General features: G+C 72.8%; 51 protein-coding genes (1 of these 51 only partly in view). 24 read left to right on the top strand and 27 right to left on the bottom strand.

Going from position 1 to position 57,153, the window contains the following annotated elements:
- From glxA to QSK03_RS09850, 4 genes are all read right to left on the bottom strand, one after another.
- Positions 1 to 384: the beginning of a radical copper oxidase GlxA gene (gene glxA / locus QSK03_RS09865; protein ID WP_285651053.1), read on the bottom strand. Its footprint begins 1,575 nt before the window's first position; 384 of the gene's 1,959 nt are visible here — the first part of the coding sequence; the start codon lies at positions 382 to 384; the stop codon falls past the left edge of the window.
- Complete coding sequence (locus tag QSK03_RS09860; RefSeq protein ID WP_285651051.1) at positions 381 to 3,545, bottom strand: glycosyltransferase family 2 protein; 3,165 nt, start codon at positions 3,543 to 3,545, stop codon at positions 381 to 383. The genes glxA and QSK03_RS09860 overlap by 4 nt, the downstream gene beginning before the upstream one ends.
- Positions 3,546 to 3,880: 335 nt before the next feature.
- Positions 3,881 to 4,417, bottom strand: a complete 537-nt coding sequence (locus QSK03_RS09855) for a metallophosphoesterase family protein (protein ID WP_285651718.1) — start codon at positions 4,415 to 4,417, stop codon at positions 3,881 to 3,883.
- A gap of 15 nt (positions 4,418 to 4,432) precedes the next feature.
- Positions 4,433 to 4,837 carry an SRPBCC family protein gene (locus tag QSK03_RS09850; RefSeq protein ID WP_285651049.1) on the bottom strand — a complete coding sequence of 135 codons (405 nt, stop codon included), beginning with the start codon at positions 4,835 to 4,837 and terminating at the stop codon, positions 4,433 to 4,435.
- Positions 4,838 to 4,977: 140 nt separating this feature from the next.
- On the opposite strand from QSK03_RS09850, the gene QSK03_RS09845 reads away from it, so the two are divergent.
- Positions 4,978 to 6,306, top strand: coding sequence for a cytochrome P450 (locus tag QSK03_RS09845; protein WP_285651047.1), 1,329 nt, complete (start codon positions 4,978 to 4,980; stop codon positions 6,304 to 6,306).
- Positions 6,307 to 6,359: 53 nt separating this feature from the next.
- Here QSK03_RS09845 and QSK03_RS09840 read toward each other — a convergent pair whose 3' ends face one another.
- Positions 6,360 to 7,568, bottom strand: a complete 1,209-nt coding sequence (locus tag QSK03_RS09840; RefSeq protein ID WP_285651045.1) for an acyl-CoA dehydrogenase family protein — start codon at positions 7,566 to 7,568, stop codon at positions 6,360 to 6,362.
- An 83-nt stretch (positions 7,569 to 7,651) separates the two neighbouring features.
- Between QSK03_RS09840 and QSK03_RS09835 the strand changes: the two genes are divergently transcribed.
- From QSK03_RS09835 to QSK03_RS09825, 3 genes are all read left to right on the top strand, one after another.
- Positions 7,652 to 8,071, top strand: coding sequence for a limonene-1,2-epoxide hydrolase family protein (locus QSK03_RS09835; protein ID WP_285651042.1), 420 nt, complete (start codon positions 7,652 to 7,654; stop codon positions 8,069 to 8,071).
- 128 nt (positions 8,072 to 8,199) lie between these two features.
- On the top strand, positions 8,200 to 8,379 hold the full coding sequence (locus QSK03_RS09830) for a YegP family protein (RefSeq protein WP_285651040.1): 180 nt from the start codon (positions 8,200 to 8,202) through the stop codon (positions 8,377 to 8,379).
- A gap of 295 nt (positions 8,380 to 8,674) precedes the next feature.
- Positions 8,675 to 8,932, top strand: a complete 258-nt coding sequence (locus QSK03_RS09825) for a hypothetical protein (protein WP_285651037.1) — start codon at positions 8,675 to 8,677, stop codon at positions 8,930 to 8,932.
- Between the two features lie 374 nt (positions 8,933 to 9,306).
- Here QSK03_RS09825 and QSK03_RS09820 read toward each other — a convergent pair whose 3' ends face one another.
- Positions 9,307 to 10,167: an alpha/beta hydrolase gene (locus QSK03_RS09820; protein ID WP_285651035.1), complete on the bottom strand. Its 861-nt coding sequence runs from the start codon at positions 10,165 to 10,167 to the stop codon at positions 9,307 to 9,309.
- 163 nt (positions 10,168 to 10,330) lie between these two features.
- On the opposite strand from QSK03_RS09820, the gene QSK03_RS09815 reads away from it, so the two are divergent.
- Entirely contained in the window at positions 10,331 to 11,299 is a 969-nt protein-coding gene (locus QSK03_RS09815) for an AraC-like ligand-binding domain-containing protein (protein WP_285651033.1), read from the top strand.
- A 197-nt stretch (positions 11,300 to 11,496) separates the two neighbouring features.
- Here the strand turns inward: QSK03_RS09815 and QSK03_RS09810 are convergent, their stop codons facing one another.
- The 3 genes from QSK03_RS09810 to QSK03_RS09800 form a co-directional block, all read right to left on the bottom strand.
- Positions 11,497 to 11,985 (bottom strand): hypothetical protein, encoded by a 489-nt coding sequence (locus tag QSK03_RS09810; protein WP_285651032.1) that lies wholly within the window; start codon positions 11,983 to 11,985, stop codon positions 11,497 to 11,499.
- A 1,678-nt stretch (positions 11,986 to 13,663) separates the two neighbouring features.
- Positions 13,664 to 14,140 (bottom strand): NUDIX domain-containing protein, encoded by a 477-nt coding sequence (locus tag QSK03_RS09805; RefSeq protein WP_285651029.1) that lies wholly within the window; start codon positions 14,138 to 14,140, stop codon positions 13,664 to 13,666.
- Positions 14,141 to 14,184: 44 nt separating this feature from the next.
- Positions 14,185 to 15,405 (bottom strand): helix-turn-helix domain-containing protein, encoded by a 1,221-nt coding sequence (locus tag QSK03_RS09800; RefSeq protein WP_285651027.1) that lies wholly within the window; start codon positions 15,403 to 15,405, stop codon positions 14,185 to 14,187.
- A gap of 137 nt (positions 15,406 to 15,542) precedes the next feature.
- On the opposite strand from QSK03_RS09800, the gene QSK03_RS09795 reads away from it, so the two are divergent.
- The 7 genes from QSK03_RS09795 to QSK03_RS09765 all read left to right on the top strand — a co-directional run bounded on the left by QSK03_RS09795 (position 15,543) and on the right by QSK03_RS09765 (position 21,542).
- Positions 15,543 to 15,992 (top strand): plasmid replication, integration and excision activator, encoded by a 450-nt coding sequence (locus tag QSK03_RS09795; RefSeq protein ID WP_285651025.1) that lies wholly within the window; start codon positions 15,543 to 15,545, stop codon positions 15,990 to 15,992.
- Positions 15,992 to 16,246, top strand: a complete 255-nt coding sequence (locus QSK03_RS09790; protein ID WP_285651022.1) for a hypothetical protein — start codon at positions 15,992 to 15,994, stop codon at positions 16,244 to 16,246. The genes QSK03_RS09795 and QSK03_RS09790 overlap by 1 nt, the downstream gene beginning before the upstream one ends.
- Positions 16,243 to 16,659 carry a WhiB family transcriptional regulator gene (locus tag QSK03_RS09785; protein WP_285651020.1) on the top strand — a complete coding sequence of 139 codons (417 nt, stop codon included), beginning with the start codon at positions 16,243 to 16,245 and terminating at the stop codon, positions 16,657 to 16,659. The genes QSK03_RS09790 and QSK03_RS09785 overlap by 4 nt, the downstream gene beginning before the upstream one ends.
- A gap of 247 nt (positions 16,660 to 16,906) precedes the next feature.
- The gene (locus QSK03_RS09780) at positions 16,907 to 18,448 is read left to right on the top strand and encodes an FtsK/SpoIIIE domain-containing protein (protein WP_285651016.1); all 1,542 of its coding nucleotides are present in this window, start codon (positions 16,907 to 16,909) and stop codon (positions 18,446 to 18,448) included.
- Positions 18,448 to 20,121, top strand: coding sequence for a replication initiator (locus tag QSK03_RS09775; protein ID WP_285651013.1), 1,674 nt, complete (start codon positions 18,448 to 18,450; stop codon positions 20,119 to 20,121). Before QSK03_RS09780 ends, QSK03_RS09775 begins: the two co-directional genes overlap by 1 nt.
- Complete coding sequence (locus QSK03_RS09770) at positions 20,118 to 20,306, top strand: helix-turn-helix domain-containing protein (RefSeq protein ID WP_285651010.1); 189 nt, start codon at positions 20,118 to 20,120, stop codon at positions 20,304 to 20,306. Before QSK03_RS09775 ends, QSK03_RS09770 begins: the two co-directional genes overlap by 4 nt.
- A gap of 6 nt (positions 20,307 to 20,312) precedes the next feature.
- Entirely contained in the window at positions 20,313 to 21,542 is a 1,230-nt protein-coding gene (locus tag QSK03_RS09765) for a tyrosine-type recombinase/integrase (RefSeq protein ID WP_285651008.1), read from the top strand.
- Positions 21,543 to 21,655: 113 nt separating this feature from the next.
- Here QSK03_RS09765 and QSK03_RS09760 read toward each other — a convergent pair whose 3' ends face one another.
- Positions 21,656 to 22,885 carry an acyl-CoA dehydrogenase family protein gene (locus QSK03_RS09760; RefSeq protein WP_285651005.1) on the bottom strand — a complete coding sequence of 410 codons (1,230 nt, stop codon included), beginning with the start codon at positions 22,883 to 22,885 and terminating at the stop codon, positions 21,656 to 21,658.
- Positions 22,882 to 23,418: an SCP2 sterol-binding domain-containing protein gene (locus QSK03_RS09755; protein WP_285651002.1), complete on the bottom strand. Its 537-nt coding sequence runs from the start codon at positions 23,416 to 23,418 to the stop codon at positions 22,882 to 22,884. The genes QSK03_RS09760 and QSK03_RS09755 overlap by 4 nt, the downstream gene beginning before the upstream one ends.
- A 96-nt stretch (positions 23,419 to 23,514) precedes the next feature.
- Between QSK03_RS09755 and QSK03_RS09750 the strand changes: the two genes are divergently transcribed.
- From QSK03_RS09750 to QSK03_RS09730, 5 genes are all read left to right on the top strand, one after another.
- On the top strand, positions 23,515 to 24,186 hold the full coding sequence (locus QSK03_RS09750) for a TetR/AcrR family transcriptional regulator (RefSeq protein WP_285651000.1): 672 nt from the start codon (positions 23,515 to 23,517) through the stop codon (positions 24,184 to 24,186).
- Between the two features lie 268 nt (positions 24,187 to 24,454).
- A complete protein-coding gene (locus QSK03_RS09745; protein WP_285650998.1) occupies positions 24,455 to 25,645 on the top strand; it encodes an ATP-binding protein in 1,191 nt (396 codons plus the stop codon).
- A gap of 233 nt (positions 25,646 to 25,878) precedes the next feature.
- A complete protein-coding gene (locus QSK03_RS09740; protein WP_285650996.1) occupies positions 25,879 to 26,214 on the top strand; it encodes a GroES family chaperonin in 336 nt (111 codons plus the stop codon).
- Positions 26,211 to 28,277: a VanW family protein gene (locus QSK03_RS09735; protein WP_285650993.1), complete on the top strand. Its 2,067-nt coding sequence runs from the start codon at positions 26,211 to 26,213 to the stop codon at positions 28,275 to 28,277. Before QSK03_RS09740 ends, QSK03_RS09735 begins: the two co-directional genes overlap by 4 nt.
- On the top strand, positions 28,274 to 29,179 hold the full coding sequence (locus QSK03_RS09730) for a DUF1206 domain-containing protein (protein WP_285650991.1): 906 nt from the start codon (positions 28,274 to 28,276) through the stop codon (positions 29,177 to 29,179). Before QSK03_RS09735 ends, QSK03_RS09730 begins: the two co-directional genes overlap by 4 nt.
- Here the strand turns inward: QSK03_RS09730 and QSK03_RS09725 are convergent.
- Both QSK03_RS09725 and QSK03_RS09720 read right to left on the bottom strand, forming a co-directional pair.
- The gene (locus QSK03_RS09725) at positions 29,176 to 30,051 is read right to left on the bottom strand and encodes a DUF72 domain-containing protein (RefSeq protein WP_285650989.1); all 876 of its coding nucleotides are present in this window, start codon (positions 30,049 to 30,051) and stop codon (positions 29,176 to 29,178) included. The genes QSK03_RS09730 and QSK03_RS09725 overlap by 4 nt on opposite strands.
- Positions 30,052 to 30,099: 48 nt before the next feature.
- Positions 30,100 to 31,977: an acyl-CoA dehydrogenase gene (locus QSK03_RS09720; protein ID WP_285650986.1), complete on the bottom strand. Its 1,878-nt coding sequence runs from the start codon at positions 31,975 to 31,977 to the stop codon at positions 30,100 to 30,102.
- Positions 31,978 to 32,129: 152 nt separating this feature from the next.
- Here QSK03_RS09720 and QSK03_RS09715 point away from each other — a divergent pair, with 152 nt between their 5' ends.
- A complete protein-coding gene (locus QSK03_RS09715; RefSeq protein WP_285650983.1) occupies positions 32,130 to 34,562 on the top strand; it encodes an FUSC family protein in 2,433 nt (810 codons plus the stop codon).
- On the opposite strand, the gene QSK03_RS09710 is transcribed toward QSK03_RS09715, so the two are convergent.
- From QSK03_RS09710 to QSK03_RS09700, 3 genes are all read right to left on the bottom strand, one after another.
- The gene (locus tag QSK03_RS09710) at positions 34,505 to 35,806 is read right to left on the bottom strand and encodes a D-arabinono-1,4-lactone oxidase (protein WP_285650982.1); all 1,302 of its coding nucleotides are present in this window, start codon (positions 35,804 to 35,806) and stop codon (positions 34,505 to 34,507) included. The two genes, QSK03_RS09715 and QSK03_RS09710, sit on opposite strands and share 58 nt — an antisense overlap.
- Positions 35,807 to 35,923: 117 nt before the next feature.
- The gene (locus QSK03_RS09705; RefSeq protein WP_285650980.1) at positions 35,924 to 36,493 is read right to left on the bottom strand and encodes a DoxX family protein; all 570 of its coding nucleotides are present in this window, start codon (positions 36,491 to 36,493) and stop codon (positions 35,924 to 35,926) included.
- Between the two features lie 184 nt (positions 36,494 to 36,677).
- Positions 36,678 to 37,286: a hypothetical protein gene (locus tag QSK03_RS09700; protein WP_285650978.1), complete on the bottom strand. Its 609-nt coding sequence runs from the start codon at positions 37,284 to 37,286 to the stop codon at positions 36,678 to 36,680.
- A 306-nt stretch (positions 37,287 to 37,592) separates the two neighbouring features.
- Here QSK03_RS09700 and QSK03_RS09695 point away from each other — a divergent pair, with 306 nt between their 5' ends.
- On the top strand, positions 37,593 to 39,197 hold the full coding sequence (locus QSK03_RS09695) for an SDR family oxidoreductase (protein ID WP_285650975.1): 1,605 nt from the start codon (positions 37,593 to 37,595) through the stop codon (positions 39,195 to 39,197).
- 84 nt (positions 39,198 to 39,281) lie between these two features.
- Here QSK03_RS09695 and QSK03_RS09690 read toward each other — a convergent pair whose 3' ends face one another.
- Positions 39,282 to 40,157, bottom strand: coding sequence for an aldo/keto reductase (locus QSK03_RS09690; RefSeq protein ID WP_285650973.1), 876 nt, complete (start codon positions 40,155 to 40,157; stop codon positions 39,282 to 39,284).
- 124 nt (positions 40,158 to 40,281) lie between these two features.
- Entirely contained in the window at positions 40,282 to 41,214 is a 933-nt protein-coding gene (locus QSK03_RS09685) for an NAD-dependent epimerase/dehydratase family protein (protein ID WP_285650971.1), read from the bottom strand.
- A 41-nt stretch (positions 41,215 to 41,255) separates the two neighbouring features.
- On the opposite strand from QSK03_RS09685, the gene cutA reads away from it, so the two are divergent.
- The 3 genes from cutA to QSK03_RS09670 all read left to right on the top strand — a co-directional run bounded on the left by cutA (position 41,256) and on the right by QSK03_RS09670 (position 43,494).
- Positions 41,256 to 41,603, top strand: coding sequence for a divalent-cation tolerance protein CutA (gene cutA, locus QSK03_RS09680; RefSeq protein ID WP_285650968.1), 348 nt, complete (start codon positions 41,256 to 41,258; stop codon positions 41,601 to 41,603).
- A gap of 11 nt (positions 41,604 to 41,614) precedes the next feature.
- Entirely contained in the window at positions 41,615 to 42,838 is a 1,224-nt protein-coding gene (locus tag QSK03_RS09675) for an MFS transporter (RefSeq protein ID WP_285650966.1), read from the top strand.
- 83 nt (positions 42,839 to 42,921) lie between these two features.
- The gene (locus QSK03_RS09670; protein ID WP_285650963.1) at positions 42,922 to 43,494 is read left to right on the top strand and encodes a hypothetical protein; all 573 of its coding nucleotides are present in this window, start codon (positions 42,922 to 42,924) and stop codon (positions 43,492 to 43,494) included.
- A 4-nt stretch (positions 43,495 to 43,498) separates the two neighbouring features.
- On the opposite strand, the gene dnaB is transcribed toward QSK03_RS09670, so the two are convergent.
- From dnaB to QSK03_RS09625, 9 genes are all read right to left on the bottom strand, one after another.
- Positions 43,499 to 46,096 carry a replicative DNA helicase gene (gene dnaB, locus QSK03_RS09665; RefSeq protein ID WP_502872151.1) on the bottom strand — a complete coding sequence of 866 codons (2,598 nt, stop codon included), beginning with the start codon at positions 46,094 to 46,096 and terminating at the stop codon, positions 43,499 to 43,501.
- A 653-nt stretch (positions 46,097 to 46,749) separates the two neighbouring features.
- Positions 46,750 to 47,199, bottom strand: a complete 450-nt coding sequence (rplI, locus tag QSK03_RS09660) for a 50S ribosomal protein L9 (protein ID WP_285650961.1) — start codon at positions 47,197 to 47,199, stop codon at positions 46,750 to 46,752.
- An 11-nt stretch (positions 47,200 to 47,210) separates the two neighbouring features.
- Positions 47,211 to 47,447, bottom strand: coding sequence for a 30S ribosomal protein S18 (gene rpsR, locus QSK03_RS09655; RefSeq protein ID WP_116707953.1), 237 nt, complete (start codon positions 47,445 to 47,447; stop codon positions 47,211 to 47,213).
- 51 nt (positions 47,448 to 47,498) lie between these two features.
- Entirely contained in the window at positions 47,499 to 48,053 is a 555-nt protein-coding gene (locus QSK03_RS09650) for a single-stranded DNA-binding protein (protein ID WP_285650958.1), read from the bottom strand.
- Positions 48,053 to 48,379 (bottom strand): 30S ribosomal protein S6, encoded by a 327-nt coding sequence (rpsF, locus tag QSK03_RS09645; RefSeq protein WP_285650956.1) that lies wholly within the window; start codon positions 48,377 to 48,379, stop codon positions 48,053 to 48,055. Before rpsF ends, QSK03_RS09650 begins: the two co-directional genes overlap by 1 nt.
- 173 nt (positions 48,380 to 48,552) lie before the next feature.
- Positions 48,553 to 49,530 (bottom strand): hypothetical protein, encoded by a 978-nt coding sequence (locus tag QSK03_RS09640; RefSeq protein ID WP_285650954.1) that lies wholly within the window; start codon positions 49,528 to 49,530, stop codon positions 48,553 to 48,555.
- A 179-nt stretch (positions 49,531 to 49,709) separates the two neighbouring features.
- Positions 49,710 to 51,347, bottom strand: coding sequence for a glycosyltransferase family 87 protein (locus QSK03_RS09635; RefSeq protein WP_285650952.1), 1,638 nt, complete (start codon positions 51,345 to 51,347; stop codon positions 49,710 to 49,712).
- A gap of 36 nt (positions 51,348 to 51,383) precedes the next feature.
- Positions 51,384 to 54,035 (bottom strand): transglycosylase domain-containing protein, encoded by a 2,652-nt coding sequence (locus tag QSK03_RS09630; protein WP_285650949.1) that lies wholly within the window; start codon positions 54,033 to 54,035, stop codon positions 51,384 to 51,386.
- Positions 54,036 to 54,552: 517 nt separating this feature from the next.
- Positions 54,553 to 54,960, bottom strand: coding sequence for a DUF5318 family protein (locus tag QSK03_RS09625; RefSeq protein WP_285650946.1), 408 nt, complete (start codon positions 54,958 to 54,960; stop codon positions 54,553 to 54,555).
- Between the two features lie 181 nt (positions 54,961 to 55,141).
- Between QSK03_RS09625 and QSK03_RS09620 the strand changes: the two genes are divergently transcribed.
- Both QSK03_RS09620 and QSK03_RS09615 read left to right on the top strand, forming a co-directional pair.
- The gene (locus QSK03_RS09620) at positions 55,142 to 55,783 is read left to right on the top strand and encodes a PadR family transcriptional regulator (protein WP_285651712.1); all 642 of its coding nucleotides are present in this window, start codon (positions 55,142 to 55,144) and stop codon (positions 55,781 to 55,783) included.
- A 58-nt stretch (positions 55,784 to 55,841) separates the two neighbouring features.
- Complete coding sequence (locus tag QSK03_RS09615; protein WP_285650944.1) at positions 55,842 to 56,924, top strand: inositol-3-phosphate synthase; 1,083 nt, start codon at positions 55,842 to 55,844, stop codon at positions 56,922 to 56,924.
- Positions 56,925 to 57,153 lie beyond the last annotated feature (229 nt).

The following is a 57,153-nucleotide window of genomic DNA, read 5'->3' as shown; positions in this document are numbered from 1 at the left end:
GGCGAGAAAGGTGTGCCCGGCGCAGAACATGTCGTCCGGTGTCGGGATGACGCGGCTGCGCCCGGTGGCCGGGTCGTAGACGAGGCTCTTGAACGTCCCCGCGTTGAACATGTCCTCCTTGTTGCCCGATCCGGCGATGAGGAGGATGCGCCCGGTCGGCAGCACCGCGGCGTGGATCGCGTTGACCTTCTGGTCGTCGGGGAGGTCGACGACGTCCCACTTGCCGTACTGCTGCTTGTACTCCTGGCTGTTGATCAGCCGTTGGTGGCGGAGCTCGGAGATCCAGGCCCAGGCCGGCGGCACGTTCACGCCGAGCATGACCGCCGGGACGACGATGAGGAGCAGGAAGCGTTTGACCCGTCTGGTCAGCCCCTGCTCGATCAACTCGCCTCCGTTCGTCGCCCTTCGGTCTCCGCCGGCACCTCGGCACCGGGGTGGCGGGACGGGCCGGCCACCGCGGCCAGCGCCACCACGCGGACCGCGACCGTCGGGGCGTTGAGCGAGACGGCATCGGACGCGCGCGTCCCACCGTCTCGTCCGTCGTGCCGCTTTGCCGATTCGTTACTGATGCTAGACCCTGCCGAGACCGGGTTCACCCCTGGTGTCCCGTTCGTCCCGTTCGCCGCGGCGTGCTCGGCGGCCGCCGGCATCGGCGTCGGTGACTGCTCACGCCGTGGCGTGGGCCGCGGTGACGGTGCGGGCGACGGACGGCCCTCGGCGCCCGTGTCCGGACGCGCGGACGGCGACGGGGTCGGTCGTCCGCCCTCGGGCACGATCCCGGGGCGGGCGTCCGGACGGTCGTCCGACCGGTCGGGACGGGGCTCGGGACGGGGTGCACCCGGCCGGGCCGGACCCTGCTGCTCGGCGGCCGCGGGCGCGACCGGTCGCTGGCCCGGCTGACCCGGCTGACCCGGCTGACCCGGCTGGCCCGGCTGACCCGGCTGCTCGGCCGCCGCCGGGCGCTCGGCGGGGTGGCCCGGGGGCGGGAACGGAGCGGGGCCGGGACGGGGGGTCGGTGTCGGGCGGGGCCGGGCGCCCGGCGTCGGCGCGGGACGTCCGGGGCCGGCGGGCGGCGCGGCCGGACGGTCGGCGGGACCGGGGGCCGGCCGGCGTCCGGTGTGCCGGCCGGGCTGCGGGCCCTGCGGCGCCGGCGGACCGCCCGGCGCCGCCGGACCCTGCGGCTGGGGCCCCTGCGGAGCCTGCGGCTGGGGACCCTGCGGGCCCTGCGGCTGCGGTCCCTGCGGCGCCTTCGGCTGCGGCGACGGCTGCGGCGACGGCTGCGGGGACGGAGGCTGCTGGGCGGCGTGCTGGGGCACCGGCCGCAGCCCGGGCCGCCGACCCGGCTGACCCGGCTGACCCGGCTGACCCGGCTGGCCCGGCTGGCCCGGCTGCGGCTGACCCGGCTGACCCGGCTGCGGCTGGCCCTGGGGCACCGGCGAGGGGCGGTTGCGCGGCACGGGCGACGGCGCCGGGTCGACGCCCTTCTCCGGCGACGGGCGGCGCGCCGGCGAGGGACGGCCGTCAGCGGGACGCGGGGACGGGGACGGGGACGGGGACGGCGAGGACTCGTCGGCACCGCGGCGGGAGAGCGAGGACGTCCGCACCCAGCCCGCGGGCAGGTCGCCGTTGAGCGCGACCGCGGGACGCGCACCGGCCGGCGTGAACGCCGGGTCGCCGGCGGCGATCGCCTCCGGGATCGGGGAGCGCCGGGTGGTGCTGCCCGCGGCCAGCAGCGCGTCGAGCGCGGCCCGCTCGAGCGACTCGGTGGTGACACCGGAGCGACCGTCGGCGAGCACCGGCACCGATTCGATCGCCGGCTGCCGGCCGACGATGCGCTCGACGAGGCAGAGGATCGGCGGCGCCAGGCACGCGGCCAGCGCCACGGCCGGCCACAGCAGGACCGCGGGCGTCGCGTAGCCCTGCAGGATCGCGAGCACGATCGCGCCGACCAAGAGCGCCGCCCACTGCAGGTGGCGCCGGAAGGTCAGGATGTGGTCGGCGCTCGACGACAGGCCCTTGGGCGTGACGACGAAGCGCGCGGGCAGGCGCAGCAGCGTGGCGATCAGCGAGGCCGCGAAGATCGGCGCCGCGAAGATCGACATCAGCATGCCCTTGACGCCCGAGGAGCCCTCGGCCTCGTAGGGGCTGACGTTGTACCGCCGGTTGCGCAGGTAGACCCACAGCTGGAACGCGGTGGCGTCCACGTAGAGCGCGAGCCACAGCTGCACCGGCACGACGACGCCCTGGACCCCCAGGGCCAGGAAGAGGCAGGCGTTGACCGCGCCCAGCACCCAGCCGATCGCCATCGACGGGTAGAAGGTCGTGATGAGGATGTAGTGCAGCGCGCGGCCCGGCGACAGGCGCGGCAGCCGGAAGACCATCTCCTTGAGGAGGACCTCGAAGGTGCCGCGCGACCAGCGCATCTGCTGGGAGAAGAAGTCGCCCCAGGACGACGGGCCCTCGCCGACGGCCAGCACGTCGGGCGTGTAGACCGACTTCCACCGGCGCCCGGAGTCGGGGTTGCGGCGGGTGTGGAACTTCAGCCCGGTGGCCATGTCCTCGGTGATCGAGTCGGACAGGCCGCCGATGCGCTTGAGCGAGCTGATGCGGATGGCGTTGTTGGTGCCCACCAGCATCGCGGCGTTGTAGCGGTTGGCCGCGCGCTGGATCAGCGAGTGGAACGGGAACTGCTGGGACTCCGCGGCGCGCGTCACGAACGTCTCGTCGTTCGCGTAGCACTGCGGGCCGACGACGTAGGCGACGTCGGGGTCGCGGAAGTAGCCCAGGATGCGTTCGGCGTAGTTGGGCAGCGGCACGTGGTCGGGGTCGACCGACAGGAACACCTCGTAGGAGTCGCCGTGCTCGGCGACCCAGGCGTTGTAGTTGCCGTGCTTGGTCTTCGCCTTGTAGGCGCCCTTGCGCTGGTTGTACTTGTCGATGCCCTTGCGGGTGAAGTGGTTGACCCCCAGCTCGCGGCACATCGCCTTGACGTCCGGGTCGTCACCCTCGTCGAGGATCCAGACGTCGAGGATCCCGTCGTACTGGATGCGCAGCGCCGCCTGCAGCGTGCCGCGCACGACGTCGATGGGTTCCTTGCTGGGGACGATCGTGGTGAGGAAGGCGACGCGCCGGTCGGGCTCGGGCGGGACCGGCACCGGGTCGCGGCTGATCACCGACGCGAGCGACAGGGAGAAGACGTTGATCAGCCGCAGGAGCTCCATGAGGCCGATCGAGCCGATGACGACCCAGTTCGCGTAGATCGCGAAGGTCGAGCCGATGACCGGCGGCCGGTGCGACGGGTGCAGCAGCCAGAGGAAGAACAGGGCCTCGAAGGCGAAGTTCAGGCCGGCGACGAGCAGCGAGCGGGCCACCCGGCCCTTGCCGTGCACCGCGTCCACGCCGCGGTAGGCGACCTGGTACGGGCCGTCGACGGGATCGGGCTCCCGGATCGGCCCGGCGAGCTGAGAGAACTCCTGGATACGACGGCCGACGACGAGTTCCGACTCGTCGACCTCGTCCGGGGGTCGCTCGGCAAGAAGGGTCATCGGCCGTTTCGTCTCGATCCTCGTGACACCGCAGCACCGGCAGTGATCACGAGCCTCCCGTCGTCGTCGCACCCCTCGCGGACCCGCGGGGAGGCGGTACCGCCGACGTGCCGTCCTCCTGTCCGGTCACCCGGTCGTCCGGACCTCTGGTGTTCCATCGGTCCCGGAAACGGTAAGGGCATCACCCACCGTGCTCACCGAGGGGGACGGTTGACCGCCTCCATCGGTGGCCCGTGACCCGCCGACATCGCGCTGTGTTCCACCGAACGGAGGACACGGAGGCGCCGTCAGGGGCCCGTGATCACCGCTCACGGTCGACGACAGACGGTAGCGCGTCAGTCTCGCCGCACCGCACCGGGTGCGAGCGCGTGCTGCGTCACGTCCAGCAGATCGCCGTCCCGGATCTCCGCCGTCATGTAGGTGCACACCGGCTGGCGGCGACGCTCCGTGGGCGATCCGGGGTTGAGCAACCGGACACCGCCCGGTGTCGTCGTGTCCCACGGGATGTGGCTGTGCCCGAACACGAGCACGTCGACCGGCGTCGCGCTCCCCGGTCCGAAGCGCGCGTCGCAGCGGCGCTCGCGGCCGGCCGCCGAGCCGGTCTCGTGGGTGACGGCCAGGCGCAGCCCACCGACGTCGGCGACCGCGGTCTCGGGCAGGTGGGCGCGCAGGTCGTCGCCGTCGTTGTTGCCCCAGCACGCCACGAGCCGGCGGGAGCGCCGCTCGAAGCCGTCGAGCAGCTCCGGGTCCATCCAGTCGCCCGCGTGCACGACGACGTCGGCGGCGTCGATCCGCTCCCAGAGCTCGGCGGGCAGCTCCCGGTTCGGGTACCGCGGCGTGAGGTGGGTGTCGGTGGTGAGCAGGAGGCGCACGGATGCCATCAGGCGTCAGCGCTCCAACAGCAGCGCGTGCAGGGCGACGAGCGCGATCGGCGCGTACGGCAGGACGACCGGCGCCGGACCGGTGGTGCGCAGCCACGTCCGCGACCGCACGCGCGGGCCGTCGTCGGCGCGGGCGTCCTCGACGCCGTGGTCGAGGTGCAGCGTCACCGGTCCCGCACGCACCCGCCACGACCAGGTGCGGGCCTCCTCGTCGACGGCCGTGACCTCGAAGGGGAGTCCGACGACGCCCGCGGCCCGGACCGTGCCCCGCAGTCCGGGCCGCAGCCGCCGGTGCTCCGCGGTGACCCCGGTGATCTGGGGCGCCCACCGGCTCCAGAGGTCGAGGTCGGCGTAGCGCTCCCACGCCTGGTCGGCGGGGAGCGGACCGGTCGCCCGCAGCGTCGTCTGCACGGCCGTGGACGTACCCGCGACGGGCCTGGACGACGAACACATACTCCGAGTATGGTTTCGGCGAACACCCGGTACGTCCACGTACCGATCGACCGCGGGAGGTCGCCGTGTCGCTGTCGGAAGCCGTCAGGTCCAGCTCGGTGGGCACGACCCTGCGCTGGGGCGCGACGCACGGGCTGATGCGCGCGGCGATCCGCCGCCAGGTGCGGGCGGGCAACCCCGACGCCCGCCTGCTGCTCGACCCCGACATGCAGGCCGACCCGTTCCCGCACTACGAGGCGATCCGGGCGTCCTATCCCTTCGCGCCCGGCGCGTTCGCGCGGATGACCGTGCACCACGACGTCGCGACCGCGGTGCTGCGCAGCGACGGGTTCGGGGTCACCAACCCCACGTCGGTGGTGCCCGGACCGGCCAAGGCGGCCCTGGCCCTCGCCGGCCCGCCGCGCAACCCCGGGCCGATCGAGCCGCCCTCGATGCTCGCCGTCGACGCGCCGGACCACCCGCGCTACCGCAAGCTCGTCAGCCGCGCCTTCACCGCCAAGCGGGTCGCCGCGCTGCGCGAGCGGACCAGCGAGGTCGCCCAGGAGCTGCTCGACGACATGGACCGCGCGGCCCGCGACGGTGACGGGCACACCGTCGACCTCGTCGCCCGCTACGCGAGCCTGCTGCCGGTCACGGTCATCAGCGAGATGCTCGGGGTGCCGGCCTCGATGCGCGACCAGTTCCTCGAGTGGGGCGACGGCGCGGCCACGTCGCTGGACATGGGCCTGACCCGCCGTGCGCACGCGTCGATGGAGCGCCACCTCGCCGCGCTCAACGACTGGATGCGCGAGCACCTGCGCCGGCTGCGCCGCGAGCCCGGTGACGACCTGCTCTCGAGCATCGTCACGCAGGTCGACGACGACGGCACCGGGCTGACCGAGCAGGAGCTCGTGTCCACCGCGCTGCTCGTGCTGGCCGCGGGCTTCGAGACGACCGTCAACCTCATCGGCAACGGCACCGCTCAGCTCTTCGCCCACCCCGAGCAGCGCGAACGGCTGGTGGCCGAGCCCGAGCGGTGGTCCAACGCCGTCGACGAGATCCTGCGCTTCGACCCGCCGGTGGAGCGCACGGCGCGCCGCGCCACGGTCGACACCGAGGTCGCCGGCGTCCCCGTGTCCGCGGGCGGGCTCGTCGTCACCGTGCTGGCGGGCGCCAACCGCGACCCGCGGGTGTTCGACGACCCCGCGACCTTCGACGTCGCCCGCACGAACGCGAAGGACCACCTGGCCTTCTCCAGCGGGCCGCACTTCTGCCTGGGCGCCCAGCTCGCGCGGATGGAGGGCGAGGTGGCGCTGCGCGCCCTGTTCGAGCGCCACCCGCGGCTGGCCCCGGCCGGCCCCGCCCGCCGGCGCCCGACCCGCATCCTGCGCGGGTACGCCGAGATGCCCGTGCGCCTCGAGCCGGCGGTGAGCGCGTCGCGCGTGTGAGCGGAAATGAGCGCTCTGGCGCGCATTTCTGCTCACGTGCGCCGGAGGCGCACTCAGGTGAAGGCGCTGTAGCCGGTGATCTCCCGGCCCACGATGAGGGTCTGGATGGTCTCGGTGCCCTCGAAGGTGTGGATCGACTCGATGTCGGCCATGTGCCGCATGACGTGGTTGTCGAGCAGGATCCCGTTGCCGCCGAGCAGGTCGCGGGCGTGCGCGAGCACCCAGCGGGCCTTGCGCGTGTTGTTCATCTTGGCGAGCCCGGCGATCGTCGGCGCCAGGTCGTCGTCCTCGGCGAGCTGGGCGATCTGCATGCAGTAGAGCTGCATGCCGGTGAGCTCGGCGAGCATCTGCACCAGCCGCTCCTGCACGATCTGCGACGCCGCCAGCGGCTGGCCGAACTGGTGGCGCTCCATGACGTAGCGCAGCGCCGCGTCGTAGCCGGCGGTCGCGTGCCCGAGCGCCATCCAGGCGCAGGTCCCGCGGGTGGTCGCCAGCACGCGGCCGGTGTCCTTGAAGCTCTCGGCGCCCGGGAGCCGGTCGCGGTCGGGCACCCGCACCCCGTCGAGGCGGATGTCGGCCTGCCACACCGAGCGCATCGAGCCCTTGCGCGGGATCACCTCGGCCTCGTAGCCCGGGGTCGTCGTGTCGACGATGAAGCCGAGCACCGTGCGGGTCTCGGCGTCGCGCGCCCACACCACGGTGCGGCCGGCGATGCTGCCGTTGCCGATCCAGCGCTTGCGGCCGTCGATCACCCAGTCGTCACCGTCGCGGCGCGCCGTGGTCTCCAGCGACACGGAGTCCGACCCGTGCTCGGGCTCGGTCAGCCCGAACGCCCCGACGAGGTCGAGCCGGGCCATCGCCGGCAGGAACTCCTGCTTCTGCTCCTCGGAGCCGAGCATGGCGATCGACTTCATCGCGAGGCCCGACTGCACGGCGTGGAAGGTGGCGAGGCTGCCGTCGCCGCGCGCGAGCTCCATGGCGACGAGGCCGCTCGTGAGCGGGTCGTGGCCGGGGCACCCGTAGCCCTCGATGTCGTCGCCGACGACGTCCAGCTCGGGCAGGCCCTTGATGACCTCCCACGGCATCTCCGCGGCGTCCCACGCGGCGGGGGCGGCCGGGCTCACCACGCGGTCCACGTAGCGGCGCACGGCCATGAACGTGTCCCACTGCGCGTCGGTGAACCGGCGGCGCACCGAGAAGAAGTCGGTCCCGAGCGCCTCGGTGAGCGGACCGTCGCTGTCCACGCTGCTGTCGGCGGTCATCGGCGCTCCTCGGCCTGGCACGGTGGGTACGGCGGGCACGGTTCCCCGTCACCCTGCCCGCCACGCCACCCGGGAGTGCTCCGTTGACCGATCCGACCGATCCCGCGACCGTCGTGCGCGCCTTCCTCGCCGACCTCGAGCGCCTCGACCTCGACGCGGCGTGCGCCCGCCTGGACCCCGCGGTCGTCTACGAGAACGTGTCGCTGCCGCCCGCGCGCGGGATCGCCGCGACCCGGCGCGTGCTCGGGATGCTCACCGCGCGCGCCACCGGCTTCGGCGCCGAGAACCACCGCGTGGCCGCCGACGGCCCGGTCGTGCTGACCGAGCGCACGGACACCATCGAGGTCGGTCGCCTGCGGACGTCGTTCTGGGTGTGCGGCACGTTCGAGGTGCACGACGGGCGGATCACGCTGTGGCGCGACTACTTCGACTGGGCCGCCGTCACCGGTGCGCTGATCACCGGGGCGGGGCGGGCGCTCGTGTCGCTGGTGCGCCGGTCGTAGATCGTCGCGTCGTCGCGTCGTCGCAGCCCACGGCGCCACACGCCGCCCGCTCGGTACCCCCACGATGCGCCCGTTCGCGCTAGCGTCCGCCCTCGACCGGCACGTTCAGCACCGAGCGGAGGGACGTCATGGCGGGGAAGTTCGAGGTGTACGAGGACAAGGCCGGGAAGTTCCGGTTCCGCCTCAAGGCCAGCAACGGTCAGATCGTCGCGTCCGGCGAGGCCTACGAGACGCGGGCCGCGGCCAAGAAGGGCTGCGAGTCCGTCCAGAAGGCCGCGCAGGGCGCCCCGATCGAGGAGACCACCTGAGGCGGTGACGGCCGGGGACGGGTGACACCCGGCCGGACGCGCCTCGCGGCCCGGCCGGGTGTCACCCGTCCGAGTGGGCCCGGGCGGACGCCCAGGACACCACTCTGTCCGTCGAGCGAGAAATCTGACGGCCGGACGCAAGTTGGGCACGACCGGCTGTTTCCCTTTACCCCGTCGGCGGGTATATCCACTGCCCGTCACTCGTGCAGCCGCATCCGAACGGCGCGCACGAACCCACGGTGGGCCCGCTGGACGAACGTCCACACCATCGTGGCCGGTCCGCCGGGGGGAGTGGATGGACGGACAGGCTCATCCGAGGAGCGGGGACCGTCACGACGGCTCCGCCGAGTACCTCGTGGTCGTCGCCGACCACGCGGGACGATTCCGCGACGCGTACGGCCCATATCCGCTGGCGACGGCCCACTGCGAGGCCGACCGCCGGCGGCGCGACCTGTCCGTGGCGGGAGAGCCCCACGCCGACGTGCGGATCGCCCGCCACCACCCCGTGGCGATCCCGCACCCGCGGGGACCCTGGCGGCACAGCGAGTCGTAGGCCTCTGACTAGGCGATGTGGCGCCCGCTGATGGCGCGGGCGATGACGAGCTGCTGGATCTGCTCGGTGCCCTCGAAGATGTCGTAGATCTTGCTGGCGCCTCTGGGCGACCTGCGCCAAGGTCGGGTGGACCCCCTCCGAGCTGGGCCGGAGCTGCTCGACAGTTCTCAGCTCGGCTCGGCCCTCCCCGACCTCCGACGGCCTGGCGACGGCCTGGCGACCGGCTGACTCTGATCAGATGCCGGTGATCAGTCGAGCCCACGTCCCGAGCGCCAGCGGCCCAAGCTCGGAGCGGAGGACCCGAACACCACGGCGACGTCGGACCGACGCTCGTCCGGTCCGACGTCGGCGCGCTCGTCGACTCGAAGGCAGCGCTACTTCACGAAGCGGCTGATGAAGTCGAGGCAGGTGCGGGCCACCTCCTCCCAGCCCGAGTCGATCGTCAGGGAGTGGCCACGCCCGGGAATCTCGGTGAACTCGGTGGGGAAGTGTTCGTTGCGCAGCTGGGCGTCGTAGGTCGCCTTGGCGATGGCGTGGGGTGCTTGGTGGTCGAGCTCGCCGGAGATGACGAGCATGGGTCCCCTGTCGTCCCGGGTCTTCTCGGCCTTGACCTCGGTGGCCGGGTTGAGGTTGGCGAAGGCTGCCTGGAACAGCGGGATGCCGGAGCCCGCGACATGGAACTGCTCGTAGAGCTCGCGTGCCTCGTCCTCCGACACGGCGTTGGCGAAGCCGAATCGGAACTGGTCGAAGGTCAGCGTCACCGCGCGGTGCCTGTTCGCCGGGTTCGCCAGCACGGGCGACGCGGACTTGAGCGCAGCGATCGGGAGGGGAAGCACGCCGCGGGACGGCGCCGGGTCGACCGCACAGGTCGCCGCCGAGAGTCCCCGTCCGGCGAGAATCTGGACCAGGACCCCGCCGAAGGAATGCCCGATCAGTGCTGGCTTGCGGTCCAGCCGTTCGATAATCATCTGCTGGTAGGCGGCTACGTCTCCGACGCTCTTGCCGGCGAACACTTCGGGGTGCGCGTGTGCCTCCTCCACCGAGAGCGGGTCATCGGGCCAGCCCGGGGTGACGGCGACGTAGCCGGCGTCCTCGAACAGCGCGGCCCAGCGGTCCCAGCTGGAGTCCAGCAGCCACAGGCCGTGGACGAACACGACCGGCTGCTTGCCCGATGCGTTGGCTCGTTCGATCTCCTGCTGCTCGCCCTGCGTAGGCGAGAGAGTCGTTTCCGTCATGGGATTCCTCCTGCTGGTCGAACCGGATGCGGTGGTTCGACCATGGACAGAGGGGGAGCTTTCGAGTGGGCTGATTGCGCACGACGGTGTGCCATCCGTGCAGGACACGGCCCCGCGGCCGCTCGATGCCGGGGTCGTTCACCCCTCGTCAGGAGTTGGTCACGTGCTGTCTCTGAGCATCGCTGATGTACCAGCGCGGGATCGCATCGACTTCCTCTACGAGACGATCTGGTCGAGCGTCCTACCTGTCGAGATGACGTTCGCGCCGAACCCAGCGGACATCGATGTCGAGTTCCGCGTAGGACAGGCCGGCCAGGTCAACTTCTCGTCGGCCCGCTCGAGCGCGAACGCCCTGCACCGCACGCCGGCACTCGTACGCCGCGACCACGAAGGGCAGCTCTTTCTCGCCGTTCAGGTCGCCGGAACCACTGTCGTCGAGCAGGGCGGTAGCCAGGCGGTCCTGCGGCCCGGCGATATGACGGTCTACGACAGCACTCGCCCGTACACGGTGGAGAATCGAGAACTCACCGAGCTGCACTACATCCGCATTCCCCGCGATGCCCTGGCCCTCCCTGACCGACGTCTCCGTCCGTTGCTGGCGGCCCGCATCGGCGCAGACTCCAATCCGCTGGCTCCGGCGGTGGGGTCCTTCTTCGGCAGTCTCGCGACCTCGGACGCTCTCGACCACCCTGACGCCGCGCGTCGTATCGCGGAACCCGCCATCGAGCTGATTCGGGCCCTGCTCGCGGTCCACGGCGGGGCCGATAGGGACGCCCAGGCGTCGCTGGACAACACCTTGGTCCTTCGCGTGACGCGGTACGTGCGTGACCACCTGCAGGAGCGCGACCTCGGCCCGCAGCGCATCGCCGCCGCGCACCACATCTCCGTCCGGCACCTCTATGCCGTTCTCGCGGACGCCGGGATCAGCAGCCTGCGAGCGACGATCCAGGAGCAACGGCTCGAAGCGTGCCGCCAGGAACTTCGAGACCCGCGCTATGCCCACCAGGCAGTCGCCACCGTCGGACGCCGCTGGGGATTCGTCGACCCATCGCACTTCGGGCGAGTCTTCCGGCAGACCTTTGGCTTCACCCCAGCGGAGTGGCGCCGGGCGGCCCCTACCGACATGTGCTGACTCGGCGCTACCAAAATTCTCATTCGTCAGTCAGGCGCGCTGATTCTCGCTAGTCGGCCAGGCCCCGGCCCGCCGGAACGGAGTGGGAGGCCAGGGCCGAGGGCCCTGGCCGGCGCGGCGCCGAAGGCGCCGCCTTGACTGATGAGAGGTCAATTCGGCAAAGCGCTATCGCAGCGCGCGCTCGGAGCGCCCGTCATTCATTGTGGTGGAAAGTGTTGAAGAAAGCGATGGCCTAGCCAGATTCCAATTCCGGCGCTCAATAACGCTCCGACGGGACCGTAAGTGAGCACTGCGGCACCAAGGAAGGCGACCGGTATTGTGAAGATCGGGGGAACGTGGCCGTTAACTTGAGTCAACGTGTCGCTGACGTCAAGCACGCCGTAGCCCAAGATGCACGCTACGGCCAGGGCACCTAAGAGGGATGTGGCGACCGTACCAACCATTTGTGCGCCATTCATCTTATGGCTCATGATGAGGTAGGTCGCAGCGGCGCACCCGCCCGACCATGTAAGGGTCGCGATAAAAATTGCGAACCAACTGCCTGCGTTCGCGAGTTCCGGCGAGAGCAGCGAGCCAAACGTAGCTCCCACGATGGGTACCACCCATTCAATAACCTTGTCCCAGGTCTCACCTTCTCGGTCGATCTGCCGCGCGAAAGAAGCCGCTTGGCTCGCCGGCCCCGGCATGACTCTCGGAACCGGCGGGCTTGGAGTGGCTAAGCCGTTGGAGGGTGAATAGCTCAATGGCTGTTGGGTGGGGTAGGAGGAGACGGCAGTTCTGTCTAGGACCTCGCCGTTGGCTCCAACGATCAACAGAGGACTGTTGGGAACGGCTCTTCTCCGCACCCACTCGATGGCCGTGTCTCGATTTGGTGCGGGGATAGGGCTTGCGTTCGAGCCCTGTCGATAGAAGGTCCAGTATTGGCCTGTGAATTGGACGATCCAAGTCTCCATCAAGCCCCCCCCCCGGAGGTAGTACGCGCAACTGCTCCACCTGCGTGCTGAATCTTACGTAGAGCAAGGCCAAGGACAGGTAAAGTCCACCCCAATGGAGCAATCCTCACCGGAGCTTGGGAGGCGATCACACCGTCGGTCCCCGATGACTGTTCGGACGGTGCGCTGACGAGCTCGTCCCGGGCAGCTGCAGTGATTTGAGGTCGATTCGTCAGCGCCGCGGGCCGTGCTAACCGACTCGTGGGGCTCCACCGCCCGTCGCGATCCCTGCGACAAGCTCTTCTGGAGGCACGTTGGGTTCAAGAGGCGGCAGGGTGTCTGCCCTCAGTAGTTCGGACGGCAGCTGAATGTACGGTCCGGGAGTCCACCACTTGACGGCTGCACGTTCCCGAACCGGTAGCGGAGCCAACGGAGTATGGGGCACCGCCGGCCAGACTTGTTCCACCGCTCTGCTTGCTACGCCAGGATGGTAGATGGCCCAGCCGGGATGATAGACAATCACGACGTTTACCATTGCAATCGAGAGATCTAAGACTTGAAACGTATGGTGGCTCGACTCTGTAGCGACCTCGGGAAGAACAATGCGCGGAAGGTCCTCGGAGTCCGTACGGACGTTCGGCGTGTGCTTGAAGGCCCAGGCGCTCAACCCGGTGGGAGGCCCGGCGTCCGTCACCGTCCAATTGAAGACCTCTTCGGGTACGTGAGTCCAGGCGGGTGGCCGTGGATCAAGAACTTTGTACTCCGTACGTGGGTGAGCAAGCAGTAGCCATGTCTTCAGAATCCAGAGGCGAGTTGAGTATGAGCGGTTCTGGCCCAGCTCTGTGATATCGCCGTGCTCCAACAGACGGATAGCGGGGTCGCCACCAGGGTTCTCGAATCTTTGATTGAGGATGCCATTGCATCTCAGGCAGCACGCGAGCTTAATCGCTTGGAACTCTGGGTAAGTTCGCCCCCCTTGAATCTCGAAGGGTCCTGACGTTGCCGGAAAGAATGCTCGGAGTAGGCGCTTGGGGATCACATGTTCACCCTCCGGCGTCGAGGGGTTCTCGTTGCACAGTGCGCAGGTTTCTTCGTTCCTATTTCGCGTGGCCACGACGGCTTAGCCTCGTCGTTCCTGTCCGGATTGTCGAGCACTTGCCGACCGAGTAAACTGCTCGCGATAAGCCTAGGGCGGGCTGTCGGCCCCGGTCGGGGTGGCGGGGTGCTGCCCCCGCCACGCTTGGAGCGCAGGGACACGGGCGTGGAGGCTCGCGGTCAAGAGCGGACGGAGTCCGTCGCGTAGCGATGCGCAGCACTCTTGATCGGGAGTCAGCCCGTGCGACGCTCCGGGGCCGGCAGACCCTCCGACGAAGTCGGGTCCACCGTTGTTCCGCTCGGCCTGCGCGGCCTTGAGCGCGAACCCACGTATCGCTTAGACGAGTGCCGATCCCGGGAAGGGCGTGCCGTGCTCGAAGTAGGCCCCAGTTCCGCCGTCTCCGGTCAGCAGGGATCGCACACGACGCGCGAGGCGCGGGATCAAGTAGTCGTTAAGTTGGTCGGCGGGGACCCATTCCCAGCGGTCGAGCTCGCTGCCGTCGAGCTTAATACGAGCCTCGTCGTCGCCGAGGGGACCGCAGTCGAAGACGAACAGGAGCTTGTCGCCCTCGCGCTCATTCGGCGCCCAGTCGACCGCAGCGAGCCGGCGCGGCTCTCGGTCGAGGGCTAGCTCCTCGCGAACCTCACGTTGACACGCGGCCGCGGGAGACTCACCGCGCTCGACGTACCCACCCGGGATGTCCCAGGTGTCCTTGTAGGTCGGGTGGACCAGTAGCGCCCGGCCGTCGGCGTCGACGAACAACGCCCCGGCGGCGACCCGTGGGGTGGCGAAGGTGTCCTCTGGTGCGGCCACGCCCCGAGGCTACTGGTGGACGTCAGGATGACGTCTGGCAGCGGTCAGGCGGCGAGTCGGAGGCGGTGTGCGAGCGCGCCCAGCTCGGTGGTGACGGTGCCGCGCGGGTTCTTCATCCAGGACAGGACGAGTTGGCGGCTGATGAAGTGGTGCCGGACCTGCTCGGGTGCGAGGCGCTCGGCATCCAGGACGGTGCTTAGGGCTTGGTCGCGGCGGCCGGAGACCGAGAGGGCGCGGGCGGTCTCCAGGGCGTGCCGGACGCGCCGCTCGGTCGGTAGCGCTGTGGTGTCGACGGTCGGCCCAAGGTCGGCGGCCACCTGGACGTCCCCGAGTTCCATCGCGGTCGCGACCCGGTGGATCGCGACATTGGTCGGGCCGAATGCCGTCCACATGTGGTTGGCGTCGCCACCGAGATAGCCGGCTGCACGGCGGGCATGCTCGAGGAAGTCGCGGGGCATCGTCCGGTCGTCCATCCGCGACGACGCCATGGCGCCCGCGAGGAACAGCGACCCGTAGACCGACCACAGGTTCGCGTCGGCGCCACCGAGGGAGGTCGACAGATAGTCCGACCCGTCGGCCGTGAGCTGGGCGGCAGCGTCGAAGCGACCGGTGGCGAGGAGCGAGTGGACCACCGACCGGAACAGCGAGCCCATCACTGGCAGGCTTCCGGAGCGCTGCGCGGCGGCCAGGCCCCGGTCGGCGGCCATCCACGCGAGGTCGCACTCACCGAGCTTGGTGAGAGTCGAGGCCGCGACCTGGTAGGCCAGGGCCAACATCGCATATGCGCGCTCGCCCTCGTCGCCGTCGTAGGCGTCCGCCGCGGTGAGCGCGTCGGTGAGCAGCAGCGGGACACGGCTGGTGACGAACCCGAACCGCGAGGCCTGGTAGGCGTCGAAAACGGCCGCCACGTCCCGCTCCACCGACGCCATCGCGGCCGGCTCGCTTGCCGGTGCCGCACGGCGCAGGACGGCGTTGAGCTGGCGGTAGTCCATGAGCGCGGTGCGCAGAGCCGGGACGGTGCTGGTGCCGGTCTCGGCGGTCCAGTCGAGGAGAGTGGGCTCTCCAAGGAGGTCTCCGAGCGAGACGTCGAGGACGTCGGCGAAGCGGCGGATGACCGAGAGCCGGTCCAGCTCGGCTCGGTTGTTCTCGATCTTGCCCAGCCAGTCCTCGGTGCGGCCGACCAGCCCGGCCACGACCTCCTGAGACAGGCCGCGGCGACGGCGGTAGAAGGCCACGCGCTCGCCGATGGTCAGTGACTCGGTCATCCCTCGCATGGCAAGAACCTCCTCCCGCACCCGCGGAGGACCCCGGAATTTTCTTCCGGGTCGAACGCCGGAACCGCTCTGACGCTAGCTGCAGACCCCGACACGCGGGGTCGGATTCAGCGGACTGGAGCAACAGAATGGCGATCAAGCGGCGGCTTCGGGTCTCGATGGAGGACGTCTTCCCGCACGGGGCGTTCATGACCACCGACGGCGCGGAGCCCGTTCCCGACTACGACCGGTCGACACGAGAGAAGTTCGTGCAGGCCATCGACAAGATCACCGGCCTGCCGGTGTGGGGCGTGGGTGTCCACGACCCCGACCCTGAGGCCCGCAAGGCCGAGCGCTCAGTGGACGTCAAGATCGCGGCCGAGTACCAGCCGGTCCCGCCCGAGGCGCTGCCCGGGCTGCCGTTCCGCCCGGTGGAGTTCGAGGGCCTGGAGGTCACGCCCTACCTCGACACGAACGGCCCGCGCCCGAAGGTCGCGTTCAGCCTGCGCGCCACCGGCATGCGCACCCCCACCCCTGGTGGAGACGCCCGGCGTGCCGGCCAGCCCAAGGGCGAGGCGAAGAACGGGGAGGCGGCCTGATGCCCGGGCTTTCGGTCCGTCTCACCCCGGTCGGGCGCGCCGAGGTCCACCTCCCCGACGACATGCCACCGATCCTGGACGTGATCGTCGAGCACCGGGTGGTGCTCACCCTGACCGCGCGGCGCCTCGACGAGGTCACCCTTGAGGAGCTGGAAGCGGCCCAGTCGCTGCTCGCGGCGCTGACGGTCTTCGTCGAGCACGCCACCCACTGGCTCCCGCCCACCACGGACCGGGCGATCGGCGGTGCGGCATGAGTACCACCAGCAACGGCACAAAGAAGGTCACCGAGGCGACGTCGCCCCGTACCGCGCGCCGATTGACGCGCGAGCGGCTGCGCGCCGTGGTCCGGGAGCTGGTCCTCGACGGGCAACCGGTGCCCGACTGGCACGAGCACGCCGCCTGCGCGGGCATGGAAGAGGCCCTGTTCTTCCCCGTCGCCGACGGCGGACCTCTCGGGGTCGAGCGGATCGAGCAGGCCAAGCAGGTCTGCGCCGGCTGCCCGGTCCGGAACACGTGTCTCGCGGACACGATGGCCCGCGAGTCTCCGACCGCCCGCTACTGCGTGTTCGGCGGCCTGTCCGCGGGGGACCGGTCCCGGCTGTATGCCGACCTGCGCACCCGAGCGTTCGCCCTCGACGCGACCGGCGAGTCAGGAGCGGTGGCGTGAGCCGCCCGCCGGCTGGGCCGCGCTGCGAGGTCTGCGCCGCCCGTCTCGACCCCGACACCCCGACCAACCGGCCCCGCCGCTGCACCGAGCACCTCGCGCAACAGGCCCTCTTCCCGCTCGCGGTAGTCCCCGTCCGACGTCGGCGACCCCGGTCCGGACCCGACGACCTCTCGCCCCGGCACGACCGCCACCACACCACGACCGGCCGCCCTGTGCGGCGCGACCGCTCCGGAAGGACTGAGTTCTGATGCCGATCGGACACACCGTCGGGCGCGGCGCCACCATCCGTCGCCGCGCCGACGTCCAACCCACGCTCATCGAGCCCTCGCGGACCTTCCTCGGGCGGCTGCGCCGCCGCGACCTGCTCGCCGTCGGGCGACTGCTCGTCCTCGCCGGGTGGGGCACGGTCATGGCCGCATGGCTGCTGGCCTACGTCCCCGTCCTGGCCGCCGCCACCGCCCTCGTCGCGGTGGTGTGGTCGGTGCAGGGCCGCGGTGCCGGGCTCGCGGGCGTTGCGCTGGTCGGCGTCGCGTTCTACACCTGGTCCCGCGCCCACCCCGAGACCTGGGAACGGTTCGTCGCCTCGCGGGTATGGCGGTTCATCCGTCGCATCCGCTACCGCTGGGTCTGGCGAGACCTGCTCGCGGCCGCCGACGTCCGCGCCCGCGACGCCCACCACGTCATCCGGGTGCCGCGGCTGCTGTGGGTCCGTCTCGGGCGTCACGCCGACCTGCTCACCGTGCAGCTCTGCCCCGGGGTCACCACCGAGCACCTCGACGCCGCTGCCGACGCGCTACGCGCCGAGTTCCGCGCCCTGGAGGTCCGCGTCCTGCCCCACCAGCGCCGCGGGTGGATCTCGGTGCGGGTCATCTGCGCCGACACCCTGCTCGACACCATCGCCCCGCCCATGGGGTCCGAGACCGAGCAGGCGCCCCATGGGGTGGACCTCACCGCGCTGCACCTCGGCCGCCGCGAGGACGGCGAACCGTGGCTGCTGCGCCTGCTCGGGCGCCACCTGCTCGTGGCCGGCGCGACCGGAGCCGGCAAGTCCAGTGTCGTCGCCTCCCTGCTGGTGGCGCTCGGCCCGGCCATCCGCGCCGGCACGGTGCGGCTGATCGGGATCGACCCGAAGGGCGGCATGGAGTTCGGGCTCTACCGCGACCTGTTCCACCTGCTCGCCTGCGAGACCGAGGAGGACATGGTCCGGGCCCTGGAAGCCGCCGCCGACCTGGTCGCCGAGCGCGCCCGTTCCCTCGCGGGCGTCGTGCGCCTGCACACCCCCACGGTGGACGCCCCGCTCATCGTCGTGCTGGTTGACGAGATCGCTTCTCTGACCGCCTACATCAGCGACAAGGCGCTCAAGGAGCGCGCCAAGCAGGCGCTGGGCCGGTTGCTCACCAAGGGCCGCGCGGTCGGAGTCTCGGTCGTCGGGTGCGTCCAGGACCCCCGCAAGGACGTCCTGGAGGTCCGCAACCTGTTCACCACCCGCATCGGGCTCCGGCTGGCCGAGAAGACCGAGGTGCCGATGGTGCTCGGTGACGGTGCCCGCGAGCGCGGGGCACTGTGCGACCGCATCCCGATGAGCACGCCGGGTGTCGGCTACCTCGTCGAGGACGGCTCCACGGTCGTCACCAAGGTCCGCGCCGCCTACGTCGACGACGAGCAACTGCGCTGGCTCGCCGCCACCTACCCCTCGCCCACCCGCGAGGTGCTGCCCGAGGTCGCCGACCTCCCCGACAAGCCGCGGCGACGCAAGCGCCCCACCGGCGAGGATCGGGAGGCGTCCTGATGAGCACCGACGCGCAGGACACCGCCGCGGCCGGGCCGACCCCGGTCGGGAGGCTCACCGGCCCGGTGATGCGCGAGGTCGCCCAGAGCGCCGCCGAGCAGGTCGGGGCCTGCATCCGCCCCCTCGCGGTCCGGCGGATCGACCGGGAGACCGGTGCCACGACCGTGGTCCCGATCCCCTGCGGGGCGACCCGCGCGTCGGTGTGCGGGCCGTGCGCGGAGCGGGCCCGGCGGCTGCGGATGTGGCAGGCCCAGCAAGGCTGGCACCTCGACGAGGAGCCCGAGGCCCCGACCGAGGAGCCGACGGTGCGGCAGCGGGCGCTGCTGGGGCAGCGGGCCGACCTCGAGCACGACCACGCCGACGCCCTCGAGGCCGGCGAGATGACCCGCGTCCTCGACGTCGAAGCCGCCATCGAGCAGACCGACGAGATGCTCCGCGCCGAGGGCGTCCGCGGATCGACCCCTCGCGGCAAGGGGGAGGACAAGCCGAAGCGCCGTGCCCGTTCGACGAAGAGGCGTCAGGACGTGCCCGATCTGCCCCGGCTCCCGGTCCGGGCCACGACCACGGGGCGGGTGTTCGAGGCACCCAACGGCCGGACCTACCGCCCCTCGACGTTCGTCACGCTCACGCTGCCGTCCTACGGGCCGGTCCGCGCCGACGGCGCCCCCAAGAACCCCGAGCGGTACGACTACCAACGGGCCGCCCGCGACGCGATCCACCTCGGGGAGCTGTTCGACCGCTTCGTGCAGAACCTCCGCCGGGCCGTCGGGTGGAACGTGCAGTACTTCGCCGCCGTAGAACCCCAACGCCGCGGCGCCCCGCACCTACACGCCGCCATCCGCGGCACCATCCCCCGCCGGCTCATCAAGCAGGTTGTGGCCGCGACCTATCACCAGGTGTGGTGGCCGAACCACGACCAGCCGCTCTACACCGAGGACCACCCGCCTGTCTGGGACGAGACCCGCGACCCGGCCTGCTACGTCGACCCCGACAGTGGTCAGCCGCTCCGGACCTGGGAGCAGGCCCTCGACGAGCTCGACGACGACCCCGACGCCGCCCCCGCGCACGTCATCGAGTTCGGCACCCAGGTCGACATCCAAGGCGTCCTCTCGGGGACGGAGAAGTCGGACAAGGCGATCCGGTATCTGACCAAGTACCTGACCAAGAGCATCGGCGAGACCGCCGGACCCGACACCCCCGCGTCCGCGGCGCACATGGACCGCCTGGTTGAGGCGCTGCGGTGGGAGCCGTGCTCGGAGTCGTGCCCGAACTGGCTGCTGCACGGCATCACGCCGGACAACCCGAAGCCGGGGATGGTGCCCGGCCAATGCCGCGCGAAGGCCCACAAGCGCGAGCACCTCGGCTACGGCGGCCGGCGCTGCCTGGTCTCCCGTAAGTGGTCCGGCAAGACCCTCACCGAGCATCGCGGCGAACGCCGCGACCACGTTCTCAAGGTCCTCGGCGCCGTCGGCGCCACCGCCGAGCACGACACCGAGGACGGCGACCTCGCCCGCTACGACTGGCAGCTCATCGGTCCCCGCGACCGTGACCAGCCGGACCGCTTGCAACTCCTGCTGCGCTCCATCGCCCAACGACGGCGGTGGCGCGAGCAGTACGACCAGGCCAAGACCGACATCGGCTCGGCAACTCGTGATCAAGGAGAAGCGGCGTGACAGCCAACGCGACGGAAGGCCTCTGGTCGGTCGACGACGTCTCGGCGTACCTGGGCATCCCCGTGAAGACGCTCTACCAATGGAAGTGGCGCGGCGAGGGTCCGCCGGTGCGGAAGATCGGTCGCCATCTCCGGTACGCGCCTGACCAGGTCCGGGCCTGGGCGACCCAGCCGGAAGCGGCGTGATCGCTCATGGGCCACGTCCAAGACCGTTGGTTCCGCACCGTGCGGGACGAGCTCACCGGCAAGCCCCAGCGAGAACGCACCGACCTCCACGGCACGGGGCTGCGCTACAAGGTCCGCTACGTCGACCCCGAGGGCCGGGAGCGATCCAAGTCGTTCCCCGACCGACGCAAGAAGGCTGCGGAGGACTTCCTCGGGGAGATGGAGTCCGGCGTTCGCGCGGGGACCTACCTCGATCCCGACGCCGGCAAGGTGCCGTTCCGCGAGTACGCCGAGAGCTGGGTCAAGGGGCAGTCCAGCGACGCGTCCTCACGTCAATCGATCGAGAGCAGGCTCCGCAGCCAGCTCTACCCCTTCTTCGACCGGCGCCCGGTCGACGCCATCGCGCCGGCTCGCGTGCGTGACTGGCTCGCCTGGCTGGAGGACCGGCGGCTCGACGGGACGTATCGGGCGGTCCTCTTCGACACGCTCTCTTCGATCATGAACGCCGCGGTCGAGGACAAGCTCATTCGTGACAATCCCTGTCAGGCACGAAGCATCAAGAAGCCGCGACGGTCGAGTCACCGCGTCGTTCCGTGGCCTGTGGAACGAGTTCGAGCGGTGCAGGAAGGACTGGCGGAGCGGTGGCGTGTGGCGGCCGACGTCGGGGCCGGGCTCGGCTTGCGTCAAGGCGAAGTGCTCGGGCTGTCAGCCGGCGACCTCGACACCACTGAGGCTGTCGTGCACGTCGTTCGGCAACTTCGGATCATCCGCGGTCAGCTCGTCTTCGCCCCGCCCAAGGGCGGCAAGTCGCGCACCGTCCCGCTGCCCGACGAGGTCCGCGCCGCCGTGGCGACGCATCGTCGGTCGTTCCCGTCGGCGCGGGTCCGGCTGCCGTGGCTGGAGCCCGGAGGGCGCACCGTCGAGATCGAGCTGCTGCTGTCGAACGAGCGCGGCGAGCCGCACTCGGGCGATCACTTCAACAAGGTGATGTGGCGCGGGGCCTTCCGGGCCGCCGGGCTCGCCTACGCACCGCGGACCGACGGCATGCACGCCCTGCGGCACTTCTACGCCTCGACGCTCCTGGCCGGCGGCGTCTCGATCAAGGAGGTCGCCGAGTACCTCGGCCACGCCGACCCCGGCTTCACCCTGCGGACCTACACCCACCTCGTGCCGTCGAGCCACGCTCGCGCCCGCCAGGCCGTGGACGCGGTGCTCGGGGCCGGCGCCGACACCTCCGACGGCCTGAGGACGGCCTGATCATGAAGACGCCAACGAGGACCGGGCGTCGTGGGCCCCGCCGGGCGTGGATGCACAACGACGCTGATCACGAGAACAGCCTTCGTGACCAGCGCCGATGCCGCTGGGGAGCCTCAGGCGATGTGCCGTCCGCTGATGGCGCGGGCGATGACGAGCTGCTGGATCTGTTCGGTGCCCTCGAAGATGTCGTAGATCTTCGAGTCGCGGTGCATCCGCTCTACCGGGTGCTCGCGCGAGTAGCCCGCACCGCCGAGGATCTGGATCGCCCGCTCGGTGGCCCAGACGGCGACGCGGCCGGCCTTGAGCTTGGACATCGAGCCCTCACCGGCCTCGAACGCGACGCCGTTGCGACCCATCCACGCCGCGCGCCAGACGAGCATGCGGGCGGCGTCGATCTCGGTCTTCATGTCGGCGAGCGTGAACGCGATCGACTGGTTGTCGATGATCGGGCGCCCGAAGGTCTCGCGGCCCTTGGCGTACTCGAGGGCGTACTCGTAGGCCGCGCGGGCGATGCCGATCGCCTGCGAGCCGACCGTCGGACGGGAGAGCTCGAAGGTCTGCATGGCCGCCGAGCCCTTGGACTTCACGCCCTCACGGGCCCGGGCGAGGCGCTCGTCGAGCTTCTCCTTGCCGCCGAGCAGGCACGAGCCGGGGACCGTGACGTCGTCGAGGAAGACGTCGGCGGTGTGCGACGCGCGCAGGCCCATCTTCTTGATCTTCTTGGCCGTCTCCAGGCCCGGCGTGTCCGGCGGGACGACGAACGCCGCCTGCCCGCGGGAGCCCAGCGACGAGTCGACGACCGCCTGCACGACGTGGATGTTCGCGATGCCGCCGTTGGTCGCCCACGCCTTCTGGCCGGTGAGCGTCCACTCGTCCTTGGCCTCGTCGTAGACCGCGCGGGTGCGCATCGCCGAGACGTCCGACCCCGACTCGGGCTCCGAGGAGCAGAACGCCGCGACCTTGACGTCGCCGGCGTCGCCGTAGCACTGCGGGATCCACTCGACCATCTGCTCGGGCGTGCCCGAGGAGAAGATGCCGGCCACGGCGAGGGTCGTCCCGAAGATCGCCATGCCGATGCCGCCGTCGCCCCAGAAGAGCTCCTCGTTGACCAGCGGCAGGCTCAGGCCGGTCTCGTCGCCCCAGAAGCTGGCCAGGGTCTCGAAGTTGTACAGCTCGATCTTCGCGGCCTCCTGGAGGACGGGCCACGGGGTCTCCTCGCGCTCGTCCCACTCGGCGGCGGCCGGGCGGATGACGTCGGCGGCGAACCCGTGGGCCCAGTCGCGGAGGTCGGTGTGCTCCTCGGAGAGCTCCATGGAGAAGGTCATCGCGGGGACTCCTGTCACGCCGAGGGGATCGTGAACATCTTCTGCAGCGCCGTCGCGAACCCGACGTCGCCGGAGACCTTCAGCTTGCGGGTCATGAACAGCGTGACCGGCGACGCGTTGTTCGTGACGACCTTGAGGAACTGCACGCCGTCCATCGACAGCTCGGTGCGGGGCTCCTCGGAGAGCTCCTCGGACACCTCGCACGTACCGTGCTGCATGGCCGTCTGGAAGTCGTCGGTGCCGGACGAAGAGTTGCCGGTGACGTGCCAGTGCACGACCTGGCGCTTCGCGCTCGACCCCTTCGAGGAGTAGAACTCGGCCATTCGCCCGAAGATGGCGTCGAGCACGGGCCGGCGGACGTCGGACGCCATGACGGCCTCGAGCTGGCCCTTGCCGGTGCTCTTGACCAGTCGCGCGAACAGGGAGGGATCGATGTCCTTGCCCCCGTCGGAGGCCAGGCCGTCGCGCAGGGCGTCGACGAGCTGCTCGTCGGACAACGACTTCGGGTCGACGCTGCGACCCAGCTCGTTGACGTCGATCTTCTCGGGCACGGTCTCACTCCGGCGTCGGCGAGGTGGCGGATGTGTCCGGTACTGGCGGTCCCGGCAACAGCGGCTACTTTACGCGCCGGTAGATACGGGGCAAGAGTGACCTCGGAGACTCACCCGCGCCGGCGTCTCGCGCCCGAGGTGCGCCGGCAGCAGGTCCTCGACGCCGCGGTCGCGGTGTTCTCCGAGGAGGGCTTCCACGGCGCGTCGATGGACGCCGTGGCGGCGCGGGCCGGGGTCAGCAAGCCGCTGGTCTACGCGCACGGCGGCAGCAAGGAGGAGCTCTTCGCCGCGTGCCTGCACCGCGAGGCCGAGCGCCTGCTGCGCTCGGTCGAGAGCGCGGCCGGCGCCGCCGACGACGAGCCCCTCGAGCGCCTGCGCCGCGCCCTGCGCGCGTTCTTCCACGCCCTGACCACCCGCCAGGCCGGCTGGACCGTGCTGTGGCGCCAGGCCTCCACGGGGCCCTTCGCCGGCGAGGTCGACGCCCTGCGCCGCCAGATCGTCGACCAGGCGGCCGACCTCATGGCCGGCGGCCTCGGCGTGCCCCGCGCCGTCGCGCAGCCCTACGCCCACACGCTCGTCGGTGCGGCCGAAGGGCTCGCGGACTGGTGGCTGACCGGTGACCCGGACGTCGGCGACGGGGATCCCGCCGACGTCCTCGCCGACATGCTCGTCACCGTCGTCGGTCCAGGGCTCGACGGGCTCACGGGGCGCACGGGGCTCGCTGGCGGGACGATCGCGTCCTCTGCCGGTGTCTCGGGAGAACGCTAGACGGGGCGATACCGCGCGAGACGCGGCGCGGGTGGGGTGGGTCGGTGGGAGCGAGGGCGTCCCTCGCTGCCCGCCACGCAGCCAGGGCGTCCCTCGCTCCTCCGAGGCCCGCCCGGCCCCGCGGCGCGAAGGCGTCCCTCGCTGCCCGCCACGCAGCCAGGGCGTCCCTCGCTCCTCCCGGCGGGCCCCCGCGCCGAGCGCGACACGCCGATCGCGGATTCTCGCGAGGTATCGGGCGGACGCTAGAGAGGCCCATACGCTCCGATCCATGGATCCGGTGCGCAACCCGTACGCGCCCGGCGCGGGACAGCGCCCGCCCGAGATGGCCGGCCGGGACCGCGAGGTCGACGCGTTCGACGTCGTGCTCGAGCGTGTGGCCCGCGGCCGCCCCGAGCGCAGCCTCGTGCTCACCGGCCTGCGCGGGGTGGGCAAGACGGTCCTGCTCGGCGAGCTGCGCTCGATGGCCGTCCGTGCGGGGTGGGGCGCCGGGAAGATCGAGGCCCGCCCCGACGCCGACCTGCGGCGCCCGCTCTCGGCGGCCCTGCACCGGGCGATCCGCGACCTCGCCGTGCACCACCGCGCCCCGGACCGTGTCGAGGACACCCTGGGCGTGCTCAAGGCGTTCGCGCTCAAGGCGACACCGTCCGACGCGAAGATCAAGGACCGCTGGCAGCCCGGCATCGACGTCCCGGTGAAGAACGGTCGGGCGGACTCCGGCGACATCGAGATCGACCTCGTCGAGCTGTTCGGGGTGTGCGCGGAGCTGGCCGCCGACGTCGGGGTGGGCATCGCCCTGCTCATCGACGAGATGCAGGACCTCGGGATCGACGACGTGTCCGCCCTCTGCGCGGCGTGCCACGAGCTCTCGCAGTCCGGCGCGCCGCTGGTCGTCGTGGGCGCGGGGCTGCCGCACCTGCCGGCGGTGCTCAGCGCCTCGAAGTCGTACTCCGAGCGGCTCTTCCGCTACGTCATGATCGGCCAGCTGGACCGCACCGACGCCGACCTCGCCCTCACCGTGCCCGCCAAGCGCGAGGACACCGAGCTCACCGAGGCCGCCCTCGACGCGCTCTACGAGGTCTCCGGGGGCTACCCGTACTTCGTGCAGGCCTACGGCAAGGCCGCCTGGGACGCCGCGGTGCAGAGCCCGATCGACGCCGACGACGTCCGCATGGCCGCACCCGAGGCGGGCGCCGAGCTGGCGGTGGGCTTCTTCGGCTCGCGCTACGAGCGCGCGACCCCGGCCGAGCGCGAGTACCTGCAGGGCATGGCGGAGATCGCCGAGGGCCGCGACGACCCGGTCCCGACCTCGAAGCTCGCCCAGCACCTCGGGCGCAAGCCCTCGTCGCTGTCGCCGGCGCGGGACAGCCTGCTGCGCAAGGGTCTCGTGTTCTCCGCCGAGCGCGGCTGGATCGCGTTCACCGTCCCGCACTTCGGCCGTTTCCTCCTGGGCCGCGACTAGCGCTGGGCCGAACGAGTGAACTCCGGGAGGGCGGGTAACGCGGGCCCCCCGGAGGTCGACACATCCGGCGAGCCCCGTGGCGCTGCCGGACCCCCGACCTGGCAGGGCCACGGGGCGTTCCACGTTCCGGGGCCGTTCTCCTGCTCCGGTCCCGGTGCGGCCGCGTGAGCCCCCCGTGAACGCCCGGGCGCCCTGCGCACCGGACGAAACCGCGCGCCCCGTACGATCCCGGCGTGTCGGATCCCAGGCTGGAGATCCAGATGCTCCACGACCGTGTGATGGTCGCCCCCACGCAGGGCGAGGGCGAGCGGCGCAGCAGTGGGGGCATCGTGATCCCCGCGACCGCCCAGCCCGCCAAGCGGCTCGTGTGGGGCGAGGTCTTCGGCACCGGCCAGCACGTCCGCAGCGTCGCGGTCGGGGACCGGGTGCTCTACGGCCAGGACGACCACTTCGAGGTCGACGTGTCCGGCCGCACCTTCGTCGTGCTGCGCGAGCGTGACCTGCACGCGGTCGCGAGCGCGACGTCCGAGTCGACGAGAAGTTCGAGCGGGACGGGGTTGTACCTGTGAGCTCACCCGGGGGACGCACGCCCGAGGACACGACCGTCGACGCCGGCCACGCCGGTGACGACCCGACCGGGTACGGGACGCTCGACGAGCCCACCCGGGCCATGGCCGGAGAGCCCGCGACGGAGATCGCACCCGGGGTCACGCCGGATCCCGACGCCGAGGTCACCGACCCGGACCGCACCGCCCAGCTGCCCCCGGTCGCCGAGCGGGATCCCCGGACGTTCGGCGCCTCCGGCTTCGGTCCGTCGTCCTGGGGATCCGACGGCTCCGATCACCCGGAGCACCCCGGGCACGGCGCCCACGAGGCCGAGCCGTCGGGAGGTCGCCGTCGCCCGCTGCTGATCGGCGCGGCCGTCGTCGGCCTGCTCGCCGTCCTCTACGTCGGCGACCTCCTGCTCTCCTCCACCGACGTCCCGCGCGGCGTGACCGTCGCGGGGGTCGAGATCGGGGGCATGAGCCAGCCGGAGGCGGAGGCGGCGCTGCGCGGCCAGCTGGCCGGCCGCACCGCCGGACCGGTGACGCTGCAGGCCGGCGAGAGCACGGCGACCCTGGACCCGGCCACCGCCGGGCTCGAGCTGGACGTCGAAGGCACGATCGCCCGGGCCGGCGAGCAGCCCTTCAACCCGTGGACGCGCCTGACCTCGCTCTTCGCCACCCGGGACGTCGCCCCCGTGACGCGGGTGAACGGCTTCGCCCTCGGTCAGGCACTCGACGCCGCCCGCCCGCAGCTCGACCGCCCCACCACCGAGGGCAACATCCGCTTCGACGGTGTCGAACCGGTCGCCGTGCCCGCGGTGCCGGGCCAGGTGGTCGACGGGAACGCCGCCGGCCAGACCGTCGTCGACCACTGGCTCGACCCCGCGCCGGTCGGCCTGCCGATCACGGCGACACCGGTCAGCGTCACGCCCGAGGGGATCCAGACCGCCATCGACCGGGTCGCCCGCCCCGCCGTGGCCGGCCCGATCACGGTCGTCGGCGACGCGAAGAACGCGACGGTCACCACGCGCGCGATCACGACGTTCCTGCGCTTCGTCCCCGACGGGCGGGGCGGCCTGACCGCCACGATCGACGAGCCGGCGGCGATCGCCGCGGTCCAGCCCCAGCTCGCCACCACCGAGACCGAACCGCGGGACGCGACCCTGGCGTTCGCGGGCACGCAGGCGAACGTCGTCCCCGCCGTCGTCGGCCGCGCGGTCGACTGGCCGCGGACGTTCTCCGGCATGGTCGAGGCGCTGGGCCGGCCCGCCGACCAGCCCGCGCCCCCGGTGTTCACCCCGCCGCCCGCGGCGCCCGGGGTGGAGCCCGCGCAGCCCCCGGCCCAGAGCGGGCGCGCGCTCAACGCGGTCTACACGACCACCCAGCCGCGGGTGACCACCGAGTCGCTGCAGGCCCTCGGGCCTGCCGAGCTGCTGGGGGAGTTCACCACCCGCGGGTTCAAGCCCGACTCGGGGCAGAACATCCGGCGGGTCGCCGAGATCGTCAACGGCGCCGTGATCGCCCCGAACACGACGTTCAGCCTCAACGGGTTCACCGGACCCCGGAACGCCGCCAACGGCTTCGTCGACGCGGGGATCATCGACGACGGCGCGCCCGGTCGCGGCATGGCCGGCGGCACGTCGCAGTTCGCGACGACGCTCTACAACGCGAGCTACTTCGCCGGGCTCCGCAACGTGGAGCACAAGGAGCACAGCTACTGGATCAGCCGCTACCCGGCGGGGCGCGAGGCCACGGTCTTCGAGGGCTCCATCGACCTGCGGCAGGCCAACGACGGGCCCACCCCGATCTACATCCGCACCCAGTGGACCCCGAGCTCGATCACGGTGCAGCTCTACGGCATCAAGCGGTACGACGTGACCTCCGAGCCCGGGCCGCGCACGAACGTCACCCCGCCCTCGGTGCGCGACCTCGGCGGCAACCCGACGTGCAGCCCGTCGCAGGGCTCCGAGGGCTTCACGATCACCGACACGCGGGTCCTGCGTGACGTGCGTACCGGCGAGGTCCGCCGGGAACCACGCACCGTGCGCTACGAACCCCAGCCCACGGTCACCTGCAACGGTCCGTGAGCAGCTCCGCCGCCCGGGAACCCTCACGATCCCCCTCCTCGCCGGGTGACGCCCTCGGCGAGGCGGTCGAGGGCGCCCGCACCCAGCTCAGCGGCGTCGGACGGCAGGACGGCGAGGGCGAGGCGCCGCACCGGGCGATCGAGGTCCTCGGTCGCGTCGGGCTCGCCGGCTACGGCCTGGTCCACCTGCTCATCGGCGCGATCGCGGTGCAGATCGCGGTCCGCGGCGGCGGGCAGGCCGACCAGCAGGGCGCCCTGTCCACCCTGGCCGCGGAGCCCTTCGGGTTCGCCCTCATCGTCGTGATCGTGATCGGGCTGGTGGCCTTCGGCATCTGGCAGATCGCCGCCGCCGCGACCGGCTTCCGCTGGGCCTCCGGGTGGGACCGACTCCAGCGGCGCATCGCGGCCGGGGCCACCGCGGCCGGCGTGCTGTTCCTGGCCCTCATCGGCGTGCAGCTCCTGGCCACCGGGTCGTCCGGATCGAGCAGCAGCGGATCGCAGCAGACGACGGCCGGCCTGCTCGCGCTCCCGGGCGGCCGGCTGATCGTCGGCGTCGTCGCCCTCGTCGTGCTGGTCGTCGCCGGGTCGACCGCGTGGACCGGCATCCGGGGCTCGTTCGGCGAGGACCTCGCCTGGTCGCGCCTGCCGGACCGCCTGCGTGGACCGGTCCACTGGCTGGGGATCGCCGGCCACGTGCTGCGCGCCGTGGCGTTCGCGGTGATGGCGGTGCTGTTCGGCGTGGCCGCCGTGCGCTCCGACCCGGGGCAGGCCGGCGGGCTCGACGCCGCGCTCAAGACCCTAGCCGGCCAGCCGTTCGGCCCGTGGCTGCTGGTCCTGGTCGCGCTCGGCTTCGTGGCCTACGGGCTCTACTGCGGCGCCGAGGCCTGGGCCCGCCGGATCTAGCAGCGTTCCCGCAGCGCCATCGCGTCGTAGGGCGCGTGGACCTTGATGTCGTTGTCGAAGTAGACGACGACGTCCCGCCCCTCGGGCGCGGCCGGCGGCGGGTCGTCCGGGGCGACGGTGTCCTCCGACGTCGGCGCCTCCCCGGCCGCCCACGCCCGCAGCCGCGCGGACCAGGCGTCCAGCGAGGCCGGCGTGTAGCCGCTGGCGTAGAGCTCGGTGTCGCCGTGCAGCCGGACGTAGACGAGGTCGGCGGTGACGTCGTCGAGGCGCGGGAAGGTGCCGGCGGTGTCCGCGACGACGAGGGCGACCCCGTGGCGGCGCAGCTGGGCGACGAACGCCGGGTCGCGGTAGCTCGCGTGCCGCACCTCCATCGCGTGGCGCAGCGGGCGGTCGGCGTCGCTCCCCGGATCGAGCTCGGTGCAGGGCTCCTTGACCTTGTCGCTGTGCCCGGCGGCCATCGCCGCGGCCTCGCCGGGGGTGCGCGGGAGCAGGCGGAGGAACCACTCGATCCGCTCGGCGTCGTACCCCAGGTTCGGAGGGAGCTGCCAGAGCACGGGGCCGAGCTTGGCGCCGAGCGCGAGCGGGCCGGAGGCGAAGAAGTTGGCCAGGCCCTCCTCGACACCGCGCAGCTTCTTCAGGTGCGTGACGAAGCGCCCGCCCTTGACGGCGAAGACGAAGTCGTCCGGGGTGCGCTCGGCCCACGTGCGGTAGCTCGAGGCCCGCTGCAGCGAGTAGAAGGAGCCGTTGATCTCGACGGTGTCGAGGCGTTCGGCGAGGTAGGTCAGCTCACGGCGCTGCACGAGACCCTCGGGGTAGAACACCCCGCGCCACGGCGGGTAGATCCACCCCGAGGTCCCGATGCGCACCGTCATGTGAGCGGATTTCCCGGTCCTGACCGGGAAATCCACTCACAGGGGACGTCAGAACGCCGCGACGTCCAGCTCCATGATCGAGTTCTCGGCGGCCTCGACGATCGCCTTGCGGCTGGTGAGCTCCGGCAGCACCGAGCGGGCGAAGAACCGCGCGACGGCGATCTTGCCCTCGTAGAACTGCTGGTCCCGACCGGCGGTGCCGGCGTCGAGCGCCGCGCCCGCGATCTCGGCCTGCTTGAGCAGCAGCCAGCCGATGAGCATGTCGCCGACGCTCATGAGGAAGCGCACGGCGTGCTGGCCGACCTTGTAGAGGTTGGTGACCTCCTGCTGCGACGAGGTCAGGTACCCGACCATCGCGCCGAGCATCGCCTGGACGTCGGCGAGCGCGGTGGCGAGCAGCGCGCGCTCCTCCTTGAGCCGCCCGTTGCCGCCCTCGGCGTCGAGGAACGCCTGGACCTGGCCGGCGACGTGCATCAGCGCCTGGCCGTTGTCGCGGACGATCTTGCGGAAGAAGAAGTCCTGCGCCTGGATCGCCGTGGTGCCCTCGTAGAGCGAGTCGATCTTCGCGTCGCGGATGTACTGCTCGATGGGGTAGTCCTGCAGGTACCCCGAGCCGCCCAGCGTCTGCAGCGACTGGATCAGCTGCTCGGTGGCCCGCTCGGACCCGACGCCCTTGACGATCGGCAGCAGCAGGTCGTTGACCTTCTCCGCCAGCGCGATCTCGTCGGCCGAGACGGCGCCGCTGCCCAGATTCCCTCCTTGGCCGGTCTCGGGTGCCTCACCGAACCGGATGAGGTCCTGGTAGGTCGAGGTGAACGCGTACACCGCCCGCAGACCCTCGGCGTACGCCTTCTGCGTCATCAGGCTGCGGCGCACGTCGGGGTGGTTGGTGATCGGGACGCGCGGGGCCGTCTTGTCGGTCTGCCGCGTGAGGTCGGCGCCCTGGATGCGCTCCTTGGCGTAGTCGAGCGCGTTGAGGTAGCCGGTCGAGAGCGTGCCGATGGCCTTGGTGCCGACCATCATCCGGGCGTACTCGATGACCTGGAACATCTGCGCGATGCCGTCGTGCACGTCGCCGAGCAGCCAGCCGATCGCGGGCGTGCCGTTGCCGCCGAAGGTCACCTCGCAGGTGGCCGAGGCGTTGAGGCCCATCTTGTGCTCGACGTTCGTGACGAAGGCGCCGTTGCGCTCGCCCGGCTCGCCGGTGGTGTCGTCGAAGTGGAACTTCGGGACGAGGAAGAGCGAGAGGCCCTTGGTGCCCGGCTTCGCGCCCTCGGGGCGGGCGAGCACCAGGTGCATGATGTTCTCGTTGAGGTCGTCGGCGTCGCCCGAGGTGATGAAGCGCTTGACGCCCTCGATCGACCAGGTGCCGTCGCCGTTGTCGCGGGCCTTGGTGCGCCCGGCGCCGACGTCGGAGCCCGCGTCGGGCTCGGTCAGCACCATCGTCGCGCCCCAGGCGCGGTCGACCATCAGCTGCGCCCAGCGCTTCTGCTGCTGGGTGCCGTTGCGGTAGACCACCGAGGCGAAGTTCGGGCCCGCCATGTACATGAACACCGGGGCGTTGGCACCGAGGATCATCTCGCCGGCCGACCACTGCACCGAGGGCGGCACGCCCATGCCGCCGATCGCGTTGTCGGCCGACAAGCGCCACCACTCGCCGTCCCACATCGCGCGGAAGGACTTCTTGATGCCCTCGTCGAGGTGGGCGGTGTGCGTCGCGGGGTCGAAGCGCACGGGGTTGCGGTCGCCGGAGACGTAGGAGTCGGCCAGCGGCCCCTCCGCCATCGACGCGACCTCGCCCAGCAGGGCGCGCGCGGTCTCCTCGTCGGCGTCCGCGAAGGGGCCGGACCCGAAGCGGTCCTGCACGCGGAAGACCTCGAAGAGGTTGAACTCGATGTCGCGGACGTTCGCCCGGTAGTGGCCCATGCCGCCTCGCTCCTGTTCCCCACGGCGCGCGGCCGATGATTTCTACCGGCCGGTAACCACACACTATTACTGCGGGGTAACCCTGTCGAGATCGGCCTGCCGGCGTTCCCCCGTGCGAGACTCCCTGGTCGTCCAGGGGACAGGGGGAGCGGGTGGCGACCGACGTTCGGCAGGCGGGCCGCTGGGCCGACGCGCGGACGTGGCTCGCCGGCGTCGACCCCGGTCTGACGCGCCTGCGCCTGGCCGCGATCGCGGTGGCCGCGATGGTGCTCGCGGTCGTGGTCGTCGCCGCGGTCCGGGCGCTCCTCGCCCCGTCCGAACCGGTGACCGTGCTGCTCTTCGCCGGCGTGCTCGCGATGATCTCGAACCTGGCGGTCAACGAGGACGACCTGCGCCGCCGCCGGGTGACCACCGCGCTCATGGTGCTGCCCGCCGCCGCGAGCACCGTCCTCGGCGCCGTCCTCTCGCCCTACCGGATCCCGGCCGCCGCCGTGTTCGTGCTCGTGATGGTGGTCGCGGTCTGGGTGCGCCGGTACGGCCCCCGCGGGTTCGCGCTCGGCATGGCCGGCTTCATGCCCTACTTCTTCACGCAGTTCCTCAAGATCGCGCCCGCGCAGCTGCCCTGGCTGCTCGTCGCCGTCGTGGTCGGCATCTCCTCGACGCTGCTGCTGCGCGGGGTCGTCTTCGCCGAACGACCGGCCCGCACCCTGCGCCGCACGGTCACCGCCTTCCGGGCGCGGGCGCACGCCCTGGTCGACGCCACCGACGACGTGCTCGCCGGCATCGCGTCCGGCGCGCTGGACGAGCGCGACCTCGAGGCGCTGCGGCGCACCCGCGCCCGCCTCCAGGAGGTCGCGCTGCTCGTCGAGGACACCCTCGAACAGACGACGGCCGGGCGCGTCTGGCCGGGCCTGGACGACGACACGCTGGCCCTGCGGGTCGCCGACGCGGAGCTCGCCCTCGAACGGCTCTCGGTGGTCGCGCGGCGTCTCGCGCTGCCGCAGCGGGACGATCCCGCCGAGCCCGTGGACCCGATCGTGATCGCCGCGCTGCGCACGGGGCTACGCCACCTGCTGACGGCCCTGGAGTCCGGCCAGGGGCACACCGCGATCCTCGAGGCGGCGGCGGACGCGCGCGCCGCGGTCGCGGGCCTCGTCGCCGACACCCGGCCCGGCCACGAGCGCGTGCAGCGCACGGCGTTCGCGGTGCGCCGCGTCGCCGACGCGATCCACCACGCCCAGGTCGACGCCCCGTCGCGCCGGCCCGACGGTGGCGCGCCCGGCTCCCCGGCGCGGGCCACCGGTGTCGCGGCGCCGCTGTGTCCGCCGGCGACGGCGTCCCCGACGGGTGCGGCGGGGGGCGGGCCGGTGCCGGACGCGATCACCACCCCCGATCCCGACGAGCGGCCGGGGCCGTCCTCGCAGCGCCCCGAGCCCGACGACGTGCGCCCGGCCGACGCGCCGGCGCCGTCGCCCGGAGGGCTCGCGCTGAGCACGCGCCAGGCCGTGCAGGTCGGGGTGGCCGCGACGCTGGCGATCGTGGTCGGCGAGCTGATCGCCCCGTCGCGCTGGTACTGGGCGGTCATCACCGCCTTCGTCGTGTTCGCCGGCACGAACAGCCGCGGCGACCTGCTGTCCCGCGGGTGGGGACGCGTCCTCGGGACCGTCGGCGGCGTGCTCGCGGGCATGGGGCTCGCCGCGCTGGTGGGCGGCAGCACCGTGCTGTCACTGGTCTTGCTGTTCTCCTGTGTGTTCCTCGCGCTCTACCTGGTGCGGGTCTCGCCGTCGATGCTGGCCTTCTGGATCACCGCGGTGCTCGCGCTGGTCTACGGGCTGATCGGCCAGTTCAGCGTCCAGGTGCTGATCCTGCGGATCGAGGAGACGGTGATCGGCGCCGCGGCGGCCGTCGTCGCGGCGTTCCTCGTGCTGCCCCGCGGGACGCGCGCCGCCTTCGGTGACGCGGTGAGCGACGTCGTCGACGCGATGGACCGGGTCCTGCAGGAGGCGACCGACCGGCTCGTGGGACGGCAGCCCGCGACGGCACCGCGCGAGGGCGTGCGGGCCATGGACGACGCCCTGGCCACCCTGCGCCTGCGGGCCCAGACCCTGGCCGCGCCGTTCGCCCGCCGGCGCGCACGGTCGAGCTACCAGCGCGGCCTGCGGATCCTCGTGGTGTGCGACGTCTACGCGCGCTCGCTGGCCCGCACCGCCGACCAGGTCACCGACCGGACGTGGGCACCGACGCTCGACCCCGCGGCCGCCCGGGTGCGCGCCAACCTCGACGGGCTGCGCGATGTCCTCGTGCGCGGGCGGCGCGCGTCCGACGGCGGCCAGGTCCGCGCGCGCTCGGCGGAGCAGCTCGTGGACGCCGCCGAGGAGCACGCCGCGCGCATCGCCGACGACCCGCACCGGCGGGCCACGATGCTCACCGCGGCCCGGCTGCTGCGGCGCATCGACCAGGCCGTGGTCGGCCTCGCGATCGACCTGGGCGCGGCCGAGGACCCGGAGGGCGACACCGACGGGGACGGTCAGTCCCCGAGCACCGCCGCGAGCGGCGGGGTGGTGAACACCCGGTCCGGGTCGTAGTCGTCGCGGACCCGGCAGAAGTCCGGGTAGCGGGGGTAGGCCGCGACGGTGTCCTCGACCGTCCAGTCCGACCGCGACGCCCAGTGCGGGCGGCCGCCGTGGGCCCGCAGGACGCGCCAGGCCCGCTCGAGCACCGGGCCATGGTCGGTGTGCCGCGGCACCCGCACCGCCACCCACGCCGTCGCGCGGTCGTGGGCGGGGTGCAGCCAGCCGGACTCGGGCGCCCCGACGCGCAGCCGCACCGGGAGCCCGACCTCGAGGTGGTCGTCGGCGAGGGCGGCGAGCAGCTCGCGGGCCGCGGCGGCCAGGCCGGCGCGGGGCAGGGCCCACTCGGTCTGCTCGTAGCGCACGGCCGGGGGGCTGGAGAGCACGCGGTGCATCGGCCCGCTGGCGGACACGGTGCGGGCCAGGCGCGAGACCGCGCGGTTGAACCGGGGGACGAGGCGGGGCAGGGCGCGCTCGACGACGACCGCGCCGCCGAGGGCCGTGCGACCCGTCGCCCCCGCGACCGTGACCCCGAGGCTGCGCTCGCCGGCCTCCTCCTCGCCGTCGTCCTCGTCGTCGGCGGCGTCCGTCAGCGGGTCCGCCCAGCGCGTCAGCGCCGTGCTCGCGGACGGGAAGACGGCCGCCTCGACGACGGGGTGCGCGCTCCAGAAGTCACTGCGCAGCACCTCCTCGACGGGGCGGGGCTCGCGGGTGACGCGGACGCGGCCGGCGGGCACCACGGCCAGCTCCGCCTCGAGCACCACGCCCAGGGCGCCCAGCGAGGTGCGGGCGGCGTCGAGGTCGGCCGCGGCGACGTCGCGCAGGCGCCCGCGCCCGTCGACGAGACGCAGCCGGGCCACGGCCGCGGACAGCGACCCCCGTGACGGCCCGCTGCCGTGCATCCCGACGGCCAGCGCGCCGCCGACGGTCGGGGCGGCGAGCTCGAGGGGCGCGTCGAGGGCCAGCCCCCGCGTCGCGAGCTCGTCGTGGAGCTCGCCGAGGGTGGTGCCGGCCCGGACGCGGACGGTCGGCCGGGCGGGATCCCCGCCGCTCGCGGTGACCCCGCGGAACGCGGACAGGTCGACGTGCACGCCGTCGGTCACGGTGAGGGCGCTGAACGAGTGGCCGGCGCCCACGGGGCGCACCGTCTGGCCCCGCTCGGCGGCCCGGCGCACCACAGCGGACACGCCGCTGTCGTCGAGCGGCCGCACCGTCGCGGTGAGCCGGCACTGCTGGCCGCCGGACCAGTTCGTCCACACGGGCGCCACCCTAGGGGCTCACGGGATCAGCCGAACCGTCGAGACAGACGGGGACCGCCCACGGTCGGGAGACGGGGCGGAGCTCTGCCCCCGAGCCCGCGGGCGGACCCACGGTGCTCAGGACGCGATCGAGCCGATCGCGACGTCGACGCCGTCGACGACGTTCTTCCGGACCTTGTCCCCGGCGTCCCGGAGCTTGTCGCCCGCGTCGTCGGAGTGTCCGGTGAGCTCGTTCGTGCGCTCCGCGAGCTTGCGGGCGGCACGGCGGCCGCGCCAGCCGAGCGAGGGCTTCCCCTCGGTGTCGACCGCGGCGAGGATGAGGCCGCCGAGCAGGCCGAGGTTCTTCAGGAACTGCTGCTGCTCGGCCGTCTTCTCCGCCGGGTCCGCCTTCTCCCAGAAGGGGTGGCCGGCGACGGTCGTCGGCACGAGCGTCGCGGCGAGCGCCAGCGAGGACAGCCGCGGGAACTTGCCGATCGCGAGCAGCGTCCCGGCCCCGATCTTGACCCCGGCGTCGATGCGGACGAGCTGGCCGGGCTCGGACGGGACCTGGTCCGGCAGCTGGGGCCCGACCTTCTCGAGCAGCGGGGTCGCCTTCTGGACCCGCGGCTCGGGGTTGAGCAGGGTGTCGACCCCGCCCTTGATGAACATGGCGGCCAGCATGGGCCGGGCGAGACGACGGACGAGCACGGAAGCGACCTCCACGGACGACGGCGGCGACGGCTGGAGCGGCACCGACCGGACTCGGCCCGGTCGGCGGGCCCGCGCGGGTGCCGCAGCATAGCCCCGCCCGATCCGCGCCCCGGTCGCTCCCGCCGGAGTGCCGGGCCGCCCGCGGACGGACGGCCCGGCGGTTCCGTACCCGATGAGCGCGTCAACGACGCAGCGCGTGCCGTCCGGTGCGGACCTCCTCGCGACGCCAGGTGTGCCGGCCGCCCTCGCGGTCTGCCTCCCGACCGTCGCCGAGGGGACGGCGCCGGCGCTCGGCCCGGCGCCGCAGCTCGTCCTCGGGCGACTCCGCCGTGTCCCGCGCCCCGGTGCCCAGGCCGGCCGAGCTCGACCCGTCCAGCGCGGGCGGCGGGACGGTCGGGACCGCGTCGAGACCACCGCGCCGGGAGGCCGCGGTGGGGTCCTGCACGGGCAGCGGGCCCGAGCCCGGGTGCGGCTCGGGGACGTGGACGCGGGGCGCGGGGCGCGACCGGTCCTCGGTCAGCTCGTGGAAGATCGGCGTCGGGTCGTCGCCCAGGGCCGCGATGGCGCGGTCGCCCGCTCCGGGACGGGCGCCACGGGCCGGTCGCTGACGCCGGACGACGCCGGTGCCCCGGGTCCCCGCGGACCCCGCAGCGCGCCGCAGCGCGTCCGTGCCGGCACCGGGCCGCTCGAGGACCGAGGGCTCGTCCCACACCCACGTGCCGTACGCGTCCAGCCGCCAGCCACCGGCTCCGCCGGACGCTGCACCGGACCCCAGGTCATCACGCCACACCCACACGATCCTCGACCTCCCCAACTGCTGATCTCTCTGCTCGCCCGCGTGCTCACCGCCGAACGGCCGAACCGCTGCGAGCGTCTGGCCCCCACAACGGCAGCGATCTGAGGCGACTTGGGGCCCGAATCGCGGCGACACGGCCTTTCGCGCGCGACACGCCGAGGGATCCCCCGGCCGGGTGTCACCCCCTGGGGGCGCGGCGCGTTTGCGGGGACCGCCGCCACGCGATCGGGTCGGCCGTCCCCAGTGGCCGCCACGGCGTCCGGCGCTGCGGTCCCGGCCCTCGGACGCCACGATCGTCGCGTGCGATGCGTGGTCACGGGAGCGACGGGTTACATCGGCGGGCGTCTCGCCCCGCGCCTGGCCGCGGAGGGCCACGAGGTCCGCTGCGTGGTGCGCACCCCCGAGAAGATGCGTGACGTCCCGTGGGCGCGCGAGGTCGAGATCGTGCAGGGCGACGTGCTCGACGAGGAGTCGATGCGGCGGGTCTGCGCGGGCGCCGACGTCCTCTACTACCTCGTGCACTCCCTGTCCGAGTCCGGTTTCGCCGCCGTCGACCGGCAGGCCGCGATGATCAGCGCCCAGGCCGCGCGGGAGGCCGGCGTCTCGCGCATCGTCTACCTCGGCGGCATGCACCCCGACGGCGTCGAGCTCTCCGAGCACCTCGCCTCCCGCGCCGAGGTCGGCGAGATTTTCCTGCGGTCGGGGGTGCCGACGGTCGTCCTGCAGGCCGCGGTGATCCTCGGGTCCGGGTCGGCGAGCTTCGAGATGCTGCGCTACCTGACCGAGCGGCTGCCGGTGATGCTCACGCCGTCCTGGGTGCACCACCGGGTCCAGCCGATCGCGATCCGCGACGTCCTGCACTACCTGGTGCGTGTCGTGAGCCTGCCGCCCGAGGTCAACCGCACCTTCGACATCGGCGGCCCCGACGTCCTGACCTATCTCCAGATGATGGAGGGTTTCGCGGAGGTCGCCGAGCTGCCGACGCGCACGATGCTGCCGGTACCGGTGCTGACCCCGCGGCTGTCCTCGCACTGGGTCAACCTGGTGACGCCCGTGCCGCGGTCCACCGCGGTGCCGCTGATCGACTCCCTGGTGCACGAGGTCATCGCCTCCGAGCACGACATCGACACCTTCGTCGCGCCCCCCGAGGAGGGCCTCACCGGCTTCCAGCGCGCCGTCGCGCTCGCCCTGTACCGCATCAGCAGCGGTCAGGTGGAGACGCGCTGGTCGGGCGCCAACGCGACGTACGCACCCTCCGACCCGTTGCCGTCGGACCCGGCGTGGGCCGGCGGGACGGTGTACACCGACGTGCGCGAACGCCGCTCGAGAGCCTCGGTGGAGAACGTCTGGCACGTGGTGACCGGGATCGGCGGCGAGCGCGGGTGGTACTCGTTCCCGCTCGGCTGGTGGGCGCGCGGCGTGCTCGACCGGCTCTTCGGCGGGGTGGGCCTGCGGCGCGGCCGCCGCGACGCGGACTCGCTCAAGGTGGGCGACGCGCTGGACTGGTGGCGGGTCGAGGAGTGCCTCGACGAGGGCCACCCGGGCACCGACGGCACGGAGATGGCCCCGGGCGAACGCCTCCTGCGGCTGCGCGCGGAGATGAAGGCGCCGGGGCTCGCCTGGCTCGAGCTGCGCGTCGCGCCGGCCGCGGGCGGCTCGACCTACCGGCAGCGGGCGATCTTCTTCCCGCACGGGCTCGCCGGCCACGCCTACTGGTGGGTCATCGCCCCGTTCCACGTGCTCGTGTTCGGCGGCATGGAGCGGCGGATCGTCGCCGCCGCCGAGCGCACCGAGCGCGGCGAGAGCCCGGAACCGCCGACGGGGCTCGTCGCCCGGCTCAAGGACCGCCGCGCCCGCCGCGACGCCGAGCGCGCCCGCCCGGCGGTGCGGCACACCGGCACCTGAGTGGCTCGCGGGGGGTGTCAGCGAAGTGCCGTCACGGACGCTGAGCGTCCGTGACGGGACTTCGATCACTGCGGCCCGACGGAGCTACGCGGCGGCGTCGAGGGTCGCGACGGTGTCGCGGTCGAGGTCGATCGCGGCCGCGCCGCAGTTCTCCTCGAGGTGCTCGAGCGAGCTGGTGCCCGGGATCGGCAGCATCACCGAGCTGCGCTGCAGCAGCCACGCCAGGGCGACCTGGGCGGGCGTCGCGCCGAGACGGTCGGCGGCGCGCGCGGCGGCGTTGCCGGGCTCCGCGAGCTTGCCCGCGTCGGCAGGCGCCCACGGGATGAACCCGATGCCGTGCTCGGTGCAGTGGCGCAGCACGTCGTCCGAGGAGCGGTCGACGAGGTTGTAGCGGTTCTGCACCGACGCGACGTCGACGATCTTCCCGGCCGCCTCGATCTCGGCGACGGAGACCTGGCTGAGCCCGACCTCGCGGACCTTGCCCTCGCGCTGGAGGTCGGCGAGCAGACCGAACTGCTCGTCGGCGGCGACGTGCGGGTCGATGCGGTGGAGCTGGAAGAGGTCGAGGGTCTCCACGCCGAGCCGGCGCAGGCTCATCTCGGCCTCCTGGCGCAGGTAGTCCGGGCGCCCGCAGGGGATCCACTTGTTCGGCCCGGTGCGCAGCAGGCCCGCCTTCGTCGCGACGGTGACGCCGCGGTACGGGTACAGAGCCTCGCGGACGAGCTCCTCGCTCACGTACGGGCCGTACGAATCGGCCGTGTCGACGAAGTCCACGCCCAGGTCCACCGCGCGCCGCAGCACCGCGAGCGCGTTGTCGGTGTCCTTGGGCGGACCCCAGATGCCCTCGCCGGTCAGGCGCATGGCGCCGTACCCGAGGCGGCGGACCTTCAGTTCCTCGCCCAGGCGGTATCCCCCGGAGGCGGCCACGACGCCGGCCCCGACCTCGTTGTCGTCGGTCATCTGCTCACCCGTTCCCGGCCGTGTCAGGTACAGCCGAAGGCACCAGCGTGGCATCCCTGGACCGCGCACGTCGGCGGGCGTGTCCCATCTCCCATCCGGCGGCGGAGGAATGCCGGGAAAGGGCTCACGATCGGGGCATCCAGCGCGCCGTCAGGGCCAGTCCCTCGGTGATGCCACGGGGGGCGAACCCGAGGGCGCGGGCGCCGTCGTCGCGCACCCGGTAGCCGCCGAGCCGGCCGTAGACCACCGACCGGTCCGCGAACGGCGGCGCATCGGGCGAGAGCTCGCTGCCCTCGGGGAGCGGGCGCACGCGGTGCCCGCTGCCGGCCAGGGCGCAGTAGGTGTCGAGCACGTCCGGGAACGACGTCACCGCCCCGCAGAGCACGTAGCGCCGGCCGGCCTCGCCGTCGGTGAAGGCGAGCAGGTGGCCCGCGGCGACGTCCTCGGCCAGCGTCCAGCCGACCCGCGTGTCGACGATGTCGCCGACCTCGCCCCGCGCGGCCGCGGCGAACAGCTGGTTGTAGCTCAGCGGCCCCCGCGGCGACGGGCCGTAGACGTTGACGACGGTCGCGACCACGGCGTCCAGCCCGCCCTCGGCCACCGCGCCGAGCACGACGGCCTCGGCCTCGGCCTTCGTCGTGGAGTAGGTGTCGGTGAGCGCCGTGCCGCCGGTCGCGTCCTCGTCGATGACGCAGCCCGGCCCGTCCGGGTCGGGGACGCAGATCGCCGCGCTCGTCGAGGTGTACACGAGGCGGCCCACCCCGGCCCGGCGCGCGGCTTCCACCACCCGCCGGGTGCCGCCGACGTTGAGCTCGTGGGCCTCGGGGCCGGGCGCCCCCACGGCCGCCGCGAGGTGGAAGACCCCCTCGCAACCGTCCATCGCGCGCGCCAGGCTCTCCTCGTCGGCGAGGTCCGCGGCGACCCGCTCCACCCCGTCGGGGAGGACGTCGGCGCGCGCCGGGTCGCGGACCACCGCCCGCACGGCGTGCCCCCGCTCGTGCACCAGGGCCACCACGGCCGACCCGACGAACCCCGTGGCACCGGTGACGAGGAGCATCGGCGCATCGTGGCAGAGATCGACGTCTCCGGGAGGCCCCGATGAGCGGTGACGCGACCACCCGCGTCGTCCTGACCACCACCGACTCCGCGGACGAGGCCGAGCGGCTGGCGTCGGTGCTCGTCGACGCCCGCCTCGCGGCGTGCGTGCAGATCGCCGGGCCCGTGCGCAGCGTGTTCCGCTGGGAGGGTGCGGTGTCGGTCGAGCCGGAGTGGCAGCTCTGGCTCAAGACCGACGCCGCGCGCGTCGACGACCTCCAGGCCCGTCTCGTCGCCGAGCACACCTACGACGTGCCCGAGGTCCTCGTGCTGCCGGTCGTCGGCGGGCACGGGCCGTACCTGGCGTGGGTGACGAACGAGACCGAGCGGGGCATCGCCGACGACCGTTAGCCTCGGCAACGATGTCGTCGTCGCAGGTGTCCGCCGAACCGGCGGCGCTGCGTCGCGGTGAGCCGGGCTTCCGCCCCGTCGCGATCGGGCTGTTCTTCGCGGGCTTCACGACGTTCGCGCTGCTCTACGCCACCCAGCCGCTGCTCCCGGCGCTGGTCGGCGCCTACGGCGTCTCCCCGGGCACGGCCTCCCTCTCGGTGTCGGTGACGACGGCGGCGCTCGCGATCGGTGTCATCCCGGCCAGCGCGCTGTCCGAGCGCTGGGGCCGCCGGCCGGTCATGGTCTGGTCGCTGACCGCGGCCGTCGTGTTCGGCGTCGCCGCGGCCGCCGCCCCGGGCTTCGGGCTGCTGCTCGTGCTGCGGGCGCTCGAGGGCCTCGCGCTCGCCGGGCTCCCCGCCGTCGGCATGGCCTATCTCGCCGACGAGATCCACGGCGACCACCTCGGCGCCGCCATGGGCCTCTACGTCGCCGGCAACTCCGTCGGCGGGTTCGGCGGGCGGCTGGTGACCAGCGCGCTCGCCGACCTCACCGGCTCGTGGCGTTGGGCGCTCGCCGGGATCGCGCTGGTGTCCGCGGCCTGCCTCGCCGCGTTCGCCACGGTGCTGCCCGCGTCCCGGCGCTTCCGCCCCACCCGTGTCGGGGTCCGAGCGCTGCTCGGCGAGGCGCGGTCCCACCTCGCGGACCCCGTGCTGCGCCGGCTCTACGCCGTCGGCCTGCTGGTCATGGGCGTGTTCGTCTGCGCCTACAACTACGTGACGTTCCTGCTGCTCGGCCCGCCGTTCCGGCTGCCCGCGCTCGTCGTCGGCTTCGTGTTCGTGCTCTACGCGGTCGGCACGGCCACCTCGACCCGCGCCGGCCGCCTCGCCGATCGCGTCGGCACCCGGCCGGTGGTGCTCGGCGCCGCCGGGATCGCCGCGGTGGGCGCCGTGGCGATGCTCGCGTCCTGGGTCGCCGTCGTCGTGGCCGGCCTCGCGCTGCTCACCGTCGGGTTCTTCGCCGCCCACACCGTGGCGAGCTCGTGGGTCGGCCGCCGCGCCGAGCACGGACGCGCCGTGGCCTCCGGGCTCTACCTCGCCGCGTACTACGTCGGCTCGTCGGTCGGCGGGACGCTCGGCGGTGTCGCCTTCGGCCTCGCCGGCTGGCCGGCGACCGTGGGGTTCATGGTCGTGCTGCTCGCCCTGGCCGCGGTGACGGCGTGGCCGCTGCGTCCGGCGGCACGTCCCGTCCGCGGCTGATGTCGACCCGGACCGGACCGGAGCGGAGCGGTCGGGCATCGGTCGTCTTCTCCGCGCGCGTTGTACGCTGTATTCTGTAATACATGGTCGACATCCCGGCGGCGGAGTGGCTCTTCCAACCCCGCCGCTCCTGCCGCGTCGCCCGGATCCTGCGCGCCGACGACCGGGACGCCGCGGTCCGCGCCGACGCCGTCGCGGAGTTCCTCGGGCTCCGGTGGCCGGTCGAGTACGCCGCACGACGGATCGGTCGCGTGGTCGTGCGCCACACCGTCGACGGCGAGCGCCTCGTGCACCTCGAGAGCGAGGTCGACGCGCTGCCGGAGCGCGTGCAGGCGCTGCAGCAGCGGTTCAGCGGCACGCCGACCGCGGTCGTCGCCGCCGCGGGCCCGGTGGTGGCGTGGGGCGTGCGCCGCCTGCGCGTGCTCGAGCGGGCCCAGGACACCGCCCGCACCCGGCGCCGGCGTCGCCGGGTCAGCGCCCGGCTGCGGGTCCAGCGAGCCGAGCGCGCCGCCGCGTGGGGACGGCTCCGTCACGAGGAGGTCGTCCTGCGCGCCCGTGCCGCCGGCGCCCGGGACGCCAAGCCGGCCGGCGAGGTCGTCGACGACGCCGTGGCGCCGCTGCGCGATCTGCTCACCCACCTCGACCGGTGCCCGTGAGGCACTAACCCCTCGCGATGTCGCTGAAGCGGCTGTAGTGCAGCTGGTGGGCCACCGTGATGGTCGCGGTCGGCCCGTTGCGGTGCTTGGCGAGGATCAGGTCCGCCTCGCCGGCGCGGGGGTCGTCGCGCTCGAAGGCGTCGGGGCGGCTGATGAGCATGACCATATCCGCGTCCTGCTCCAGCGACCCGGACTCACGGAGGTCGGAGAGCATCGGCTTCTTGTCGGTGCGCTGCTCGGGACCACGGTTGAGCTGGCTGATCGCCACCAGCGGCACCTCGAGCTCCTTGGCGAGCAGCTTGAGCTGACGGGAGAACTCCGAGACCTCCTGCTGGCGGGACTCGACCTTCTTGCCCGAGGTCATCAGCTGCATGTAGTCGAGGATGATCAGCTTGAGGTCGTGGCGCTGCTTGAGCCGCCGCGCCTTCGCCCGGATCTCCATGATCGTCATGTTGGGCGAGTCGTCGATGAACAGCGGCGCCTCGCTGATCTCGCTCATCCGCCGCGCCAGCCGCGTCCAGTCGTCGTCGGTCATCGTGCCGGAGCGCATGTCCGCCAGCCGGATCTTCGCCTCGGCCGAGAGCAGGCGCATGACGATCTCGGTGCGGCTCATCTCCAGCGAGAAGAACGCCGAGGTCAGACCGTGCTTCACGCTCGCGGAGCGGGCGAAGTCCATGCCGAGCGTCGAGTTGTGGGTCGGCACCATCGACCGGCCGGCGAGGTAGAGATGATCGGCGTTGTCGACCTCGACGCACCGCACCGGCACCGACGACACCGGGCGGACACCGACGACGTACCGGAGCCCCGTCCGTGTGTGGTCGGTGGCCCGCTGCCGCTCCTTGTGGGCGAGGCGCTTGCGCTCGAGCCGGAACACCTCGTCGACCGTGGAGAACGTCACGAGGTACGCCGTGCTCGAGCTCTCGCTACGGCCCTGCACCCGCTTGGTGGCCGTCGAGCACCGCAGCCCGAGGCTCGCGATGAGCTCCGCGACGTCGGCGGCGAGGCGGGCGTTGGTGACCGCGAACTGGACGACGCCGGTCGGCAGCACCGTGCCGTCGGTGTCGAGCAGCCCGGCCAACAGCGAGCGCCGCTGCGCCTCCGACCCGCGGAGGTACTCCTCGGGGATGTGCTTGTCGCCGAGCACACCGATGGTGCGGAGACGGGCCTGGACGGTGCCGTGGCGATCACGGCACGACTGGCAGCGCACGAGGCCGGTGGACCGTCGGCCGCAGTCAGGACACGTCGGTGCGGGGACGGGCGCGGAGAGGAATCGTGCGCGGCCGCCGCAGGACCGCCCGCAGGTGCGGACCTGTGAGGTCGCAGGCTGGAACATCGCGCCGCAGACGACGCACACGCGCTCGGGCAGCTCCGGGTCGGCGGGGAGGCGGAGGCCGTACCGCAGACGTCCGATCGACGGGGCCTCGAGGCCTTCCGCGGCGACGTGTGTGGCGATCTCCGGGTCGGCACTCGTGAAGGACGCCGATGCGGAGGTGCCGTCACCGAGCCAGACACCGAGGGCGTAGGGCGGGACGAGAAAGTCGCGCTCGGGCAGCTGGAGGGGCTCGGCGACACGCACCGAGTGGTTGATGCGGCGATCAGCTGCCGGGCAGCGGAGCGTCGCCGCGATCTCGCCGGTCGTCCGGATCTGCGCGGAGATGCGCGTGGAGCGTCGGGAGGCACGGGTGTCGGTGAGCCACTGGTGCTGTTCGTCCGCGACGATCACCGTGCCGTCGGAGAACTCGACCTCGAAGCACGGGCGACCGCGCATCACGTCCGTGGCCGCGACCACTCGCGTGGGGCGGCCGGCGGCATCGAGGAGCTCGTCGCCGATCGCGACATCGCCCATCGTCGTCCAGCCCCGCGGGGTGGCCAACGGGGTGTCGAGCGCGAGGGCCTTCCCGATGCCAGGCCTCGCGGCCACGATCACCATCTGGCCGGGGTGCAGACCGTTGGTGACGTCGTCGAGGTCGGTGAAGCCCGTGGGCACGCCGAAGGAGACGCCGCCGCGCGAGGCGATGGCGTCGATCTCGTCCATCGTCGGCTGGAGGACGTCCTCGAGGGCCACGTAGTCCTCGGTGACGCGCCGGTCGGTGACCTCGTAAACCGCGGCCTGGGCGCGGTCGACCACGTCGTCGGTGTCCGCCCCCTCGGCACCGTGGTAGCCGAGCTGGACGATGCGCGTGCCGGCCTCGACGAGGCGGCGCAGGATCGCCCGGTCGGCCACGATCTCGGCGTAGTAGCCGGCGTTGGCCGCCGTGGGCACCGCGGCGATGAGCGTGTGCAGGTAGGGCGCACCGCCGACGCGCAGGAGCTCGCCGCGGCGCTCGAGCTCGGCGGACACGGTGACCGGGTCGGCCGGCTCGCCGCGGCCGTAGAGGTCGAGCACGCACTCGTAGACCGTCTGGTGGGCCGGCCGGTAGAAGTCGTCGGGCTTGAGCATCTCGACGACGTCGGCGATCGCGTCCTTGCTCAGCAGGATCGCGCCGAGGACGGACTGCTCCGCGGGGAGGTCCTGGGGAGGCTGGCGGTCGAACTCCGCGGGCGTCGCACCAGGACGCTCCGGGCCTCGTCCGGACGTCCCCCGATCGTCCAGCACCGCCACGACTGCTCCCTCCGCTCGCCACCGCAGGATCGACGCCGTGCGGCGCCGTGCCCGTCGAACACCCGTTCTAGCAGCGCCCACCGACAGCCCGGCGGCGCCGGGTCGCGCGGTGCCCGGTGCCGACGCCGTCGATCGCGTCGAGGGCACGGTAGGGCCCGGAGATCGGCGGCTCCAGCGGCCCATGTTGATGCCCTGGGGACAGACCCGGGATCGATCCACCGAGCACACCCCTGTGATGGGCACACACCTGGGGACAACCTGTTGGTAACCGTCCCCCACACGGTGTCCCCGCAGCTCAAGGCCTTGTGCAGGGTGTGGACAACAAGTGGATGGACCGGTGCTCGGCGCGTCGTCGCGAGCGTGTCGCAGGCGTGTTCACCCACTGGCGCTGCGTGTCGAGCCGAGCGGGGTCCTCGGCTCGGCGGGCGGGCCCGGGCGCGGAGATCCGCACGAAGACCGGTCGGTGATCAGCCGGCGATCAGTCGGTGATCGACGTCCCGTTACGGACGCTCAGCGTCTGCATCCAGATGAGCACGCCGATAGGGGCACTTCGCTGACAACCCCGGTGACAGCCCCGGTGAGCACCCCGACTCCCGGACACACGTCGGGCCCGGACCGACTGCGGTCCGGGCCCGAGGGGGTGTGCGGCGGGGTCAGGCGCCCTGGACGTCCAGGGGCAGCGCGACCGCGACATCGGGGTGCAGGCGCACGGTGACCTCGTGGCCGCCCGTGGACTTGATGTGCCCGTCGATGTCGATGAACCGCTTGTCGAGGTTCGGGCCGCCCTGCGAGCGGACGGCCGAGACGACGTCGGCCGGCGTGACCGAGCCGAAAAGGCGCCCGCCCTGGCCGGCCTTGCCGGTGACCGTGACGGTGCCGAGGCCCTGGATCTGCCCGGCGACCTCCTTGGCGTGGTCGAGGTCGCGGATCCGCTTGCCCTCCTGGGTGCGGCGGATCGTCTCGACCTGCTTCTGGGCGCCGCGGGTGGCGACGATGGCCAGCCCGCGGGGCAGCAGGAAGTTGCGGCCGTAGCCGTCCTTGACCTCGACGGTGTCGCCGGGGCCGCCCAGGTTGGCGACGTCGGCGGTGAGGATGAGCTTCACGTCGGCCTCCCTCAGCGCGCGGTCGAGGTGTAGGGCAGGAGCGCCATCTCGCGGGAGTTCTTCACCGCGGTGGCCACGTCGCGCTGGTGCTGGCTGCAGTTGCCCGACACCCGGCGCGCGCGGATCTTCCCGCGGTCGGAGATGTACTTCCGGAGGAGGTTGGTGTCCTTGTAGTCGATCAGCTGGTTCTTGTCCTTGCAGAAGGTGCAGACCTTCTTCTTGGGCTTGCGCACCGGCGGCTTCGCCATGGTGTTTCTTCTCCTGAACTAGCGCTGTGCAGAACTGGGGTGAAGGAGGGCTCAGAAGGGGGGCTCGTCGTCGTAGCCGCCGCCACCGCCGCCGCCTCCGGAGGACCCGGCGGCCGGTGCCGAGGCCCACGGGTCGTCCGACCCGCCGGACCAGCCACCGCCGCCGCCTCCGGAACCGCCGGAGCCGTAGCCGCCGCCACCGTTGCCGCCGCCTCCGCCGTAACCGCCGCCGCCGGAGCCCCGGGAGGCCTTGGTGACGCTGGCGGTGGCGTAGCGCAGCGAGGGGCCGATCTCGTCGACCTCGAGCTCGATGACGGTGCGCTTCTCGCCCTCACGGGTCTCGAAGGAGCGCTGCTTGAGCCGTCCCTGCACGATGACGCGCGCGCCGCGCGTGAGGGTCTCGGCGACGTTCTCCGCGGCCTGGCGCCAGATGTTGCAGCGCAGGAACAGCGCCTCGCCGTCCTTCCACTCGCCGCTCTGGCGGTCGAAGGTGCGCGGCGTGGAGGCGACCGTGAAGTTGGCGACCGCGGCGCCCGAGGGCGTGAACCGCAACTCCGGGTCGGCGGTGAGGTTGCCGACCACGGTGATGACGGTGTCGCCCGCCATCAGTTCGCCTTGCCCCGGCGGCCCGCGAAGGCGGGATCGCGGCGCATGACCTTGGTCCGCAGCACGGACTCGTTCAGCGCGAGCTGACGGTCCATCTCCTTGACCGTCGCGGGCTCGCAGTTGATGTCGAGGACCGCGTAGATGCCCTCGGCATGCTTGTCGATCTCGTAGGCGAGGCGGCGACGGCCCCAGACCTCGACGTTCTCGACGGACCCGCCGTCCTTGCGGACGACGTTGAGGAACGTCTCGAGGGACGGCTGGACGGTGCGTTCGTCGAGGCTCGGCTCGAGGATCACGACCAGTTCGTAGTGGCGCACGAGAACCACTCACCTCCTCTGGGCTGGCGGCCACGGGCGTTCCGTGGCAGGAGGGATCTCGGTGTCCTCAGGTTACCAATCGGCCGGTCGGCGCCGGTCACTGCCCTGCCGCGACCCCTATGGGGTCCGACGCAGCACGGGCCCGGACGGTTCCGTCCGGGCCCGCGGAAGTTCGGGTCGGTTCAGGCCGGGACGGGCTCGCGGTCGGTGGCGCCCGGCGCGGCGTCGGCCGCGGTGAGCTCCTCGCCGTCCTCGAACTCGTCGCCGAGCTCGTCGTCCCCGAGGTCGTCGTCGAACTCGTCGGCGTCCTCACCGAGGTCCGTCGCGTCGCCGGTGCCCGCGGCGTCGACCGCGGGCTCCGGGCCGGCGGCCGCGGCCACCTTGCCGAGCACGAGGCGCCGCACCGTGAACGCGGCGACACCGGAGAGGGCGAGCACCGCGATGAGGGCGGGCACCCCGACACCGCCGCCGGAGAGTCCGTCGACGGGCAGCGCCTGGACCTGGCTGGCCGTGGTCACCGCGCTCGCCGACCCGTAGCCCAGGTAGGCGGGGGCGCCGGCGCGCAGGCCGGGGAAGGCGGAGCCGAGCAGCATGTTCGGGTCGAGGGTCCGCACACCGGGCGCCGGGCCGGCCGCCGAGCGCAGGAACGACGACGGCAGCGCGCCGAACGCGGGGCCGAACGCGGGCGCCGCAGCCGCGGCCTGCTGCGGGGTGAAGGTCGGCACGGCGGCGGGCACCGGGGTGGCGGCCGCGCGCGGGGTGGCCTGCGGGCGCGCCGAGGGCGCGAGCACGGCGCCGGAGTTCTGGCGCACCTGGTCGGTGGCCTGGCGCAGCGGGGGCGCGGCGCGGGCGACCTGCTCGGTGACGGGCTCGACGACCTCCACCTGCACGCGGCACAGCACTCCGCCGATCAGCTGGGTGATCGGCTCCATGCCGGTGCGCACCTCGCGCTCGAACGGCAGGCCGAGGGCGGGGATCACCCGGACCGTCTGCCCGGGCTCCGCCTGGACGGTCTGACCGCACCGGGCCGCGACGACGTCGTCGGGGTCCGGGGTGGGGGTCGGGGCCGCGAGCGCCGACCCGGCGCCGAGCAGCAGCGAACCCGCGACCAGACCGCTCGCGACGACACTCGACAGCAAGCGGGATGCGCGCAGCGCCATGAAGGGACCTTCTCCTCGGAGCCGGGGGAACCGGGATGCCGGAACGGCCCCACGAAGGGGGAGCGGGCCGTCCCGGCGGCACGTGGTTCCAACGAGCGCGTCGCCCGGTGGTGACGCCCACTCTCACCCGGCTGCCGGAGCGGTCGCCCACCGACACGCCAGGGCGGCCGGACGCGCCCTCATCGGGGGACTCGAGATCCTCCGCGGTCCCCACGTCGCCGGAAGACTCCCGCCACCGCGTCGAGCACGGCGTCGGCCCGCGCGAGGCGCCGCTCGTGGTCGGCCGTGCCGTCCAGCACGCCGCCGTCCGGGTCGTCGAGGCCGCGGGAGAACGACGGGTCACGGGGGCTGCGGATCGGGTCGTGCTCGGGGCGCAGCACCGAGCGCACCACCAGGGCGGCGACGGCGAGGACCGCGACGTCCCGCACCAGGACCGCGCCGTAGAACCACGGCGCCGGCAGGCCCTTGGCGTCCGTGCCGAGGTAGTAGTACATCCGCGGCGCCCAGACGAGGGCGTCGATCGCCATCCACGCCAGCAGGGGACGCCACCGCGGGTAGGCGAGCGCGGCCAGGGGGACGAGCCAGAGCGAGTACTGCGGGCTCCACACCTTGTTGGTGAGCAGGAACGCCGCGATGACGAGGAAGGCGACCGCGGCGAACCGCGGCCGTCGCCGCGCCTTCACGACGAGCACGCCGATCGCGAGGCAGCAGACACCGAACAAGGCCGCGCTCACGGCGTTGAGCACCGACGGCGGCTGGCCCGGGGCGAGCTGGCCGTCGAAGCCGCTCCACCCGGTCAGGCCGGACGCGACGTTGTAGAGGGAGTCGGGGTCCGCGCCGCGCTCACCGTTGAGCCGGAAGAACTCCCACCAGCCCGCAGGCGCCGCGAGCGCGAGCGGCACGTTGATGAGCCCCCAGGCGAGGACGCCGGCCGCCGTCGCCTGCGCCCACGCCCGCATCCGCCCCGCACGCAGGCAGAGCAGCAGCAACGGGAACAGCAGGAACAGCGGATAGAGCTTCGCCGCCGCACCGATGCCGAGGACCACACCGGCGAGCACGGGTCGTCGCCGGGCCCAGGCGAGCATGCCGAGGGTCGCCGCCGCCACGGCGAGGGTGTCGAAGTTCGTGAACGCGTGGACGGCCACCAGCGGTGACGCGGCGACGATCGCGGCGTCCCAGGGCCGCCCGGGTCTCAGCCGGACCACCGCCCACACCGTGACGAGCCAGGCGAGCGCGAGCCAGAACGCCGAGATGTCGAAGTAGACGACGACGGCGAGGCCGCCCGGCAGGAGCCCGGCCCCGTGGCCCGCGAGCCAGAGGTCGGCGAGGCGGGCGTTCGCCCACTGGAAGAACCCGGTGAGCACCGGGTACTCCATGTAGCGGACCTGCTCGCTGCCGTCGTCGCGGCGGTCGACCCACGACGTCAGGTACGGCACGCCCCCGACGTCGAGCCGCTCGGCGGTGTAGAGCGGGACGGTGTCCGAGTAGCACATCGCGACGTACTGGCGCCCGTCGCGCCAGTCGAGCTCGAGGCCCTTGTCGCTCGGGTACTGCTGCAGGCACGGCGCCTTGGCGAACCAGGCCAGGGCCAGCGTGACGACACCGAGCAGCAGGACCACGCGCAGCGGCGTGAGGAACCGGGCGCGCCCGGCGACCGCGTGCTCGCCGAGCGGGCCACCGACCACCGCCGACAGCGACCCGACGAACGGGTCCTCCTGCGTCGGCCGGACCCGCTGGTCGGGGCCGAGCGAGGCGGGGTCGTGCGTGCGGGCGCGACCGGAGGCGGGCGCCCCGGTGCGGGTCGGCGCACCGTTCACGCGGCGCCCGTCCCACCCGGACCGGGGCGGCGGGCGTCAACCACCACCGAAGATGCCGCCGCCGTCCTGGTCGGCACCACCACCGCCGCCGTCGTTGCCGCCGTTGTCGCCACCGCCGTTGTTGTTCCCGCCACCGCCGTCGTTGCCGCCGTTGTTGCCGGCCTGACCGCCGTTGTTGTTCTGGCCGCCGTTGTCGCCGCCGTTGCCGAACAGCCCGCCGCCCTGGTCGCCCTGGTTCTGCTGACCCTGGTCGCCGTTCTGGTCGCCCTGCTGCTGGTCCGGATTGGCCGGCGGGCACGGCTGGCCCGGGACGCAGTTCTGCTGGTCCGGGGGCGCGGTCGGCGTCGTCGGCGGGGGCGTGCCGATCGCCCGGAAGTCGGAGAACTGCTGGACCGGGTCGCCGCGCAGGGCGTCGTTCATGTAGCCCTGCCAGATCTGGCCCGGGACGCCGCGGCCGTAGATCGGCCCGCCGCCCGAGGTCTTGATCGGGCTGTTGTCGTCGGAGCCGACCCACACGGCGGTGGACACCTGGGGCGTGAAGCCCACCATCCACGCGTCGTTGTTCTGGCCCTCCACCGACGACTGCACGGTGCCGGTCTTCGACGCCACCGGGCGCCCGCCCGAGAGCGGGACACCGGAGTGGTCGGCGACCTGGAGCATCGACTCGGTGACGTTGCGGGCGACCTGCTGCGGCATCCGCGTCTCCCCGGCCGGCGCGCCGGCGTCGAAGAGGACCCGGCCGTCGGACGTCGTGACGCGGCTGACCAGGTGCGGCCGGTGGTAGACGCCGTCCGCGGCGAAGGTCGCGTAGGCCGCGGCCATGTCGGTGGGCCGGACCTCGCGGTCGCCCAGCGAGATGCCGCCGTTGGGGTTCTCCAGCGGCGCCGAGACGCCCGCCTGGTGGGCCGCGTCGGCCACGCGCTGCGGGCCGACCTGGACGCCGAGCTGGTAGAAGACCGTGTTGATCGACTGCGTCATCGCCGTGCGCAGGTCGCAGTTCGGGCAGCTCTCGCCCTCGGAGTTCGCGATCTCGGTGCCCGCGATCGTCTGTGGGCTCGACCCGTCGAAGGTCGTCCCCAGACCGATCGGGGGGTTGCGCTCGAGGGCCGCGAGCATCACGAACGGCTTGAACGACGAGCCCGGCTGGCGCTGGGTCTGCGCGTAGTCGAACCCGGAGCCGTCCTCGCCGCCGTAGTAGGCGAGCACCGCCCCGGTGCGCGGGTCGACCGAGACCAGCGACGACCGCAGGTTGCCGGGCTGACCGCGCAGCCGGCGTTCGACCGAGTCCGCGGCCTGCTGCTGCATGCGGTTGTCGATCGTGGTCGTGACCTGCAGGCCCTCCTGGTTCACCTGTTGCTCGGTGATCCCGTAGGAGTTCAGCTCGTTGCGGACCGCGGAGACGATGTGCCCGCGGTCGTTGTCCGGGATGCCGCTGCGCCGGGGCTGCGGCGGGATGGTCACGGGGAACGTCTGCGCCGCGCGTTCCCCGGCCGGCAACCAGTTCTGGCTGACCATGCCGTCGAGCACGAAATTCCAGCGCTGCTCGCTCATCCGGCGGTCGACCGCCGGGTCCCACCGCGACGGCGATTGGATGAGGCCCGCGAGCACCGCGCCCTCGGACGGCGAGAGCTGCGCGACGTCCTTGCCGTAGTAGGCCTGCGACGCGGCCTGGATGCCGTAGGCACCGCGACCGAAGTAGATCGAGTTGAGGTAGTTGCCGAGGATCTCCTCCTTGCTCTGCTGCTGGGAGATCTTCGCCGCGATCACCACCTCGCGGTACTTGCGCCAGATCGAGTACTCGTCACCGACCAGCACGTTCTTCACGTACTGCTGGGTGATCGTCGACCCGCCGCCGCTGCCACCGGTGGCCTGGAGCCAGACCGCGCGCAGGATGCCGACCGGGTCGAAGCCCAGGTTCGAGTAGAACGAGCGGTCCTCGGCCGAGAGCACCGCCTGCTGCACGTGCAGCGGCACCTGGGTGATCGGCACCTTGATCCGGTTGCCGTTCTCGGGGACGAGCGAGGCCAGCGACGAGCCGTCCTCGTAGGAGATCGTCGCGACCTGGTTGTTGAAGGCGTCGTCGGGCGTCGGGACCCGGAAGAAGATCCAGCCGATCGCGAACGCGACGACCGGGCCCAGCACGAAGACGCCGAGCACCACGTAGGTGATCCGGCGGATGCGCCGCCACCGCCGCTTGCCCGGGTCGGGCGCCGGCTCGGCACGGGAGGGACGGCGGGAGCGGGGCGGCGGCTCGTCGTCGCCGCCCTCGCCGCGGCGGCGCGTGGGGGCCGGGGCCACCGCGGTGCCCGAGAGACCCCCGTTGGCCATCGCCGAGCGGGACGTCGCGGCCGTCGCCGAGGGCGCCATCGCCCGGGTCGCTCCGCCGGCGCGGCGGTCCTCCCCCGTGCGGGGCGGGCGGGCGGTCTCGTGCGTCAGCAGACCCGGCTCGCGCGCGCTCTCCCGGCCCTCGGGCGGCGTGACCGTGCCGACGGTGCTCCGGCGGGCGGTGACGGCCGTGGCGGTCGCGCCGGCACCGGCCGACGCGCCACCCGCCATCGTCGGCGCCTCTTCGAGGTGGGTGTCGCGGTGGGTGGGGTTCTGCGACGGCGGCACCGCGCGCCACCCGGGCGGGAGGTTGCCGTCGGGCGGGGGACCGACCGGTCCACGGGGCCCGCCGTTGCGGGGCACGGGCGGGCCCTGCGGGCCGGGCGGCGGGGGTCCTCCGGGAGCACCGGGCGGAGGCCCGGCGGGGGTACCGCGCGGCGGGCCCTGCGGCGGCCCGGGCGGGGGTCCGCCGTGGCCGTTGGCGCCGTTGGCGCCGTTGGGGCCGCGGCCGTTGGCACCGTGGGGAGCGGGAGCGTGCGGGGCGGGGGAACCGTTCGGGGCGGGGGAGCCGGGGGGAGCCGGGGAGCCGTTCGGGGGCGGGGAGCCGAGGGGAGCCGGGGAGCCGGGGGGACCGGGGTGACCGTTGGCGGGGTGACCGTTGGCGGGACGACCGGGGGGCGGTCCACCACGATCGGGTGGTGCGGCGCGGTCGGGTCGGGCGCTGCGGTCGGGTCGTCCCCGGTCGGTCCCGGGGGGTCGTCCGCCCCCGCGGTCCCTGTGCCGCTCGTCGTCCACCGATCGCCTCCCGGTGCCGGGTGGTTCTCACTTCAGGCCCGTCGGTACCCCGCCGGACCTGCGGTCGGACCGGCGGACCGGCCCGTCAGGGAGAGGCGGTACGGCGTCGCCGCCGCCCTCCTCCCGACGCGTCGTCGGTCCCCAGGACGTATGACTGTACGAGGTGGTTCCACCGGCACGATCGGCAGACCTCCACGACGTGCACCGTGAACTCGCTGATCGCATCCGCCAGACGGCTGATCTCGTCAGCGGATCGAGCGGATCCGGCCGCGGCGCCGAGCCGCTCACCGAAGATCCACAGTACCTCGACGAGCGGGTCGGTGCGGCACAGCGGACACGGTCGGGTGGTCGCGCGACCGTGGTACGAGGCGGCCTGGAGCAGGTAGACCCCGGCGTCGCAGGCGTCGGCGGTGGCCACCCGGCCCGCGGCGACGTCCGCGAGCATCGCGCGGCGCTGCAGCGCGTAGTCGACCACCTGACGGACTCCCGGCACGGCCGCCAGCCTAGCCATCCCCACGTCGTGGCGTCCCCCGCTCGCGGCGTGCCTGCGGGGCACGGCGCGACCGCGGATGTGACGTGATCGTCGCTCACCCTCGCCTGATGTATCGCTCCGATATGGTCGGGTGACCGGTCACGGCGATCGGTGCCTCACCGGCGGACGAGAGGAGGTGGCCGTGCTCGAGCTCGCGGTGCTCGGCCTGCTCCACGAGGCCCCGATGCACGGCTACCAGTTGCGCAAGCAGCTGCACGCCCGGCTCGGCACGTTCCGGGCGTTCTCGTGGGGGTCGCTCTACCCCACGCTCCGGCGTCTCCAGCGCGCCGGACTGATCGCCGAGACCACCGACGCCCCGAAGGGCGAGGGCACCGACGAGGGCGCCGAGACCGCCGCGCCCCCACGCAGCACGTGGAGCACCAAGACCCGTCGCGGACGCCGGGTCTTCGAGCTCACCGCCGAGGGCAAGGACCGCTTCGACGAACTGGTGGCCGAGGCCGGCCCGCAGACCTGGGACGACGAGAGCTTCGGCATCCACCTGGCCTTCTTCTCCCGGACGCCGGTCGAGGTGCGGATGCGCATCCTCGAAGGCAGGCGCCGTCGGGTGGAGGAGCGCCGAGAGGGGCTGCGCTCCACGTTGTCCCGCGCGGGCGAGCAGATCGACCACTACACCCGCGAGCTGCACCGCATCGGGCTCGAGTCCACCGAGCGCGAGGTCCGCTGGCTCAACGAGCTCATCGCCGCCGAGCGCGGTGAGACGCAGCCGTCCCCCGAGGACACCGCCGACGAGACCCCGTCCCCCGATTCCCCCCGCGGCGCCTGAGACGCCAGGCCCGTCCGAGTCCCGTCACCCCCGAGGAAGAGACAAGAGGAGAACTGCCATGGGTTCGGTTCGAGTGGCGATCGTCGGCGTGGGCAACTGCGCCGCGTCGCTCGTCCAGGGCGTGCACTACTACGCCGACGCCGACCCGGCCACGCGGGTGCCGGGTCTCATGCACGTCGACTTCGGCGGCTACCACGTGCGCGATCTCGAGTTCGTGGCGGCGTTCGACGTCGACGCCAAGAAGGTCGGCCAGGACCTCGCCGACGCCATCACCGCGTCGGAGAACAACACCATCAAGTTCGCCGACGTCCCGCCGACCGGCGTGACCGTGCAGCGCGGCCACACCTACGACGGTCTCGGCCGCTACTACCGCGAGATCATCACCGAGTCCGACAGCGACCCGGTCGACATCGTCGCGGCGCTGCGCGAGGCCCGTGCCGACGTGCTCGTCTCGTACCTGCCGGTGGGCAGCGAGGACGCCGACAAGTTCTACGCGCAGTGCGCGCTCGACGCGGGCGTCGCGTTCGTCAACGCCCTGCCGGTGTTCATCGCCTCGGACCCCGAGTGGGCGCAGAAGTTCACCGACGCGGGCGTCCCGATCGTCGGCGACGACATCAAGTCCCAGGTCGGCGCGACCATCACCCACCGCGTGCTCGCCAAGCTCTTCGAGGACCGCGGCGTCCAGCTCGACCGCACGATGCAGCTCAACGTCGGCGGCAACATGGACTTCCAGAACATGCTCGAGCGTGAGCGCCTCGAGTCGAAGAAGACCTCGAAGACCAACTCGGTGACGTCGCAGATCGACCGCGACATGGGCAAGGGCAACGTCCACATCGGCCCGTCGGACCACGTCCCGTGGCTCGACGACCGCAAGTGGGCCTACGTCCGCCTCGAGGGGCGCGCCTTCGGCGACGTGCCGCTCTCGCTCGAGTACAAGCTCGAGGTCTGGGACTCCCCGAACTCCGCCGGCATCATCATCGACGCCGTCCGCGCCGCGAAGATCGCCGCCGACCGCGGCATCGGCGGCCCGCTGCTGGCCCCGTCGTCGTACTTCATGAAGTCGCCGCCCGAGCAATACCGCGACTCCGTGGCCTACGACCGCGTCGAGGAGTTCATCCGCGGCGAGCGCGGCCCCGCCTGACGCCGCCGGGAACAGGCGGAGGGCCCCCACCGGAACCTCGGTGGGGGCCCTTCGTGCGCGTGGCGCCCGAGATCAGGAGCGCGTGGTGCACCCGACGCGGCCCTTGAGCTCAGGGGGTGGTCGCAACACCGGTGGTTGGTGGGGCGGAGAGTAGTTGGTCGATGGCTCGGGCGGGGCAGCGCCAGTCGAGGGTCTTGCGGGGTCGGCCGTTGAGTTCGGCGGCGACGGC

The sequence above is a fragment of the Actinomycetospora sp. NBRC 106375 genome (assembly GCF_030269665.1).
GTDB lineage: Bacteria > Actinomycetota > Actinomycetes > Mycobacteriales > Pseudonocardiaceae > Actinomycetospora.
The sequence above is the reverse complement of the archived record's forward strand: the minus strand, read 5'-3'. Positions and strand labels throughout refer to the sequence as shown.

Excerpts from the sequence above, each read along its gene's own strand:
- QSK03_RS09860 (WP_285651051.1), bottom strand. The coding sequence starts at position 3,545 with ATGACCCTTCTTGCCGAGCGACCCCCGGACGAGGTCGACGAGTCGGAA.
- QSK03_RS09840 (WP_285651045.1), bottom strand. The coding sequence starts at position 7,568 with ATGACCGCCGACAGCAGCGTGGACAGCGACGGTCCGCTCACCGAGGCG.
- QSK03_RS09830 (WP_285651040.1), top strand. The coding sequence starts at position 8,200 with ATGGCGGGGAAGTTCGAGGTGTACGAGGACAAGGCCGGGAAGTTCCGG.
- QSK03_RS09825 (WP_285651037.1), top strand. The coding sequence starts at position 8,675 with ATGGACGGACAGGCTCATCCGAGGAGCGGGGACCGTCACGACGGCTCC.
- QSK03_RS09820 (WP_285651035.1), bottom strand. The coding sequence starts at position 10,167 with ATGACGGAAACGACTCTCTCGCCTACGCAGGGCGAGCAGCAGGAGATC.
- QSK03_RS09810 (WP_285651032.1), bottom strand. The coding sequence starts at position 11,985 with ATGCCGGGGCCGGCGAGCCAAGCGGCTTCTTTCGCGCGGCAGATCGAC.
- QSK03_RS09800 (WP_285651027.1), bottom strand. The coding sequence starts at position 15,405 with ATGACCGAGTCACTGACCATCGGCGAGCGCGTGGCCTTCTACCGCCGT.
- QSK03_RS09795 (WP_285651025.1), top strand. The coding sequence starts at position 15,543 with ATGGCGATCAAGCGGCGGCTTCGGGTCTCGATGGAGGACGTCTTCCCG.
- QSK03_RS09790 (WP_285651022.1), top strand. The coding sequence starts at position 15,992 with ATGCCCGGGCTTTCGGTCCGTCTCACCCCGGTCGGGCGCGCCGAGGTC.
- QSK03_RS09785 (WP_285651020.1), top strand. The coding sequence starts at position 16,243 with ATGAGTACCACCAGCAACGGCACAAAGAAGGTCACCGAGGCGACGTCG.
- QSK03_RS09780 (WP_285651016.1), top strand. The coding sequence starts at position 16,907 with ATGCCGATCGGACACACCGTCGGGCGCGGCGCCACCATCCGTCGCCGC.
- QSK03_RS09775 (WP_285651013.1), top strand. The coding sequence starts at position 18,448 with ATGAGCACCGACGCGCAGGACACCGCCGCGGCCGGGCCGACCCCGGTC.
- QSK03_RS09765 (WP_285651008.1), top strand. The coding sequence starts at position 20,313 with ATGGGCCACGTCCAAGACCGTTGGTTCCGCACCGTGCGGGACGAGCTC.
- QSK03_RS09745 (WP_285650998.1), top strand. The coding sequence starts at position 24,455 with ATGGATCCGGTGCGCAACCCGTACGCGCCCGGCGCGGGACAGCGCCCG.
- QSK03_RS09725 (WP_285650989.1), bottom strand. The coding sequence starts at position 30,051 with ATGACGGTGCGCATCGGGACCTCGGGGTGGATCTACCCGCCGTGGCGC.
- QSK03_RS09720 (WP_285650986.1), bottom strand. The coding sequence starts at position 31,977 with ATGGGCCACTACCGGGCGAACGTCCGCGACATCGAGTTCAACCTCTTC.
- QSK03_RS09690 (WP_285650973.1), bottom strand. The coding sequence starts at position 40,157 with ATGACCGACGACAACGAGGTCGGGGCCGGCGTCGTGGCCGCCTCCGGG.
- QSK03_RS09685 (WP_285650971.1), bottom strand. The coding sequence starts at position 41,214 with ATGCTCCTCGTCACCGGTGCCACGGGGTTCGTCGGGTCGGCCGTGGTG.
- cutA (WP_285650968.1), top strand. The coding sequence starts at position 41,256 with ATGAGCGGTGACGCGACCACCCGCGTCGTCCTGACCACCACCGACTCC.
- QSK03_RS09675 (WP_285650966.1), top strand. The coding sequence starts at position 41,615 with ATGTCGTCGTCGCAGGTGTCCGCCGAACCGGCGGCGCTGCGTCGCGGT.
- QSK03_RS09670 (WP_285650963.1), top strand. The coding sequence starts at position 42,922 with ATGGTCGACATCCCGGCGGCGGAGTGGCTCTTCCAACCCCGCCGCTCC.
- rpsR (WP_116707953.1), bottom strand. The coding sequence starts at position 47,447 with ATGGCGAAGCCGCCGGTGCGCAAGCCCAAGAAGAAGGTCTGCACCTTC.
- QSK03_RS09650 (WP_285650958.1), bottom strand. The coding sequence starts at position 48,053 with ATGGCGGGCGACACCGTCATCACCGTGGTCGGCAACCTCACCGCCGAC.
- QSK03_RS09640 (WP_285650954.1), bottom strand. The coding sequence starts at position 49,530 with ATGGCGCTGCGCGCATCCCGCTTGCTGTCGAGTGTCGTCGCGAGCGGT.
- QSK03_RS09615 (WP_285650944.1), top strand. The coding sequence starts at position 55,842 with ATGGGTTCGGTTCGAGTGGCGATCGTCGGCGTGGGCAACTGCGCCGCG.